The organism is Nocardia sp. NPDC005745, assembly GCF_040630775.1.
In the GTDB taxonomy this organism is placed as follows: domain Bacteria; phylum Actinomycetota; class Actinomycetes; order Mycobacteriales; family Mycobacteriaceae; genus Nocardia.
Genome location: NZ_JBEXYF010000039.1, coordinates 1 through 56255 on the forward strand (window position 1 = coordinate 1; position 56255 = coordinate 56255).

The following is a 56255-nucleotide window of genomic DNA, read 5'->3' on the forward strand; positions in this document are numbered from 1 at the left end:
CTCGCGTCCGAGCGACCGCCGCTTGCTCCTTCGTCGCCTACGCGACGGCCACTCGGACGCGAGCCGGGCCGCGAACCGCGCATGCTCGGTCTCGCTTCGCTCGAGACCCCTGTAGTCGAGCCGGTATAGCCGCCCCTCGGACCCGGGGCCGGGCCGCGAACGGCGCCTGCTCAGAGCTTCGCTCGGTCGGGCCGGAGTTGTCGTGCCTGATGCGGTGGAGCTGCCGCGTCCGCAGAATTAGCCGAGGCGGGCCGCGAGGGCGGTGATCAAGCGCGTGACCGGGCTCTCGGCGTTGTAGGCGGTGGCCAGAGCGCGCAGACGGTCCGGGTCGGCGGGTTCGGTGGGGAGAGCGTCACTGCGGGACAGGGTGACCTCGGCGTCGCAGACCACTCGCACCACGGGCGCGGCGGCCTTCAGGTAGTCCTCGGCGGCGCGCAGCCGGGCGCGCACGCTTTGGGACAGGTCGGCATCCGGGTCCTCGACGGCCGCGACCAGCGCTTCGAGGGAACCGAAACGGGAGATCAGCGCGGAGGCGGATTTCTCGCCGATGCCCGCCACCCCCGGCAGGCCGTCGGAGGCGTCGCCGCGCAGCGTGGCCATGTCGGCATAGGCCGGGCCCGCGTTTCGCAGCGGTACGCCGTACTTCGCCGATACCTCGGCCGGGCCGAAGAGTTCCGCCTTGGCCAGCCCCCGTCCGGCGTAGAGCACCCGCACCTGGGGCGTCGGCTCGTCTCGTACCAGTTGCAACAGGTCGCGGTCGCCGCTGACCACGATCACCTCGTCGGTGCGCTCCCGGGTGGCCAAGGTGCCCAGCACGTCATCGGCCTCCAGGCCCTCCGCACCACCGGTCGCGATGCCCGCCGCGGCGAGCACCTCCAGGATCATGTCCACCTGCGGGGTGAGCGTGTCCGGAACGGTTTCGGCGCCGGGTGCGGCGTCCGGTGAGGTGTCCAACCGGTGTGCCTTGTAGGACGGCACCAGCTCGACCCGATACGCCGGGCGCCAGTCCAGATCCAGGCACACCACCAGCCTGCTCGGTGCGAACTTGGTGATCAGCGACGCCACCATGTCGGTGAAACCGCGCAACGCGTTCACCGACCGCCCGTCGGGCGCGGTGATCTTGTCGGGGATGGCGTGGAACGCGCGGAACCACAGACTGGCGCCGTCCAACAACAACAGGGGCCCACCGGCAGCAGAGGTCACGGGCCGAGGCTACTCGCCCGCACCGACAGCGCCCTGGCGAAGTTCGGCGTTCCTCCCACGCGCCCGGCAGGTAACGTCGGACGAATGAGCTCGCATACGGAATCGAGGTTCGCGGCGGACGTCTACGGTGCCCGGCTGGAGCGGGCAGTGGAGCTGATGCGGGCCGCCCATCTCGACGCTTTGCTGATCACCCCCGGGCCGGACCTGCGTTATCTGATCGGCTCGGCGGCCGAGTCGTTCGAGCGGCTGACCTGCCTGGTGATCCCGGCGGATGGGGCCACGCCGTCGGTCGTGATCCCGAAACTGGAGCTGGCGTCGCTGGAGGGCTCCGCGGCGGGTGAACTGGGCCTGCAAGTGCTGGACTGGGTCGACGGCACGAACCCGTACGGCCTGGTGAAGTCCGCGCTGCACGTCGGCTCCCGGGTGGCCGTGGCCGATGTGATGCCCGCGCTGCATCTGCTGCCGCTGGCCGAGTCGATCACCGGTCTGCCGGTATCGGCCACCCCCGTGCTGCGCGAACTGCGCATGATCAAGGACCCGGCCGAGGTGGACGCCCTGCGCCGAGCGGGCGCCGCGATCGACCGGGTGCACGCGCGAATGGGGGAGTTCTTGCAGGTGGGGCGCACCGAGGCGGAGGTCGGCCGCGATATCGAAGCCGCGATCCTCGCCGAGGGGCATACCGAGGCGGCGTTCGTCATCGTGGGCAGCGGTCCACACGGCGCGGACCCCCATCACGGCGTGTCCGAACGCCGGATCGAGGCCGGGGACGTGGTGGTCGTCGATATCGGCGGCCCGGTCGAGCCCGGCTACTATTCCGACTCCACCCGTACCTACGTCCTGGGCGAACCCGACCCGGAGGTGGCCGCCCGGTACGCCGAACTGGAAAGCGCCCAGGCGGTGGCGGTGGCGGCCGTCCGTCCAGGCGTCACCGCGGCCGCGGTGGACGCCGCGGCGCGAAACCCGTTGACCGAAGCCGGTTTCGGGCCCGCTTTCGTGCATCGCACCGGCCACGGCATCGGCCTGTCGGTGCACGAGGAGCCCTACATCGTCGCGGGCAACGACCTCGTCCTGCGGCCCGGCATGGCATTCAGCGTCGAGCCCGGCATCTACTTCCGCGGCGAGTGGGGCGCGCGCATCGAGGACATCGTGGTGGTCACCGATGATGGCGGCGAATCCCTGAACACGCGGCCGCACGGCCTCACGGTCCTGTGATCGACGGCTGAAGGCTCAGCCGTCGCGGCGAAGGTGCTAGGCGCCCGCGCCGTTCCCGTCGGCGGCCGGTGCGACCAGCGTGCTGCTGGACAGGACGCGCCGGACCTGGATGGCGATCACCACACGCGTCGGGTTCTCCCGCGGCACGCGATAGCGGCCCGCGTACCGATCGACCGCCTCGGCGACGTCGTCCGGGGCGTCGAGCACGGTGGCCGGGCCCTCCAAGGTGATCCACCGGATCCCGTCGACCTGACTGACCGCCGCGTATCCGGAGCGGCGCACGTTGCGCACCTTCACCGACCCGTCGTTGGTGATGACGCGCGCGATTCCGGCATCCTGGTCCCAGGTGAACCCCACCGCCACCACATGGGGCGTTCCGTCCGCCCGCAATGTCGTCAGCGTGGCGAGATGCCGTTCGGTGACGAACTCGAGGGCGGCGGGCGACAACTCAGCGGTACTCGTCGGCATCCCCCGACCGTAGCCGTCGGCACGCGTCGGCGCCGCACCAGCCCGGTCCGCGACAGGTGAGCGATGACGGGCCGCACCCATGGCAATGAAAGACTGACCCCATGGGAACGCGTGGATTGGCCGACGGCACGGTACTGCTGCTGGGCGGTCGCAGCGAGATCGGGCTCGAAGTGGCGCGGCGGCTGGCGCCCGGGCGCGCGGTGGTTCTGGCGGCCCGGCGCAGCGGCGAGCTGGACGCGCAGCGGGCGCAGATCACCGCGGCGGGGGCGAGCGAAGTGCACGCCGTCGAATTCGACGCCGACGACGTGGCGAGTCATCCGGCGCTGCTGGAGAAGATCGCCGCCGAGCACGGGCCGATCGGCATCGCGGTGCTCGCGTTCGGCGTGCTCGGCGATCAGCAACGCGCCGAGCGGGATCCCGCGCACGCGGCGGCGATCCTGCACACCGACTTCGTCGCCCAGGCGAGTGTTCTCACGTCACTGGCGAACCTGATGCGCGCGCGGGGGGCGGGACAGCTCGTCGTGTTCAGTTCGGTCGCGGGCGTGCGCGTCCGGCGTGCCAACTACGTCTACGGGTCGGCCAAGGCGGGACTCGACGGATTCGCCTCCGGTCTGGCGGATGCCCTGCACGGCAGCGGGGTTCGGATGCTGCTGGTCCGGCCCGGGTTCGTCATCGGGCGGATGACCGAGGGGATGTCTCCGGCGCCGTTCTCCAGTACTCCTGATCAGGTCGCCGATGCGGTGGTCGCGGGTTTGCGCCGCGGCGCGAGCCGGGTCTGGGTACCCCGGATCCTGCAACCGGTGTTCTTCGCGATGCGTCTGCTGCCGCAACCGATCTGGCGTCGGATGCCGCGGTGAGCGCCACGCCCGCGTCGTGGACCGGCGCGCCGATCGCGGTCGTGGGCATCGGCGCCGACGGGTGGCACGGTCTCGGTCGCGCCGCGCGGGAGGCGGTCGGCGACGCCGATTTCCTGTTCGGTTCCGCGCGCCAGCTCGCACTCGTGCCGCCGACTGTGCCGGCGCGGCGGATGACCTGGCCGTCGCCGCTGCTGCCCGCGCTGCCAGGCCTGTTCGAACGGTATTCCGGCGCGCGATTGTGCGTCCTGGCCAGCGGCGATCCCATGTTCTACGGGATCGGCGTCACCTTGGCCCGGCTGCTGGGCCCGCAGGCGCTGCGGGTGCTGCCCCAGCCGTCTTCGGCTTCCCTGGCCTGCGCCAGGCTGGGGTGGTCGCTGGCCGAAACGCCGGTGGTCAGCGTGGTCGGGCGTCCGCCGGCGACGGTGCTGCCCGAGTTGGCCGACCGCAGGCGGCTGCTGGTGCTCAGCGCCGACGAGCACACGCCGCAAGGTTTGGCACAGCTGCTGAGCCGGAACGGTTTCGGTGGTTCCGAGCTGACGGTGCTCGAGCAACTGGGCGGTTCCGCCGAACGGCATCGCGCCGGAATCGCGAAGCAGTGGGAACATCCCCCGGGCGACCCGTTGAATATCGTGGCGATCACCTGCGCATCCGACCCGGACCAGCCGCGCGCCACGCGCCTGCCCGGGCTGCCGGACGAATTGTTCGGGGGCGACGGGCAGCTCACCAAGCACGAGATCCGTGCCCTGACACTGGCGGCGCTGGCGCCCGCCCCCGGCGAACTGCTGTGGGATGTGGGCGGCGGTTCGGGCAGCATCGCCATCGAATGGTGCCGGGCGCATCCGGGCAACCGGGCCGTCGCGTTCGAACGGCTCGACCGCAGGCGGCGGCAGATCTCCGGCAACGCGGAGGCTCTGGGCGTGCCGCACATCATGGTGCGCGGCGAGGTGTGTGCCGAGCTCGCCGCCGACAGCGAAATCGTCGCTCCCGACGCCATTTTCGTGGGTGGGGGCCTGACTCAGGATGGCTTGCTCGAGACATGCTGGGCGCAGTTGCGCCCACGCGGCAGGCTCGTCGCGAACGCGGTGACCGCCGAATCGGAATCACTGCTGCTCAGCTGGTCAAGTGCCCAGGGTGGCGTCTTGCGGAAGTTCCAGATCTATCGCGGGGAGCCCCTGGGGTCTTTCACCGCTTGGCGCCCGCAGCTTCCCGTCACGCAGTGGTCGGTGGTGAAAACCGCGGCGGCGTTCCCCGCAGAGGGGTGAACACGTTACCGGTCACGCGGTAGGGTCGGGGCCGAGTTCCGGTCATGACCGGAAATCCGATTCCTGTTGGGGAGATAGATGAGATACAAGAAGTTCGCCGCTACCGCGTTGCTGGCCGTCGCGGCCACCGGAGTCACCGCCGGTACCTCCTACGCCGCTCCCACGCCCCCTGCGGCGCAGGACCAGTCCGCGGCCGCGCCCACCGTCACGGGCACGGACCAGGGCGTCGGCTACGCGTTGCAGCTCGCCGACGCGGGCAAGTCGGTTGTCACCAGTGTGACCGGCGGCGCGTTCAGCGTCGACACCGACAATCGGTCGGTCACCCTGAAGAACTCCGCGGGCGAGACCGTCACCAGCATTCCGCTCACCGCGACGGCCAAGGGCCAAGAGGTGAACATCGCGGCGGCCGTCGCCGACGAGGGCAGGCAGCTGACGCTGACCCCGCAGGTCGCGCCGACCGCGAACGCGCCGGTCGCCGCCGAGTTCATCGGCGCGCAGGAGTGGTTCTTCGCCGAACTGCAGCGCGCCTCGCTCGGCGCTCTGGTCGGCGGCCTGATCGGCGCCGCCATCGGCATCGTCTTCTTCGGTGTCGGCATCCTGCCGGGCGCGGTGCTCGGCGCGCTGATCGGCCTGGCCGTCGCGGGCGGGCCGTCGCTGCTGAACGCGGGTATCGCCTACTTCAGCGGCCAGCCCTGAGAGTTCTGATTCTGGGCGGCACCCGGGAAGCGCGGGAGCTGGCCCATATCGCTTCCGGCGAGCGAGGATTCGACATCGTCTCCTCGCTCGCCGGTCGTGTGCGCGCACCCTTGCTACCGGAGGGCGCGGTCCGCGTCGGCGGTTTCGGCGGCGCCGAGGGACTGCGCGCCTGGCTCGCGGCCGACGAGACGGCCGCGATCGTCGACGCCACCCATCCGTTCGCGGCGGCCATCAGTGCCAACGCGGCGGCGGCCGCGCATGCCTCCGGTGTGCCGCTGGTGCACCTGCGGCGGCCCAGATGGGTGGAGCGGCCGGGGGACCGGTGGGTGCGGGTACCCGATCTCCCCGCCGCGGCGAGGGAAGCGGCCGCTCTCGGCGAGCGAGTCTTCCTGACCATCGGCAGGCAAGGCGTCGACGCGTTCGCGGGATCGGTCCGGCAATGGTTCCTGATCCGCGCCATCGACCCGCCCGAGAGCGCGCTGCCGCCGCGACACGAAGTGCTCCTCGCCCGTGGGCCCTTCGCGGTGGAGGACGAATCGCGGCTGCTCGCCGAGCATCGGATCGACGTGCTCGTCACCAAGGACAGCGGCGGCGAGCAGACCGAAGCCAAACTCGCCGCCGCCCGCGCGGCCGGAATTCCGGTCGTCGTCGTGGACCGCCCGCCGCTGCCCGAGGGCGCGCCGGTCGTGGAATCACCCGAGCAGGCACTGAATTGGTTGCGCGACCGGCGAGCCCCGCGCTCATGAGTCGGTCTCGCACCGCTCAGCTGTCGAGCAGCTCCGGCAGATGGTCGAACCACTCCAGCACCGCCCGCTCGTAGCGGATCCCGAAGTCCAGTGTGGCGCGGGCGAACGTGGGCTTTCCCTCCGGATCTTCGGCGAGATACCGCGTGAGCCGCGCCTGATGGATCTCGCGGTTGGCCGTGACGATGCCGTCGAGCCGGCCGCGATCGAGATGCTGACCGAAGGAGAGCGTCAGCAGCAACGGCACCCGGATGGTCTCCCCGCCGGGATCGCGGGCGACCCACTCCAGGAACGCTTCGCGCCCCGCGTCGGTGATGCGATAGGGCGTGCGTTCCCTGGCTCCGGTCTCGCCCTTCTCGACGAGTCCCGCCGCGTCCATGGTGGCGAGTTCCCGGTAGACCTGGCTTTGCGTGATCGTCCAGAAGTCGCCGATCCGGTCCTGGGCCTGGGTCACCAGATCCCATCCCGACATGGGCCCTTCGTGCAGAAATCCGAGCAACGACGCCGCCGTCGAGTTCAGTGATTTGCGCTTGGTCGCGGTGTTGGTCAACGACTGCTCCCTTCGCTCTCAACATTCCATAGTGGAATGTTACCGGAACGGGGCGGGTCAGGCGTCGCCGGTCAGCTTGTCGAGCCGGGCGAGCACCTGCGCCATGCCCTGCTCCAGTCGCGCCTGTCCCTGTTCGAGCTGCGCCTGGCCGTGGGCAAGCGCGGTCTGGCCCTGTTCCAGCCGGATCTGTCCTTGTTCGAGCACGGTGACCCTGCGGTTGAGTTCACCCACATTCTCGCGCAGGTTCCCGACATCCTGGCGAAGCTCGCCGACGGCTTCCCCGACGGTCTCCGCGCGTCGGTCGATCCGGCCGATGCCGTCGAGCGCCTTCCTGGTCAGCGCCGCGAGTTCGTTGAGGACCTCGCCCTGCTCGTCGAGCGCTTGTTCGCTCGCGGTGGCCCTGGCCTCCAAGGCGCGAGCGCGCAGCGTCAGCTCCGGCAGTGTCGCGGCCAAGATCCCTCCGATCGTCGGTGCGTCTGGCGATCTTACGCGCCGCCGACGGCCGCGTCGTGCGCGCGATCGTAACGGCGGGAGGTGTAGACCCGTGTGCCCGCGTCGGTCTCGCGCGCCGTGGTGGTGGACGCGCCGATGATCAGCAGCGTACGCATGTCCACCTCGTCGGGGTCGAGGTCACCGAGCGATACCACCCGGACGGATTCGGAGGGTCCGCCCACATCGCGCCCGACGACGACGGGCGTGTCCGGCTTGCGATGCTCCAGCAGCAGGTCCCGCATCGCGCCGACCTGCCAGGTGCGCTGCGAGGACGCCGGGTTGTAGACCGCGATCGCCATGTCGGCCGCCGCGACGGCGGAAAGCCGCTGCGCCACGACCTCCCACGGCTTGAGCCGGTCGGAGAGCGAGATCATCGCGTAGTCGTGCCCGAGCGGCGCGCCCACCCGGCTGGCCACCGCGTTCGCCGCGGTGAGGCCGGGCAGCACCCGGACCGGCACCCCGGTCCACTGCGGATCGCCGGATTCCTCCAGCACCGCCGCCGCCATCGCGAACACCCCGGGATCCCCCGAGGAGACGACCGCGACCCGCGCGCCGCGCTTGGCCAGATCCAGAGCCATGGCGGCGCGCTCGGACTCGACCCGGTTGTCGCTGGCATGCCGGCGCTGCCCCGGGCGCTCGGGCACTCGGTTCAAGTAGGTGGTGTAGCCGACCAGATCGGTGGCGTCCGTCAACGCCGCGCGCACCTCGTCGGTGGTCCACTCCGGCGCGCCGGGACCGAGTCCCACCACCACGACCTCACCGACGCCCTCGGGCGTCTCCGCGTCGGCGACCCGCTGAGGCGCGGCTGTCTCCGCTTCGAGGCGCGGCAGCGGCGTGGTCGGTTCGGGGCCCGGCACGAGGGCGATGGCGAAGTAGGGCACCTCCGCGTCGTCGACCGCGCCCGCGTGCAGCACGCGCTGATGGGTGGTGCTCGCGCGCTCGACGTAGTACGCGCCGGCGAGCCGTCCGGAATCCGAAAGCGCTCGGCGCACACCGGGATAGGTGCGTCCCAGTTTCATGATCGCGGCCGCGTCGGTCGTGCGCAGCCGCCGGGTGAGCTCGTCGACCGGCATGGTGCCGGGCAGCACGGTGAGCACCTGCTCGCCCTCGACCAGCGGGGTTCCCAGCGCTGCCGACGCCGCGCTCACGGAGGTGATGCCGGGGATGATCTCGGCGTCGAACCGGTCGGCCAGCCGCCGGTGCATGTGCATGTACGAGCTGTAGAACAGCGGGTCGCCCGCGGCCAGCAGCGCGACCGACCGGCCCGCTGCGAGGTGCCCGGCCAGCCGCTCGGCGGCCTGTTCGTAGAACTCGTCGATCGCGCCCTGGTAACCGCCGGGATGATCGGTGGTCTCGGTGGTCACCGGGTAGACGAGATGCTCCTCCAGTTGGCCGGGGCGCATGTACGGCGCCGCGATGCGGCGGGAGATGCTGCGGCCGTGGCGCGCGCTGTGGAACGCGACGACGTCGGCCGCGCCGATCACGTTGGCCGCTTTGACCGTCACCAATTCGGGATCGCCCGGTCCGAGCCCGACGCCCCACAGCTTGCCCGGAGTGCTCATTCCTGTTCGCTCGCAATCGCGTTCAGCGCGGACGCGGTGATGGCGCTGCCGCCGCGCCTGCCGCGCACCGTGAGGTATTCGACGCCGCCGAAATCGATCAGCGCGTCTTTGGATTCGGCCGCACCGATGAATCCGACCGGGATGCCGAGCACGGCGGCGGGCCGGGGCGCTCCCGCGTCGAGCAGGTCGAGCAGATGGAACAGCGCCGTCGGCGCGTTGCCGATCGCGACGACGGCGCCGTCGAGACGGTCGCGCCACAGGTCGAGCGCGGCGGCGGAGCGGGTTGTGCCCTTGGCCGCGGCCAGCTCCGGCACGCGCGGATCGGCGAGGGTGCATACGACCTCGTTGCCCGCGGGCAGTCGTTTCCTGGTCACACCCGAGGCCACCATGGTCGCGTCACAGAGAATCGGCGCGCCCGCGCGCAGCGCCGCCCGCGCCGAGGCGACCACACGGGGGGAGTAGGCGATATCCGCGGCGAGATCCACCTGACCGCAGCCGTGGATCATCCGTACGACCACCTGCGCCACATCCGGCGGGAAACCGCTGAGATCGGCCTCGGCGCGGATCGTCGCGAACGAGCGACGGTAGATCTCGGCCCCGTCGGTCAGATAGCTGGCACGTACGTCGGACATGCGGTCCACCCTATGGGGGCGGGTCCGGACAGATCGGTCCGGGTCGGGCGCTCCGCATTCCGGGACGGCCACCGGCTACCGGCGCGCGGGCGCCGCCGGATCAGGTGCGCGGGCGCTCCAAAATCCGGGACATGACGATGGCGCTGCGGGTCCGCCCGACCCGGGCGTTCTCCCGGATCCGTTCCACGGTCACCTCGATCTCGGCCATGTCGGTGGCCATCACGTGCACCAGCGCGTCGGCCTCGCCCGCGATCGTCCAGACACCTACCACCTGCGGGATCGGTTCCAGACTGCGTTTGAGTTCGGCCGGGGAGATGTTGTCGCGGTAGTACACCTCGACGTACGCCTCGGTCTTCCAGCCCAGCGCCGCGGGATTGACCAGCGCGGTGAACCCGGTGATCTGCTTGGCCGTGACCAGCCGGTCGACCCGCCGTTTCACCGCGGGCGCGGACAATCCGACCGCGCCACCGATCTCCTGGAACGAAGCGCGGGCGTTCTTCAGCAATTGCGCGAGAATCCGCCGATCGAGGTCGTCCACATCACACCTTCTCGCTATGAAAGCAATGATTCGCCGTTTTCGGGCTGAAATGCACAACGAATCGTCATTTCTGGCGCAATGCTAGGCCCTTTACCGTCGAATCAGCCGAAAACCCACGCTCATACCGGGAGTTCCGTTGACCTCTGTAGCCACCCTCCCTGTCGAGTCCGCCGCCCGCCGTTCGTCGCCGCGCCGGTTCGTGATGTGCCGTCCCGTTCATTTCGAGGTCGCCTACGCCATCAATCCCTGGATGAATCCCGCCGAGCCGGTCGACCGCGCGCTGGCCCTGACGCAGTGGGAGACGTTGCGCGCCACCTACGCCGAGCACGGACACACCGTGGAGGTGGTGCCCGGCATCGCGGGCCTGCCCGACATGGTGTTCGCCGCCAACGGCGGTCTGATCGTGGGCGACCGTGCCATGTCGGCCCGCTTCACCCACCCGGAGCGCGCCGCCGAAGGCCCGGCCTACCACGCCTGGTTCGCCGGATACGGCTTGCCGAATCTGGTGGCCGCCGCGGAATGCAACGAAGGCGAAGGCGACTTCCTCCTGGTCGGCGACCGGCTGCTGGCCGGAACGGGCTTCCGCAGCTCGCTCGCCGCGCACGAGGAGGTGTCGCGCCACTTCGGGCTGCCCGTGGTGTCGCTGGAACTGGTGGATCCGCGCTTCTACCACCTGGACACGGTGCTGCTTCCGCTGGACGCCGAAAACATCGCCTACTACCCGCCCGCCTTCAGCCCGGCGGCGCGCGCGGTGCTCGCCGCGCTCTATCCCGACGCGATCGTGGCCACCGACGCGGACGCCGCGGTGCTCGGGTTGAACGGAGTCTGCGACGGTTTCCACGTCTTCCTCAGCAGCGCGGCCACCGACCTGAGCGAAGCCCTGCGCGCCCGGGGCTACCATCCGGTGGGGATCGAGATGTCCGAGTTACTGAAGGCCGGCGGCTCGGTCAAGTGCTGCACGCTCGAGATCCACGGCAGGTGACCGGGCGGTGCCGCCGGAGAGTCAATCGACGCGATAACCCTCGTCGGTCGCGACGATGTCGGTGACCTCGCCCTGCGGGCGGCCGCAGCGGCGGTCGCAGCCCGACCAGTGCTGACGCCCGGCCACGGTGACGTCGGTCGCGGACATCGTCCCCGCGCCGTGGACCGGGTCGGCTGCCCCGGGCAGCACCCGTCCGGTGCCGACCGCGTCGGCCGCATCGGCCCGGACGTCGGTATGCGACTTCGCGCAGCCGGGCTGTCCGGCGCAGGCGCTGACCAGCAGCCACGGCGAGTCGGCGTCGAAGATCAAACCCATCGGCGCCAGCACGCGCACCACCTGTTCGGCGGCCCACTCCGTCAGGTCGGTGATCACCAGGCTGCGCCACGGCGTGACGAAGATCGGTCGCTCCACCGCGGCGAGGAACTCGGCGGTGCGGGCGGGCAGCGAGCCGAGGCGCACGCCCGCGCCGAGCCCGACCGATCCGTTGTCCTGCTCCAGCCAGCCGATCGGAACCCGCTGTTCGGTGGAGAATTCGAGTCTTTCGGCGGTCGGGGACAAGCCGAGGCGATCGAGGACGCGTTCGGCGCCGTGTTCGATCTCCTGCAGCCGCCAGCGGCCCGCGTCGTCGCCGCGCAGGTCCAGGAACGCGTGCGCGGCGGCGAGCGCGACGTCCACCGCGTCGGTGGCGTGGAGTCGCAGGCCGCTGTCGCCGCCTGCCAGCAGCAGGGCGAACTCGTCGGTCCCGGTCGCGTGGACCCCGATGTCGGGGCCGAGCCCACTGACATCTCCGCGTCCGTCGTCGAGGGTGAACAGCACCCGGCCGGGCAGGCCGGCCAGCCGCGGCGACGCGAGCAGGCCGGTGTCCAGCGCAGGAACCAGGGGGTGCACGTCCGCGAGGCCGCCGATCCGGCCGGACAGCGGCGAGGCGATGATGTTGCGCACCCGTTCGTGCGTGGTGCTCGGCAGAAGGCCCGCGGCCGCGAGCCGGTCGGTGAGCGTCCCGGCGTCGCGCACCCGGCGTAATTGGACGTTGCCCCGGGAGGTGAGCTCGATGTTCCCGTCCGCCAGGTCGAGCGCGGCCTCGGCCAGCGCCTGCACCTGGGTGGGATCCAGGCGACCGCCGGGCACGCGGATTCGTGCCAGCGGCCCGTCGGCGGCCTCGTGCAGCCGCAGCACGCCCGGGCAGGAGTCAGGAGCACGTCGTGTCATAGCGCATCCAGCCTACGGACGTACGAGCCCGCCACAGCGAACGGCCGGTCACCCGCCGATCGAACGCACCCAGTCGATGACGGCGGCTCGATACTCCGCGGTGTTGCGCGCGAGATTCACCGAGTGCCCGCTGTCGGGCAATACGTACGCGCGCAGTCGTGCCGCCGGGCCGAAGAACGGCGCTTCGGTGGCGCGCAAGGTCTCGGCATCCGCGCAGACGGCGTAGCCGGGGCCGCAGGAGAGCCGGTCCAGACTGCCGTTGACGACCAGCACCGGGACGTCGATGAAGTTGGTCATCGGCGGGAGGGTGGAGGTCAAACCGTCGGGATACTCCGTGGGCGAGAAGACTTCCTTGGTCGCTTCGTCGACGGCGAGTACTTCGGGATCGGCAGTCTCGGGGGCGAAGAAGTCGCCCGCGCGGGTACCGGGCCGGGTGGTCAGGTAGCCGGGGTCGAAGCCGAGCCCGGCGAAGCGCGGATCCTCGGCGGCTTGGTGGTAGGTCGAGATCACGCCGAGGACTTCGGGCACGTTGAGTGCGTGGGAGAAGCCGGTGAGCAGGACGCCGTCGACGTCCTGGTACGTGGTCGCCTCCAGGACGTCGATGCCCGAGCTGAGCGAATGGCCTCCGGTGATGACCTTGCCGAAGGGCGGTGCGCCCGCGAGTCCCCGGCGCAGGGCCTGCACGATGTCGTGCAGGGCGCGAGCGGAAACCGTCGCCGTGACCTGCGTGCTCGGCGGCCTGGTGCTCGCTCCGTTGCCGAGCCGGTCGACCACCAGCGTCGCGATGCCCGCGGCGTTCATCGCGCGCCGGAAGTTGTAGGTCTCCGGCGCGTAGGGGAAATCCCAGTATGTGTGGTTGTAGTTGGAGCCGGCGATCAGCACCATGACGGTATCGGTGGCGCCCGCGGCGGGAGTGCACAAGGAACCGGCCATCTCCCCGAGCGGCACGGGAAGGGAAACCGCTTCGCAGCGGCCCGGCCCGGTGTCGTCTGCGTGGGCGGTACCGGGTGTCAGGCAGAGCAGTATCGTGGCCGCGGACGCGACGATCGACCGTAGCGAGGTTCGCACGCGACGCAGGCTATGCCCGAATGTCATGGCGCGCAACACCTGTCGCCGACGACCCGGCCTTCACCCGGGGTGTGACAACAGCCGTCGCGGCAATGGATTTCGGGACTCGGGCAGTCAATCGTGCACCGGCGGGACGAGTGTGGCGAAGTCGAATTCGGCGGCTCCGTCGGCGACCGCTCCGGCGACGACCTCGAACGAACGGGCGTCGATGGCGGTGCACCCCAGCGCGGCGAGACTGGCGAATCGGTACTCACTGTCGGCTTCGCGCATCGCGTTGTCGAGGTCTTCGCGAGTGTCGTAGATCGTGATCGAGAAGACGGTGTTGTCCTGCCGATCGACGAAGAAGAAGATCTGCCGGGCGCCGTGATCGGCCATGGCATGCGGCACGATCTCGTGTTGCAGGAACGGCACCGTGGTCTCCATCGTCTCCGGGTCGATGGGGCAGGCGGCCTTCATCATGCGGGCGTAGAGCTTCTTCATGGCCGAATGCCTTCCGAGCCGGAGCCGGTCATGCCTGGTGACTATCGGCGAATGACGATACCGCACACAATGTTCGGTGGCTATCGCATAGTTGATGCCGCACGCGTGCACCCGGCCGCGCCCGATATCGCGTCGGGAGCGCGGATGTCCGGGACGACGCGATGAGCGAGGAGCGCGGGAACATGGGTACGACGAGACAACGGGCGGGTACGCGAACGGTGCACTTCGTCGGAAGCTTTCCGGCCGAGAGCACGGACGTCGCGATGAAGGCCATGCTGGACAGCGCGGGGGCGCGGCTGCGTACCTTGCCGACCGGGGAGACGCGGCGCTACGAGTTCTACATCCAGCCGATCATCGAAGACCTGGTCACCCAGGGTGTCCTGGCGGTGAAGAAGCCGGGGACGTGGCGGTCGAGCCGGGACCGAACGATCCATCGCGTCGCTCGCGGCGCCGAATTGCGCGGGGAAATCATGGATCTCGGATATCTCCGGGAGGCGGAGGAGGCACTGCGGATCTTCCGCGAACTGCGTGGCGTGCGCGAGTTGCCCGGCCTCGCGCTCCAGATCGGCATGCCGACCGACCTCACCCTGACGTTCATCGCCATGGGAGCCGCCGGTCTGCGGCGCCATCGCCGAGCCTTCTTCGACGCCACCGTGCGCGAGATCGCGGCTATCCGCGCGCTGGCCGGCGACGACGTCGTCGTGCAGTTGGAGGCCACCGCGGAACTGGTGCTCACGGCCAGGGCGCAGCCGTCGCACCGGCTGGTCGATCGGGCGCTGGGACTGGGTGAGGGGATCGCCGCGCTGGCCGCGGCGGCTCCCGAGGGGACCCGTTTCGGGGTGCACCTGTGCCTCGGCAGCCTGCGCAACAAAGCCCGGGGAAAGTTGCGTGATACCCGGCCGCTGGTCGATTTGGCCAATTCCGTCGTCCGGCATTGGCCGCAGGGGCGCATCCTGCAATTCGTGCACGGCCCGGTCGCCGCCGGCGACATACCGCCCCCCGCCGATCCGGAATTCTATGCGCCGCTGGCAGATCTGGCTTTGGCCACGGGCACCGATTTCTATGCCGGGTTGGTGCACGATGTTCCTACCGAGACACAGCAGTTGGAGACGTTGCGGACTCTGGAGAATGCGCTGGGCCGCCCGGTCGACGGAGTCGCCTGCGCGTGCGGACTGGGCCGTCGCCCCCGCCCGGTGGCGGACGTACTCATGGCGAGGGCCGAGGTGCTCGCGGCGGCGACCGAGTCCGGGACGCAACGGTAATTCACTCTCCCGCAGTGCTTTCGGCCGGTAGAGGTTCGCTGCGCCGGAACGCACGGCGGCGACGGGAAAGGGCAATTCCTTACGAACCCGACCGGAGTGATCGAAGAGGTACGGTGTGCGGCATGGAGCGAGCACCGCGGGGCGTCGATCCGAATCTGCCGAATTCCGCCCGGGTATACGACTATCTGCTGGGCGGCAAAGACAACTACGAGATCGACCGGGTGGTGGCGCACCGGATGCTGTCCATCGCACCGGACACCCGCACGTTGGCCTGGTTCAGTCGAAAGTTCCTGGTGCGGGCGGTCGAGCTGGCCGCGGAGGCGGGGATCCGGCAGTTCATCGATCTCGGCGCGGGTATCCCGACCTCACCGAACGTGCACGAGGTGGCCCGCAAGGTCGATCCGTCGGCGCGGGTGGCGTACGTCGATTTCGACCCGGTCGTGTACGCGCACTGCGGCGCTCTGCTCGCCGGGGCCGAGGGGGTCACGGCCGTGCTGGGCGACGTGCGCAGGCCGGACGACATTCTCGATCGGCTGCGCAACGAAGGGGTGATCGACTTCGGTGAACCGGTGGCGATCACGCTCGTCGGGGTCCTGCACTTCGTGATGGACGACGAAAACCCGGCCGCGATCGTCGCCCGCCTCGGCGCGGCCATGGCGCCGGGAAGCCACCTGGCGTTCACACACGGCTCCGCCGACAGCGATCCGGACTTCATCACGCAGTCGTCGTCGGATACCGCCAACTCCTCGGCCCAGGTGGTCTACCGGTCGCCGGCCGTGGTTGAGTCGTTCTTCCATGGCTTCGAAATGATCGATCCCGGTGTCGTTCCGCTGCAACAATGGCTCGACGACGATCTTCCGGACACCGGACTGGTGCTGCTGGGCGGGATGGTCCGCAAGACCTCGCACGCACGCGCCGACTAAGGTCGCCGTATGTCCGAAATCTCCACGCTCGCCGACCGGCTCGACATCATCGATGTGATCACCAAAATGTTCGTGTACACCGATCAGAAGCGCTGGGAAGATTTGTCTGCCGAGGTCTTCACGCCGAGAGTGGATTTCGACGGGGGGTTCGGCGGGCCGGTCGGGGAGCGGGCCGCCGCCGACATCATCGCGGATTGGCGCACCGGCCTCGCCGACCTCGACGGGGTGCACCACCAATCGGGCAACCATCTCATCGATCTGGACGGTGACACGGCGCGCGTGCACGCGGACGCCATCGCGGTGCATGTCAAGAACGCCGCGGTCGAGGGCAAGACCCGCACCTTCGTCGGCAGCTACTCCCTCGGCGTCGAACGCACGGCGGATGGGTGGCGGGTCAACCGATTCCACTACCACCTCAAGGTGATCGACGGGAACGCCGACCTGGTGTAGGTCCGGTGCGCGCGGGCGGGGACCGTTCGGCGACCCGGATCGGGTTCGCGCAATCGTCTCGCGTGCCGCTGTCACATCGGCGACGGGGTCGTGGTGTGCGGTCGTGCCGCGGCGGCATCGCGAGCTGTCATCGCGGCGTGGTCGGTTGCGTTTCCGGCCGCGCGGCCGCGGTTTTCGCTTTCGCGCGCGACCGTCCCGGCGCCCACACACCGATCGGTATCGCGGCGACGAGGGTGAGAATGCCCAGCGCCAGCGCGGATTGCTGGGCGCCGTAGACGAAGGCGGACTCGGCGAACTCGGCCAGGGGCGCGGCTTGCGGGCCCACCCGCTCGGTGACCTCGAGCGCCGCGGCCAGTGAGTCGCCGACCGGTTCGCGAATCTGTTCGGGCACCTGCGGCAAGGCGGGCGCGATGCGGGTGCTGTACCCGGCGGCCAGGATACTGCCCGCGATGGCGATGCCGACTGCCGCGCCCACTTCGCGTGCCGCGTCGTTCACCGCGGCGGCGACGCTGTGTTTCTCCACCGGGGTGCCCGCGATGATCGCGGCCGTCGCGGGTGCGGTGCACAGTCCGGTACCGCTGCTCATGATCAGGAACGGCCAGAGCAGATCGAGGTAGGTGCTGTCGACGTCGAGGCCGGAGAGCGCGATGAGCGCGATCCCGATGATCACCAGCCCGCCGGCCATCGGTAGCCGCAGTCCGGCACGTTCGGTCAGCCGGTGCGCCACCGCCGAGATCGCCACCATCGGCACGACCATCGGCGCCATCGCCAGCGCCGACATCAGGGGCCCGTACCCGAGGATCAGCTGCAGGAACTGGACCATCAGCAGGAAGGTCCCGAAGCACACGAGGAACTGGAGGGTCACCGCCGCGGTCCCCGAACCGAAGCCTCGATGGGTGAACAGGCGCACATCCAGCAGCGGGTGTGCCACCCGTGTCTCCACCATCACGAACGCCACCGCCGCCAGCGCCGCGCCGACGGCCGTGCCGATCACCAGCGGATCCAGCCAGCCGCGCTCGGGCGCCGCGATCGCGGTCACCACCAGCGATCCGACGGCCGCGGCCGAGGTGAGCGCGCCCCACAGATCCACCGCGCGACGTGCCCGGTCGACCGATTCCGGCAGCGTGAATCCCGCGATCATCAGGAGCAGGCCCGCGATGGACATGGCGAGCAGGATCGAGACCCACGACCACCGCTCCAGCAGCAGGCCCGACCCGAGGATGCCCAGCACCGCTCCCGCGCCGGCCACACCCGCCCACAGCCCGACGGCATTGCTGCGCCGTGACTCGGGGAATCCGGCGGTGATCAGCGACAGCGTCGAGGGCATGACCAGAGCGGCCCCCACACCGGCCACCGTCCGGCCCGCGATCAACCAGCCGGGCGTGTCGAGCAGGACGGGCGTCGCCGAGGCCGCCGCGAACACGAACAGCCCGATGATCAGGACGGCGCGCCGCCCGTATCGGTCGCCGAGCGCGCCCGCCGGGAGAACCAGGCAGGCCAGCGCCAGGGTGTACCCATCGATGACCCAGGTGAGCTGCTGCTGGCTGGCTCCGGTGGCGGCGGCGATCTCCGGCAATGCGGTGTACAAAGCCGCCATCGAGGCGACGACGAGGGCCACGGTGGCACAGGAGATCGTCAACATCCAGCGCTGAGCGGCTGACAGACTTCTCGTGGTGGACTCCATGGCGCCTCCCGGCAGAACAAAACTGTCAGTATCGCTACGCTACTATCAGTAGCATAAGTGCGCGGGGTGGCGATAGGCGTCGCGAAGGAGGAATGTTCGACCCATGACCGGTGCCGCAGAACCGCCCCCGCACCACCCTGATCCCGGTGACGAGGTCGATCCGCGCAAGCTGCGCTCCCGAGCCAGGCTGCTGGACGCCGCGACGGCGCTGTTGAAATCCGGTGGGCTGGAAGCGGTCACCGTCGAAGCGGTGACGACCATGTCCAAGGTCGCGCGCACCACGCTGTACCGGCATTTCGACAACGCCGTGCAGTTGCGCGCCGCCACGCTCGAGCGGCTGCTCCCTCCGGTCGTCGAGGCGCCGCCGGATGGTCCGCTGCGGCAACGGCTCACCGAATTGGTCAGCAGGCAGGCCGCGGTCGTCAACGAGGCCCCGTTGCAGATGTCCACGCTGGCGTGGCTGGCCACCGGCGAGCGCGGCGCGTCCGGTGCGGGTCCGGCGTTCACCTCGCTGCGCCAGCGGCTCATCGAGCAGTACCGCAAGCCGTTCGATCAGCTGTTCGGCGATCCGGAGGTGCGCGCCCAGCTCGGCGAATTCGACGTGATGCCGGCGCTGACCCAGCTCGTCGGCCCGATCGTCTTCGCCAGGCTGGTCGGACTCGCGCCGACCACCCCGGCCGAATGCGCGCGGCTCGTCGACGACTTCCTGGCCGCCCGGTCGAGTGACCGCGAACGCCGGACGGCGCAGGGGGGCGGACGCGTGGACGAGCCCGGCCCGAACGGCAGGTAGCATCGGCGTGCTCGGCGGACGACGAGGAAACCGGTGGAAGTCCGGTGCGGTCGCGCCACTGTAGAAAGCCAGACCCTCCCCGGCGAGCAGCGAACCCCCCCGATGGGCGCGTCACCCGAGGAAGGCTGCCACCCGTGATTGTGTTGTTGTCCACGTCCGACACCGATCTGCTCAGTGCCCGCGCCAGCGGCGCCGACTACCGCTGGGGGAATCCGGCTCGCCTGCTGGTCGATGACCTGCCCGGCCTGCTCGACGGCGCCGATCTGGTGATCGTGCGCATCCTCGGTGGCAAGCGGGCCTGGGAGGACGGGCTGGAGGCGCTGCGCGCGAGCGGGATCCCGCTCGTCGCGCTCGGCGGCGAAATCGCCCCGGACGCCGAACTGATGGAGTGCTCCACCGTGCCGGGTGGTGTCGCGGCAGACGCGCACAACTACCTCGCCGCCGGCGGCCCGGAGAACCTGCGCCAGCTGCACAATTTCCTGTCCGACACCGTGCTGCTGACCGGCCACGGCTTCGAACCCCCGATCCAGTTGCCCAGTTGGGGCGAACTGGACCGGGGCGCCACCGGGCAGGCCGACGGGCCGACGGTGGCGGTGATCTACTACCGCGCCCAGCATCTGGCGGGCAACACCGCCTACGTCGACGCGCTGTGCACCGCGATCGAACAGGCGGGCGCGCGGGCGCTGCCGCTGTACTGCGCGTCGCTGCGCACCCCCGAACCCGAGTTGATCGCGACCCTGCGCCGCGCCGACGCGCTGGTGGTGACGGTGCTGGCCGCAGGCGGCACCAAGCCCGCCATCGCGTCGGCGGGCGGCGAGGACGAGGCTTGGGATGTCGGTGCGCTCGCCGACCTGGACGTGCCCATCCTGCAAGGGCTGTGCCTGACCACCGGCCGCGCGCAGTGGGAGGCCAACGACGACGGGCTGTCACCGCTGGACGTCGCCACCCAGGTCGCGGTGCCGGAATTCGATGGACGGATCATCACGGTCCCGTTCTCGTTCAAGGAATTCGACGCCGACGGCCTGTCCACCTACGTCCCCGATCCCGAGCGCGCCGCCCGGGTCGCGGGTATCGCGACGCGCTACGCGCGGCTGCGCCACATCCCCGCCGCGCGCAAGCGCATCGCGGTCATGTTGTCGGCCTACCCGACCAAGCATGCCCGCATCGGCAATGCCGTCGGCCTGGACACCCCGGCCAGCGCGATCCGCCTGCTCACCGAAATGCGTACCGCCGGTTACGATCTCGGCGCACCGGGCGAGGTCCCCGGCCTGGACGAGCGGGACGGCGACGCCCTCATCCACGCCCTGATCGCGGCGGGCGGCCAGGACCCCGACTGGCTGACCGCCGAACAGCTCGAGGGCAACCCGATCCGCATCGGCGCGGCCGCCTACGCGACCTGGTTCGACACCCTGCCCGGCGACCTGCGCGAGGCCGTCGTGGAAGCGTGGGGCCCGCCGCCGGGCGAACTCTACGTCGACCGCTCGTCCGACCCGGGCGGGGAGATCGTCGTCGCCGCGCTGCGTTTCGGCAATGTCGCGCTCATGGTGCAGCCGCCGCGTGGTTTCGGCGAGAACCCCGTCGCGATCTACCACGACCCCGATCTGCCACCCAGTCACCACTACCTGGCGGCCTACCGGTGGCTCGGATCGCCCGAGGGTTTCGGCGCGGACGCGATGGTGCACCTGGGCAAGCACGGGAACCTGGAGTGGCTGCCGGGCAAAACGCTCGGCATGTCGGCCTCGTGCGGAACCGATGCCGCCCTCGGCGACTTGCCGCTGATCTACCCGTTCCTGGTGAACGACCCCGGTGAGGGCACTCAGGCCAAGCGGCGCGCGCACGCCACCCTGGTGGATCACCTGATCCCGCCGATGGCCCGGGCCGAAAGCTATGGCGATATATCACGTCTGGAGCAGTTGCTCGACGAGCACGCCAACATCTCCGCGCTGGACCCGGCCAAGCTGCCCGCCATCCGCCAGCAGATCTGGACGCTGATGCGCGCCGCGAAGATGGACCACGACCTCGGCCTCACCGAGCGCCCGGACGAGGACTCCTTCGACGACATGCTGCTGCACGTCGACGGCTGGCTGTGCGAGATCAAGGACGTGCAGATCCGCGACGGCCTGCACATTCTGGGACAAGCCCCGGCGGGGGAGAGCGAACTCGATCTGGTGCTGGCCATGCTGCGCGCACGCCAGCTGTGGGGCGGGGAGCGTACCGTGCCCGGTCTGCGCGAAGCCCTCGGCCTGGACGAGTCGGGCGGGGAGGCGCGCGAACGCGTGGACGCGGTGGAGGACCGCGCCCGCGCGCTGGTCGCGGCGTTGCAGGCGGCGGACTGGTCGCCCGAGGCGGTGGACGGCATCACCGACGACCCCGAGGTGCGCCGGGTGCTGCGGTTCGCGGCCACCGAGGTGGTGCCGCGCCTGCGGCAGACCGGCGTGGAGATCGAGCGGGTGCTGCACGCGCTCGACGGCGGGTTCATCCCGGCGGGCCCGAGCGGTTCGCCGCTGCGCGGCCTGATCAACGTCCTGCCGACCGGACGCAATTTCTACTCGGTCGATCCCAAGGCCGTGCCGTCCCGGTTGGCCTGGGAGACCGGGCAGGCCATGGCGGAATCGCTCCTGGAGCGCTACCGCGCCGATCACGGCGAGTACCCGCGGTCGGTGGGCCTGTCGATCTGGGGCACCTCCGCCATGCGCACCTCCGGCGACGACATCGCCGAAGTCCTCGCGCTGCTGGGCGTCCGGCCGGTGTGGGACGAGGCGAGCCGCCGCGTCAGCACGCTCGAGGTGATCTCGCTCGCCGAACTCGGCCGTCCCCGCATCGATGTGACGGTGCGCATCAGCGGCTTCTTCCGCGACGCGTTCCCGCACGTGCTCGCCCTGCTCGACGATGCGGTCCGCCTGGTCGCCGACCTGGACGAGCCGGGCGAGGCGAACTACGTGCGGGCGCATGCCCAGGCCGATCTCGCCGAGCACGGCGACCGGCGGCGCGCCACCACCCGCATCTTCGGCTCCAAGCCCGGCACCTACGGGGCCGGCCTGTTGCAGCTGATCGATTCGAAGAGCTGGCGCACCGACGACGATCTCGCGCAGGTGTACACCACCTGGGGCGGCTACGCTTACGGCCGCGACCTCGACGGCGCGCCCGCCGCCGAGGACATGCGCGGCGCGTACCGGCGGATCGCCGTGGCGGCCAAGAACACCGACACCCGCGAGCACGACATCGCCGACTCCGACGACTATTTCCAGTTCCACGGCGGCATGGTCGCGACGGTGCGCGCGCTGACGGGCGAGAACCCGGAGGCCTACATCGGCGACAGCACCCGCCCGGACGCGGTGCGCACCCGGACGCTGTCCGAGGAAACCGCGCGGGTGTTCCGGGCCCGGGTGGTGAACCCCCGGTGGCTCGAGGCTATGCGCAGGCACGGCTACAAGGGCGCGTTCGAAATGGCGGCGACCGTCGACTACCTGTTCGGCTATGACGCCACCACCAACGTGGTAGCCGATTGGATGTACGAGAAGCTCTCGGAGAGCTACGTTTTCGACGAGGTGAACCGGAAGTTCATGGAGCAGTCCAATCCTTGGGCGCTGCACGGCATTGCCGAGCGGCTGCTGGAGGCGGCCGAGCGCAAACTGTGGGAACACCCCGAATCGGACACGCTCGATCGACTGCGGCAGGTCTACTTGGAGACCGAGGGGGAGCTGGAGTAGCGGGAGCAGCCTTCCCGTCATCTCCTGGATGACCGCCGAACCGCTTGGCGGGCAAGACATTTCGGACATTCTCAAGTTTCGGAAATGGTGATGCCCAACGCCTATAATCGCTAGTGTTTCACGGCTGTACCCAGGTAACGACAGATCGAATCTGCTGAGGATGGGAAGGCTCATGAAGTTCAGAGAATTGGTTGCGACCACGCTGCTGACCATTGCCGCCACCGGCGTGACCGCGGCGACGGCGTACGGTCATGCCGAGATCTACGACCCCGTGGTGAGCGGGAACGAGAGCGGTGTCTCCTACACAACGTCCGTCGCGCCGGACCGGACGAGCGCTGTGGTCACGCTCGACTCCGGTACATTCGCCCGCACACCGGGGGGGATCGCGGTGCTGGGGCCCGACGGGTCGGTCGTGACCACGGTGCCCACCACCATGGTGTCCATGTTCGGCCAGCAGGTCGAAGTGGCGCCCGACATCGATGCGGCCGGGACGACATTGACCTTGAGCCCCATCGGAGCCGCCATCCCGGAACCGGGCGCGCCGCAGTTCATCGGTGACGCGGGGTCCACATTGGGCGGGGTGGCGATCGGCTGTGCGATCGGGGCGCTGGTCGGTCTCGTGTTCTTCATCGTGGGGGTCTTCCCCGGTTGCGTGGTCGGCGGCCTCATCGGTGCCGCCGCGGGCGCCAGCCGCTAGTACGGGACCGATTCGCGGGGCACTGTCGGCCGCGCTCGGTGCCCTGGCATCGAGCGCGGCCGTTTCGTCTGGGCGAAAGCTCGCGATCCCACGTCATTTCCGCCCGGCCGCCCGCCGGAAACGGTCGGCCGTGGCGACCAGGTGTTCGGTGAGCGCGGGGGAGTCGAGCACCTCGAACTCGACATCGGCGAGGCCGAGATACCACGTCAGCATTCGAGGGGAATCCGAGCCCACCAGCGCCACACAGTGGTCCGGCCCGTCCGGTATCACCTCCACCGCCGCGGGCAGCCGCGCCCGGATCACTTCCGCCGGGGCGGCCATACGGACCCGGGCACGGTAGCGCCAAGTGGCGGCGCCCACGCCGCGCTGCACTCGCTCGGCGATCTCCTCCTCGGAGACGGCGCGGGGCGTGAATCGTGGCCCGTACGGAACCTTCGGCGCGATCCGGTCGACGCGGAAGGTACGCCAGTCGCCGCGCCCCACATCCCACGCGACCAGATACCAGCGACCCCACCAGTGCACCATCCGGTGCGGCTCGACATCCCGGCTGGAGGGTGCGCCGCCATGGCTTTCGTAGTCGAAGCGCAATCGCTCGCTCGCCCGGATCGCGTCCGCGACCGCGGTGAGCACCGCCGCGTCCACGGTGGATTGCCCGTCGCCGGACACGTGCACGGTGGCCGCGGTCAGCGTGTCGACGCGGTGCCGCAATCGAGACGGCAACACTTGCCGCAGTTTCGTCAGCGCCCGCACCGATGTCTCCTCGATGCCGGTGACCGCTCCGTTGGCGGCGGTGACCAGTCCGACCGCCACCGCCACGGCTTCCTCGTCGTCCAGCAGCAGCGGCGGCAACGCCGATCCGGCCCCGAGCCGGTAACCCCCGGCGACGCCCGGTGTGGCATGCACGGGGTACCCGAGCGTCCGCAGGCGCTCGATGTCGGTGCGCACGGTCCGGGTGGAGATGCCGAGCCGTTCGGCCAACGCGGGCCCGGTCCAGTCGCGCCGCAGTTGCAGCAGCGACAGCAGCCGCAACAGGCGTGCGGAGGTTTCCAGCATGGCTCGATCATGGCAGCTGTCGCGGAAGCGAGCCTTCCGCGATAGACGATCAGCCGGCTTGCGTCATGCACGGCTCGACGGTGAAGTCGAGTCCGAAATTGTTCAAGGTCACCGGCAGCGGAGCGTCCGGGTACGGCCGGGGCGTGGACCGCAGCCGGAAGTCGGCGGAGGTCAACAGGTGCGCGAGCAGCGCGCTGGTGACGAACAGCACCAGGTTGCGGCCCGGGCAGTCGGCGGGGCCCGCGCTGAACGGCACCAACTGGGGGTACTGCTCCGCACGGCCGTCGAGCCAGATCTCCGGGACGAACTGGTCGGCGAACGGCAGCAGCTCGGCGTCCCGGTGGAACGCCGCGACCGCGATCATCAGTGCCGCGCCCGCCGCGATGGTGAAGCGCTCGTCGCCGTCGCGCCATTGGGTGTCGGCGGTGATGTCGCGCAGCAACATGGGCGTGGTCGGCCACAGCCGTACCGACTCGAGCACGCAGGCGCGCAGATATCCGCGCAGGTCGACGCGGTCCGGGTCGACGGCGTCCGCCAGCGCGCGGGCGTGGTGCTCGGGATGGGTGCTCAGCACGGCCAGCGCCCGGCTCAGCGCGATGCCCGCCGCGTCGAAGGCGAACAACCAATGGGGTATCTGCCCGACCGGATCGGTCGCCCCGCCCGCGGGCACCGCGGCCAGCGCCCCGGCAAGGCTGTCCGGGGGAGCGGACTCGACGTGACGGTAGAGCCGATTGGTGAACTGATCGCGCTGCCTGCGATGCGCGGGCGCCAGGAACGACCAATTGCCCGCCGAGCGCAGCCGGGACAGCTCGTCGGTGAGCACCGTGTCGTCGCGACCACGCTCACCGAGCACGATCCGTCGCACCAGTCGCCACCACCGTGTGGTGAACTGCCGCGCGTCCAGGTGACCGCGGTGCAGGGCGGACGCGATCATCTCGCGCGCCTCCTCCGCGATGGCCTCGGCGAACGGCCCGGCCAGCCGGTGCAGCGGCTCGGCAGACTCCAGCGCCGCCTCGTTCACGGCCCGGCGCTGATCGCGGATCGGGCCTTCGGACAACAGGACACCGTGCGGCTGGAACTGGCGCAGTGCGGCGCGTTTTTCGCGATTGGCCGGGTGAAACGGCGTCGGTGCGTCGGCCAGGACCCGCCCGACGTCCTGCGGGTCGAGAACGACCACGATCCGGCGCCCCGGCACCACCAGCTCGACCGGACCAGCACCGAACTCCCGCCGCAGCTGCCGCACGCGCTCGATCGCCCGCGAATCGGCCCCGGTGCGTTCGAGCAGGCCCAGGACCGGCCGACGTCGCGCGATGACCCCCGAGGCGACCGAGGCGAATCCGAGATCCGCCAGTGCCGCCACCGCGGGCACTCCCACCAGTCGGTGTTCGCGGTTGTCTGCCATACGGCCTCCTCCCGGTGCGCTCAGATCGGCACGGTGCCGACGACCGGGCAGATACCCGGCGACGCGGGGTCGAAACCGTGGCGGGGTCCGAGCGGCACCGATGCGGTGCCGGAGGCTCAGCTGGGGGCTCAGCTGGGGGCTTGGGTCTCGTCGACTGCCAGCGCGGCCTCGACGGAGTCGAATACCGTGAGCAAACGGTCCAGCGCGGTGACCTCGATCGGCCTGCGCGCCGCGTCACTGGGGACCACACGCAAGCCACCGGAACCGGTGGCCTCCGAGGCCGCCAGCAGGACGCTCAGCCCAGCGGAGCCGAGGAACCCGACGTTCGACATGTCCACCACGACCGCGGCCGGTGTGTCGCGCAGCGCCTCGTCGAGCGCCGATTGCAAGCGTGGCGCGGACGCCATGTCGATCTCGCCGTGCACGGTGACGACCACCGTGCCCTCCGCCGACCGCACCTCGACCTCCAGCGCCCGGGGCGCGCTTTCGGAACTCACAATCCACCTCCCGTGCCGGCCACGCGTCCTCGGCAGTACGCCACGTCGACCTCCGCTCAGGTTCGCATCTCTTGCACAGTCGGACACGGCGCAGAGAGCGAGCATTCCGCGGCCAACTTACCCCATCGTGCTCCGGTGCAATCACCCTGTGCGCCGAGTCCCGCCTCAGACCAGGCGGTATCAGGGGCTGGAGGACACTGCCGCGCGGGTACGGAAATCGGCCCCCGTGCGCAACGAATGCCGCCGCCGTGAGTTCGGACACCTGGAATAGTGTCCGACCTCACGGCGGCGGCAGCGATTTCGAGCGGCGGCGGACTGCCGCTCCGGCACGGTGGCGCTATTCCGGCCAAGTGCCGGTGAGCGATTCGTAACCGCTCGCGCCCGCGCGATCGATCGCGGCCTTGACCAGGCCGAACACCGCGCCCTGCAAGGCCGCGGCGAACAGCACCTCGCGCCAGGAATGGTCTCGTGCGGTGGAGGACGGGGCCTGGTCCTCACCGGTGATCCGCGTCCACACCTTGGTGAACACCGCGTTCGCCGCCAGGCCGCCGAGCACGCTGATCACCAGGCCGAGCGGTTTGTAGAGCGTCTTCATCGCCGCCTCCGCACGATCTGCCACACCACCGCGGCGATCACCGCCGCGCCGAGGGCCGCCGGGATCGGGTGCGCGCGCAACGCGCCACCGGCCTGCCTGCCGCGCGCGGCGACCGGCTCGGGCGCCGCCGCCACCCGGTGGGCGAGATCCGCGGCGCCCGTGCGGGCCTGCTGGGCCTTGCCGGCGACGGCGAGCGCCGCCTCGGACGCCGCGTGCTGGGTCGCCTCGACAGCCTCGTGCGCCTTCTCCTTGCTCCGCGCGGGCACGTCGAGCTTGTGGCCCAGCTCTTCGACCGTCCTGCCCAATTCCGCTCTGGCCTCGTCGCGGTCGCGCCGCAAGGCCGCGACGTCGTCGGTGGGCTGCCCGGCCCGGGGTCGGCTGTCGCTCATCCCCGCCTCCTGTCCTTGATCACCTCGATGTCCTCGCGCACGCCCTCGACCGCTTCCTGCGGTATCGGCGGCGCCGCGTGCTCCACGCTCTTCTTCCCGGACAGCCCGAGGACCGCCGCGACCACCAGCAGCGCGCCCGCGACGATGAGCGCGGACGCCCAGCCCGGCAGGACCTCGGCGAGGCCGAGCACCGCCGCGGCGACCAACGCCGCGCCGCCGTAGAACGCCAGCAGCGCCGCGACCCCCGCCAAGCCGGCGCCGAGCCCGAACCGCTTGCCCTTCTCCCGCATCTCGACACGGGCGAGCTGCAGTTCGTCGCGGATGAGCCGGGACACCTGTGCGGTGGCGTCGTCCACCAGTTCGGTGACCGACCGAGCGTTCGCGGGCGGCCGAATCTGTGTCGTGTCGGTCATGAGACCTCCTTCGGCATGTCACACCTCCTCCACCGCGACTACCCGCGCGACCGGATTCCAATCGGACATCGGGCCGGTCGGACGCGGCTCGGGTAACCGGCGCGCGGGGAGGGCCGTCCCGCGATCGCCGGGCGCCGACGGTCTCCGAAGCGATTGCGGTGCAAACGAAATCGCTGGGAGGTCACTCGATGTAGGCGCCGATCTGCGGAACGGCCTCGACCGGATGCCGCGCCTGCAAGCCCGCGCCGATGCCCTCGAAGTGCCAGCCGCCACCGGCGCGACGCACTCGACCGAGCACCATGCCGGTGTGCGAGCCGCCGCCGGTCAGCTCGTGGCGGGCGAGCTGGGTACCCGCCGCGGTGTCGATCACCCGGCAGTAGGCGTTCGAGATCCGATCGAGCGTCCGGCCGGTGTAGCTGGTGATGAGGAACAGCACGGAGGTGACGTGTGGGGAGAGGCGGGACAGGTCCACGCTGATGACCTCGTCGTCGCCATCCCCTTCTCCGGTGAGACTGTCGCCGTGCAGGCGGACGGCCCCGTCCGTCGAGGTGAGCTGCTCGTGATATACGACGTCGACGAGCCGGTCCGCGGCGAAGAGCAGGGCCGCGACGTTGAGATCGATCTCCTTGCGCCTGCCGAGCAAGCGCGAACGGGTAGCGGGGTCCCAGCCCAGCGCCACGGTGACGTGCTCGAGCGGGACGTCGCGTTCATCACGGAGCACGGTGAGCATCGGTGTTCTCCTCTGCGTCGGAAAGCGGTCGGATTCCGCCGTGGAGCGTGAACGTGCCCCGGGTTGTAGCGCACTGCCTTCCGTGCGCCGGCAGCGCCGTGACCGAGACGATAGGGACGATTCCGGCGGACGAGCAGCGTACCTGTGTTCGTGCCGCATATGGCGAGAATCCAATCCGCGAGGCCGTTCGCCGCGAAGTCAAGGCATGCGGGTTGGCACAGGGCAGGTGCGCCGAAACCGCGGCGCGGGTCCCACCACACGCGGTCGTTCGCCTGCGGAGTCCAGGGACGGTTCGCGTGCGGAGGGAGCGGCGAGCGCTTTACGGGTGAATGGAGCGCACCCACGGCTACCGACCGGAGGCGACCGGCGATGACCGGTACCCAGACCTCGCGCGCGGATCTGCTCGACCTGGCCTGCCCTTACGCGATGGACGCGGTCGCCGAGATCGAGCGCAGGCGCATCGAAAACCGGCTTGCGAAGACCGATTCCGGCACGGCCGCGGCGTTCGCGGCGGCGGTGCACGGGATCCGGGAGACCCTGGCGGCACTGAGCGCGACCGCCGCGGTGAATCCTCCACCGACCCTGGAGTCGAAGATCCTCGGGGCGATCGACGACTCGTGTCCCGGCGCGCGGCGCCGTCGCGAAATCCTCGCCCGCCGCCGCCTCGCACGGTTGGTGGTGGCCGCCGCGGTGGCCGTCGCGGCGGGTGCGGGCGCCGTGGTGGTGGCCGAGCGGATCGCGGGGTCGCACGCCGCGGCGGTCACGGCCGACCAGGTGTCGAGGCAATCGGACGCGCGTTCCCGGGTGATCGAACTGTCCGTCGGCGGCACGCTGACGGTGAGCACCTCCGACCGGCTCGGAACGGTCGCGGTCACCTTCGACGCGGTACCCGCGCCACCGCCCGGCCGGGCATATCAGCTCTGGGTTGTGTCGTCCACGGGTACGCCGCGTTCGGCGGGCGTGGTGACCGGCGTGCCGCAGGCGGGCGTGGCGACCGGATTCGATCCCGCGGACATCGTCGCCGTCACCATCGAACCCGCGAAAGGGTCGCCGCGCCCGACCTCGCCGCAGATCGCCGCCGTCACTCTGGGCTGAGCGTCTTCGAGTCGCCGGTGCAGGCGCCGAGACGCCCCTGGGTTAGTCGCACCCTTCGAGGGTCGCGCGCGCGACCTCCTCGACGACGTCATCGATCTCGCCGCGCGCCCGCAGCGCCGCGACCTGCCGATGCGCGCCGTTGCCGCGCGTGAGCAGGTGTGCGAACGCCTCGTCGACGAACTGCCGGTCGCCTGCCTCGTCCAGTGCGGGGGCCACGTGCTCGATCAGCCGGAACAGCAAATCGCGCACCGGCGCCACATTGCTGTCATAGGGATCGACACCGTCGCCGTCCAATCCCGAACGGGCGGCTTTCCAGTACGCCGCCCGCAGCACTTCGGCGGGGACCGGCGGTGCGATCTGCCCCGCGGCCAACGATTTCCGCGCCGTGACGACGATGGCGCGCACCAGCGCCGCCAAGAGCGCGGTCTCCTCGACCGTGGCGGGGATGTCGCTCACCCGCACTTCGACGGTCGGGAACGAGACCGACGGGCGAACGTCCCAGTAGACCATCTGCTTGTCCAGGATGCTGCCGCTGTTGAGCATCATCGCGACCATCGCCTCGTAGTCACGGGCGGACTCGAAATACGGCGGTGGCCCCGCGCTGGGCCAGCGCCGCCACAGGATGCTGCGCCAGCTGGCGAATCCGGTTTCGGTGCCGCGGTAGATGGCCGAATTCGCGGTCATCGCCAGCAATTGCGGCAGCCACGGCCGCAGATGGTTGCTGACCTGCACCGCGGTTTCGGCATCGGGGACGCCGACGTGCACATGGCAGCCCGACAGTCCCTGCTCATGGGCGAGCATGCCGAAGTTCTCGGCGATGCGCTGGTAGCGCGGCGTATCGGTGACGGGATAGTCGTGCGGGACGGTGGGCGGGATGCCGACGGCGAGCAGGCGTGCGTCGTTGTGCTCGGCGCAGGCGGCGATATCGCGGCGCAATTCCCGCAACTGCCGGTGCAGTGCGCCGATATCGGTGTGGACCGCCGTGCTGGTTTCCACCTGACAGCGCGTCAGCTCGAGTTGCAGGTCGACCCCGATCTCCTCGGCGGTGCGCGCCACTTCCACATTGCGTGCCAGCGGCGCGCCGGTACGGGGGTCGACAAGCAGGAACTCTTCTTCTACGCCGACCGTCAAGCGCCCATCGTCCATGTGCGGGCAATACCCAGGGTCGCCCCGGCTAGTCAGCCGAAACGCACGGCTCCCCACGGGCGGTGCTGGGGCAACAGCCCCCGCGGGCGGGGGTCGATAATGTCGCCCGCATGCGGATCGTCGTCCTCGGCTCGGGCATCACGGGCCTGTCCACCGCGGCCGAACTGCTCCGGGCGCGGCACGAGGTCATCGTCGTCAGCGCGGAGCCGATCACGGCGACGACGTCCTTCCTGGCCGCCGCGGTCTGGTTTCCGACCGCCGCGGGCCCCGCCGATCGTGTGCGGGCCTGGGGCGAGATCACTTTCGAGCACTTGGCGCGGTTGGCCGCCGCGGGCGCGCCGGGTGTGCGGATGTGCTCGTCGATGGCGCTGTATCGCGACGAACCCCCGATACCGGCATGGTCGCGATCGGTGCGCTCGTTCCGGTCGGCCGATCCCGCCGAACTGCCGCCGGGCTACCGATTCGGGTTCCGTTTCGAAGTTCCCTTGGTGGAGATGCCGACCTACTTGCCCTTCCTCAGCGCGCAAGTGGACGCGGCGGGCGCGCACCGCGTCCGACGCACTGTGCGACGGCTCGACGAGCTCGCCGACCTGTCGCCGGATGTCGTGATCAACTGCGCAGGCCTGCGGGCCGCCGAGTTGGTCGGCGACCGGGAGACGTATCCGATCCGGGGTCAGATCGTGCGGGTCGCGAATCCCGGGCTGTCCGTCTCGGTCCGCGACGAGGCGCATCCGCTCGGCCGTGCCTACGTCCATCCGCGCGTGAACGACTGCGTGCTGGGCGGGTCCCTGGACATCGGCGAGTGGGACACGGCGCCGGTTCCCGACCTCACTCGATCGATCCTGCGGCGCTGCCGCGATCTGGTTCCCGCTCTCGCGGGCAGCGAAGTGCTGGAAACCGTGGTGGGACTGCGCCCCGGTCGCCGGGAAGTCCGCGTGGAACTCGACACCGCCGTGCTGCCCGGCACGCCCGTCGTCCACAACTACGGCCACGGCGGTTCCGGCATCACCATCGGGTACGGATGCGCGCTGGAGAGCGCGGCGCTCGTCGCCGCGCTGTGAGCGGACCGTGACCCGGTCGGATCAGTTGGCGTAACTGCGCGCCACGACCGAGTTCAGCGCCTCGAGGAATTCACTGAGAACGCCGGGTTCGACCTGGTCGCGCGGGGTGCGTCGCTCGGGCGAACCGGTTACGGCCCCGGCGAGGCCCGCGTCGACGCTGTCGCGCAGAACGGCGTGCACGGCTTCGATCGGGATGCCCGCCTGGGCGCACCGGGTGGCCGCGTGCTCGAACCGGCCGAGGGCGAGATTTCCGGCCGCCTCGGCCGCGTCGACCAGCACGAGGGCCAGCTCCAGCCCCATTCGAATCAGCGCGTCGGGACCGCCGCGACGGGTGCCACGATCGGATCTCGCGGACGCCTCGGCGATGTCCCGATCTTTCTCGTGCGGGCCGATATTCATGGCCCTCCCTCCGCCCGGCGACCCTGCTGCTATCGACGTTACGACGGGGATCGAAAGAATTCGACCGCGCGAATACGACTTGTGAGGCTTCACAGACGCGCACCGCGTGGTTCGGGTGGTGTCCCCAACCGGGGGCGCGACCCTCGGCACGTCGACCCGGTCAAGTTACCGTGGAGTACTTTCCGTGATCGGGGACTGAAGGAGTCACATGTCCATCACCGATTCGGCGGGCCCGGATCTGACCCTCTCGGGCCGCCCGGCCAGTTCTTCACTGCGGGACGTGCGGAATCTGTCTCGCAAAATGGTCGGCCACTTCATCGAGACCGTCGCGCACTGCCGGACCCTCCCCGGCGAGGCGCTCAACGGCGATATCACCAATATCACCCGCTTGTGCCTGGAACTGGCCGTCAGCATGCTCGACGGCAGCGACATCCCGGAGAAGACCCTGCTGCTGCGCAACGCCGCGGCGGGCTGGGCGCGTGAGGGCATCCCGATCGACACCATCCACCACGCCGTACACGAAGGGTTCAAGCTCGGCTTCGACCTGATCGTCGCGAACGCGACCGCCGCGGACTTCGACAGCCTCAAGGACATCAGCCGCCGCCTGCTGGAGATCCTGGACACCATCACCTCGACCGTCTCGCGCGCCTACGTGACCGAGTTGCGCGCGGTGGTCGGCGAGCATCACACGGCGGCGCACACCCTCGCCTCGGCCCTGCTCGGCGGACACCCCACCTTCACCATGGCCCGCGAGTGCGGCATCCAGATCGCCGACTCGTATTCGGTTCTCGCGCTGGCGATTCCACCCCATCCGGACGAACGAAATCCGCAACTCGACGGTGCGGTGGTGGCGCGCCGGAAGCTGCGCAGGGTGCAATCCGAACTCGCGACCCGCTGCGGGGAGGCGGTGCTGTCGCTGCTGAGCGTGGACGGCGGCACCGTCCTGCTGCCGTCCGCCTCGCCCGAGGACAAGGCCCTCGACGACCTGGTGGAGGGGCTCGGCCGCGCGGCCCAGGTGCCGATCGTCGCGACGGTGATCGCCGCGGCACCTGTCGAGGTGCCGACGGCCGCCGACCGCGCCCACGAACTGCTCGACATGGTGCAGCGGCTGCGCTGGAGACGCGGGCTGTTCCGATTCGACGACCTGGCGCTGGAATACCAGCTCACCCGGCCGGGCCCCGGCTTGGAAACCCTCCGGACGCTGCTCGATCCGCTCGACGAGCACCCCGAACTCCTGGAAACCCTCAAACGGCATATCGGCACGAACCTGAATCGCCAGCGGACCGCGCGATCGCTGCACATCCACACCAACACCGTGGACTACCGGCTCAAGCGCATCGGTCAGCTCACCGGATTCGACCCCGCTCAGGCTTCCGGGGTCTGGTATCTGCGCGCCGCGTTGGTCGCCCGCAGCTACCGGGACAACGAGGACGAGTCGCCGGTCGGGGGTTGGACCCGGGCGGCCGCGGTCTCCTCGTAGGTTCGCCGCCGCGGCTGCTTCGCGCCGATCAGTTCGTGCACCGCTTCGGGCGTCCATCTCCGGTCGGCGCCGGGACGAGTGGCGAGGTAGCCCGCGGTTGCCCGGCGGGACCAGCCGTGCGCGGCGCGCAGGCCCGCGGCCAGGTGCCGCAGGTAGGCGGCGGCGGGCGGATTGCCCCGCACATCGCGACAACGCCAGGGTGCGGTGAAGGTGAGCACCGGGTGTCCGGTATGTGTTCCCGTGCAGACCAGGGTCTCGTACCGGCCGGGACCGAGCGTTGTCGTCCCCGTCTCGAGCACCTCGGTCAAGCTCAGCTCCGTGCCCGGGGCGCGATACATCTCCTGCGCCACGATGTCGGAGAACTGGGCGGTGGTGAGCAGGTGGGCGCGCACGGCCGTCTCGCCAGGGCAGCTCGGGTCGTAGAAGGCGCGGCCGCCGGTCCAGGTCAGCGATTCGGTGGCGAAATACAGCACGCCCGGGAGCAGGAGGGGGATCGAGCGGATCGGGTCGGCGTGGTCGCGGCAGCCGGGCAGGGTGAGCGCTCCTCCCTCCGGCCTGCCGCCGCGAAGGTAGGTGCGCAGCCTGGTCAGGCTCATATTGGAGCCGTACGCGGCGTACCAGACCAGGTCGCCACGCGAGCGGTGCCGATCGGTGTCCGACGCCGCCCGGGGTGTCGCCGAGCCGAGATGCCGCGCCGTCATGACACCCATTCTCGGCTCTTCGCCGTACCCGCACAGCGTCCCCCAGGCACCCGACCGGAAACCGGTGCGACGAAGTCGGCACATTGCGGAAGCAAGTCTTCCGCAATGGCCGCAAAAGTGGCTCTCATGACGAACACGAAGCAGATCCGGCCTTTCCGCATCGACATCCCCCAGGCCGACCTCGACGACTTGCGGGAGCGGCTCGGCCGGGTGCGCTCGCCGCACATGGTGCCGGGCACCGAGGGGGACTGGGACCGCGGGATCGCGCCGAACTACCTGCGAGAACTGGCGCAGTACTGGCGTGACGAATTCGATTGGCGCGCGCAGGAGGAGCGGTTGAACGCCCACCCCCAGTTCACCACCGAGATCGACGGTCAGACCATCCACTTCTTCCATGTGCGCTCGCCCGAGACGGACGCGATTCCACTGCTTATCACCCATGGCTACCCGGGATCAGTGGTGGAATTCCTGGAGCTGATCGGCCCGCTGACCGATCCGCGGGCGCACGGCGGTGACCCGGCGGACGCCTTCCACGTGGTGATCCCCTCGCTGCCCGGGTTCGGGTTCTCCACGCCGCTGGCCTCGACGGGGTGGGAGCTGGCGCGCACGACCGAGGCGTTCGCGGAACTGATGAGCAGGCTGGGTTACGAGAAGTTCGTGGCGCAGGGCGGCGACATCGGCGCGGGCGTCACCGGACGCCTGGCCGCCACCCATCCGGAGCGGGTGATCGCGACGCATGTGAACAGCGACCCGGGCACACTCGGGCTGGTGGGCGAGCAACTGCCGATGCCGGACGGGCTCACCGGCGACGAACTCGCCGCCATCGGTGCCGAACGGGAGAAGTGGGCCCAGCAGAAGGGATACCTGACGCTGCAGACCACTCAGCCGAACGCCATAGCGGCCGCCCTGACCGATTCGCCCATCGCGCAGCTCGGCTGGATCGCGGAGAAGTTCCGAGCCTGGACCGACCCGGCGCGGCCGGTGGGTGAGGCGGTGGAGCGTGATCTGCTACTGACCAATGTCAGCATCTACTGGTTCACCCGCAGCGGGGCATCGGCGGCGCAATTCCTCTGGGAAAACGCGCATTCCGGGATGGACTGGGTGATGCCATCCGGGGTGCCGCAGGGATGGGCGGTGTTCGGCACGCACCCGTTGATGCGCCGGGTGATGAATCCGGAGGGGCACATCGAGCATTTCACCGAATACAGCGAGGGCGGGCACTTCGCCGCGGCGGAGCAACCGGAGCTGTTCGTGGCGGATGTCCGCGCCTTCTTCCGCAAGCATCGCGGGTAGCGGTCGAGAGGGCGGCGGCGCGAGCGGGTCGCCGCCCGAGTCCGTCGGAGAGCTACGCGCCAACGCGTAACGGCGAACCGTTCTCCGGTCGGATGTCTGTGCCGATGTTCGGGTCTACCGTTTCCCCTATGACGTGGAACGAGATGAGCCAGAGCCGGACCGTCCTGCTGACCACCTTCAAGAAGGACGGGACGCCGGTCGGCACACCGGTGTGGGTGGCTCCGGAGGGGGACCGGATCGTCGTCTGGACCAATCCGAAGACCTGGAAGGTCAAGCGGATCCGCCGCAATCCCGACGTCACGCTGCAGGTCTGCGACGGGCGCGGCCGCCCGACCGCGGAGGAGGTCTTGCCGGGCAGCGCCCGCATCCTCGACGCGGACGGCACGCAACGGGTCCGGGACCTGGTCGCGAGCAAGTACGGCCTCATCGGCCGGCTCGCCATTCGCGGCCACAAGCTGCTGCGCGGCGCGGACGCGTCCGTCGGCATCGCGATCGATCCGAAAACGGCAGGTGAGCTGCCCTAGGCGGATTCGGCGAGCCCCGCCGAGCGCCAGATGTCCGCGAGATCGTCGAGCGGGACCGCGAGCGCCTGCCCCAACGCGACGACGGTGCCGAAGGCCGGCGAGGGCAGTCGGCCGGTCTCGATCTTGCGCAGCGTCTCCGGGGAGATCCCGGCCGCCCGCGCGACCTCGGTGAGTTCGCGGTCCGCGCGAGCGGCGCGCAAGGCGGCGCCGAGGCGGCGGCCTGCCTCGATCTGCGCGGGGGTCAACGGGAGCCGGACCATGCGCTCAGGCTACGGATGGCCTGTGAGCACCGCAAGCGACCCGATTGGTATTAAAATACCGGCACGGCTATCGTGGTATTAAAATACCGATGTACGGAGGATCGATGGTCGAGTTGAAGAGCCCCGCGGAGATCGCGCGAATGCGAGTGGCAGGGCGTTTCGTCGCCGGCGTGCTCGCCGAGCTGCGTGAGCGCGCGCGGGTGGGAGTGAATCTGCTCGACCTGGAAGCCCACGTCCGCGAGCGTATCCGCGAACGCGGCGCGCAGTCCTGCTACTGGGACTACGCGCCCTCGTTCGGGCGCGGGCCGTTCCGCAACACCGTCTGTCTGTCGGTGAACGACGCGGTGCTGCACGGACTTCCGTTCGACTACACGCTGCGCGACGGCGACGTGCTGAGTATGGACCTCGCGGTCGGGATCGATGGCTGGGTCGCGGACGCGGCGACCACGGTGGTGACCGGTTCCGCCGCGGACGAGGACGTGCGGCTGGTACGGGCCACCGAGGAGGCGCTGTCCGCGGCGATCGTGGCCGCGGTGCCCGGCAACCACATCGGCGATATCTCCGCCGCCATCGCCGCGGTGGCGCGTGCGTACGGCTACCCGGTGAACACCGAGTTCGGCGGACACGGCCTCGGCCGCACCATGCACGAGGACCCGCACGTGCCGAACGCGGGCAGGCCCGGGCGCGGCTATCGGCTGCGGCCCGGACTCACCATCGCGATCGAACCGTGGTTCGCGCGTACGACCGACCGCATCGTCACCGATCCCGATGGCTGGACCATCCGCTCGGCGGACGGCTCGCGGACCGCCCACTCCGAACACACCATCGCGATCACCCCGGACGGACCGGAGGTGCTGACCGCGGCGTGAGTGCGCCGACCGGCGGCTATGTCTCCGACAGCCAGGCCGCCAGGTCGTCGGAGGCGCGCAACTCCCCGGCGACGGACGCGCGTTCCGCGGCGGACAGTTCCATCGCGCGCAACCCGTCGCGGAACTGCTCGGCGCGACCCGGTTCTCCGATCGCGACGGCCAGTTCGGCGAGCGCCGCCAGCGCCCGGGCCACGTCCAGCCGCGGTGCCTCGGCCCGGAACCGGCCGAGACCGACCTCGAGCACGCGGAACGCGGCCTTGTCGTCGGTCTTGAAATCACGCAGGATGCGGGCGTTGTCCAGCACTCTGGCCAGCCCGTCCAGCTTCTTCGATCCGCCGTATTCCACTTCCTGGGGTTCGTCGCGCTGGATGTAGATCACCTGATTGCCCGCCGGATCGACCACGGTGAACCGGGACTGGCCCGGCCGGAAGCGGGTGATCCGGGGCAGCCCCTTCGCGGGTACCTTGCCGTAGCGCGTGCGCAGCGCGGTGCTGAAAGCCTGATGCCTGCTCGCGACGTCGTCGATCATGACGAGACAGCCCGCGCGTTCGGTGGGGATGTCGCCGTCCTTGGGTGCGGGCACGAAGTGCAGAGCGCAGTCGTGGTCCTCTATCGCGCCGTAGACGTAGGGGCGGGTCTGCTCGTGCGTCACCGTGTAACCGAGCGTTTTGTAGAAATCCAGCGTGCCGGACAGGTCGTCGGTCCAGAGCTGCGGTACCGCCGTGTCGGCCATGAAATCCTCCCGATTAGCTGCGGTAGTCAATTTTGACTAGCAGAGGGTAGGCCCCTGTGCGACCGCAAGTCAAACTTGACTACCATGCGGTCCGGGAGGCGAAAGGAGTTCACGATGTCGGTGGTGCGCCTGCTGGTGCTGGGGGTGATGCGCCTGCGTCAGCCCGTACACGGGTACGCCCTGCGCCAGGAACTGCTGTCCTGGCGCGCCGAGACCTGGACGAATGTCAAGCCCGGCTCGATCTATCACGCGCTGAAACAGCTGACGCGCGAGGGGAAGCTGAGCGCGTTCGCGACCGAGAACAGCGACCAGGGCCCCGGGCGCACGCTGTTCGAGCTGACCGAATCGGGCGAGGCCGAATTCCGCAAGCTGATGGACGAGGCACTGGTCAGCGTCGACATGGAGGAACTCGGGGCGGGCATCGCCTTCATGGACGCGCTGCCCAGGGCGCACGTCATCGCGAAGCTGCGTGAACAGAGCCGCCGCAGTGCGGCGGTGCGCGCCGATCTGCTGGCCATGATCCCGGACTTCCCCGGGCGATACGAAGCGCCGCACGCGACCGATCTGCTGGAACTGTGGAGCGGCGTGTTCGCGAACTTGTCGACGTGGACCGAGGGCGTGCTGGCGCGCCTGGAAGCGGGGGAGTACCGGATGCCGGAATAGGCCGTCGGCGAGCAGGCCGCCTTTCCCGCCCAACTCCCCGCGCCGGGATGCGGGATACGCTGCCCGGCATGACGAATTCGCTGGACGCCGTCGCCAAAGCCGACTACGTGCTGCTGACCACCTTCCGTAAGGACGGAACTCCCGTCGGCACCGCGGTGTGGGCGGTGGCCGAGAACGGCAAACTGTACGTCTGGACCGTCACCGACAGCTGGAAGGTCAAGCGCTTGCGCCGCAATCCGGCGGTCACCCTGCAAGCGTGCAACGCCACCGGCAAGCCGCGCGGTGCGGTGATCGAAGGGACCGGGCGGCTGCTCGACGCCGAGGACACCGAACGGGTGCGCAAACTGCTGCGCCGCAAGTACTGGCTCACCGGGCCGCTGGTCATCCTCGGCAGCAACCTGCGGCGCGGCAAGTCCGGCACCATCGGCATCGAGATCACCCCCGCGGCCTGACCCGCGCCGATCAGGTCGCCTGGCTGACCGACGACATGTGGAAGTCGGGAATCCGCAAGGGCGGCATGGCGGTCCGGGTGAACCAGTCCTTCCATTCGCGTGGCAGCGTGAGTTCGGTCGCGCCCGCCTCGCTCACCCGCCGGAGCAGGTCCAGTGGGCTCTCGTTGAATCGGAAGTTGTTCACCGCGGCGGTGACCTCGCCGTTCTCGACGAGGTACACACCGTCCCGGGTGAGTCCGGTGAGCAGCAGCGTCGCCGGGTCGACCTCGCGGATGTACCACAGCGTGGTCAGCAGCAGACCGCGCTCGGTGCGCGCGATCATGTCATCGATCGTGGCTTCCGAACCGCCGGTGAGGAGCAGGTTCTCGCCGGGAACCGTGGCGGGGGCGTCGAACTCGGCGGCGCTGGCGCGCGGATAGATCAGCGCCGAGATCACGCCGTCGCGCAGCCAGTCGACACGCTCGGCGGGTAAGCCGTTGTCGAACACCGACATCGATTCCGACGACGCGGTCGCCGCCACGAACGGACGGTATTCCAGGCCGGGGGCGTGCGGGTCGGAGTAGAGGGTGAGCGGGAGATCGCTCAGGCGCTCGCCGACCCGGGTGCCGCCCGCCCGCGCGAACGCCGTGTGGCCCTCCTGCGCGCCCCGGCCCTCCATCGACCAGGCCAGATAGATCATCAAGTCGGCGACGGTGGAGGGCGGAAGCAACGTCTCGTAGCGGCCCGCGGGCAACTCGACCTTGCGCTTGGCCCAGTCCAGGCGGCGGGACAGGTCCGCGAGCAGGCCGGATACGTCGACGTCGGTGAAGTCCGCGGTGCCGACCCCTACCCACGCGCTGGCCAGATCCGCTCCTTCGCCGCGCTTTCCGTTGATCTCCACCGAACCGGTCGGCTGCACGAAGCGGCGGCGGATGCCGGTCGAAGTGCCCAGCCACGTGGTGTGCATCTGATGGTGTGCGAAGCCGTAGAGCCGGTCGGCGCTGTCGAATCCGGCGGCCAGGCCCTCGGCCAGATCGGTGAACACCTCGATGCCGGTGCCACCCGCCGGGGCGGTCCAGTCGTCGTCGGCGGTGTCCGGCTCGAGCAGCGGCATCGCGTCTCGCGCGGGCTCGGCGTCGCGCGCCGCCGCCTCACTCGCCCGCACCACGGCCTCGATATCGCCGGGATCGACACTGGTCGAGGCGATCGTGCCGACCCGGGCGAGGGTAGGTCCCTCGCGGAACACCGAGACCACCGCCCAGTGCCGCGACACCGACGACCCGTTGGTGGTCATGGAGTTCCCGGCCCAGCGCAGCGACGCCTCGTGCTCGTCGCGGACGATCACGATCGCCTCGTCGGCGCGCGACAGCGCCAGCGCCCGCTCCACGGTCACGCTCGCGGGGAACAGATCGTCGCTCACTGGCCGGCCTCCGTCCGGGTGTTGAGAATGTTCATGCCGCGCACCAGGACCGACGGGCAGCCGTGGCTGACCGCGGCAACCTGGCCTGGCTGCGCTTTGCCACAGTTGAACGCGCCCCCGAGCTGCCAGGTGGACGGTCCGCCGACAGCTTCCATCGCACCCCAGAACTCGGTGGTGGTGGCCTGGTAGGCGACGTCGCGCACCTGGCCGTCCAGCTTCCCGCCGCGGATGCGGAAGAACCGCTGGCCGGTGAACTGGAAGTTGTAGCGCTGCATATCGATCGACCACGACTTGTCGCCGACGATATAGAGACCGTCGTCCACCCGCGAGATCAACTCCTCGGTGCTGGTGTCGCGGTCCGGATCGGGTCGCAGCGAGACGTTGGCCATCCGCTGGATCGGCACGTGATGCGCCGAGTCCGCGTACGAGCAGCCGTTGGACCGCCGCAGACCCAGGCGCGGCGCGAAAACCCGGTCCAGTTGATAACCGACCAGGACGCCGTCGCGGACCAGGTCCCAGCGCTGCCCCGCGACGCCCTCGTCGTCGTAGCCGACGCTGGCCAGCCCGTGCGATTCGGTGCGGTCGCCGGTCACGTGCATGATCGGGGTGCCGTAGCGCAGCGACCCGAGCTTGTCGGGCGTGGCGAAGGAGGTACCCGCGTAGGCGGATTCGTAGCCGATGGCCCGGTCGTACTCGGTGGCGTGACCGATCGATTCGTGAATCGTCAGCCACAGGTTGGTCGGATCGATGACCAGATCGGTCGGCCCGGCCTGCACGCTGGGCGCTTTCACCTTCTCGGCCAGCCACTCCGGGATACGCGCGAGTTCGCCGTCCCAGTCCCACACGCCGTCGGCGCCGGTGACGTATTCCCATCCGCGGCCCACCGGCGCGGCCAGCGTGCGCATCGTCTCGAACACTCCCGCCGCGGTGTCCACCGTGATCGCCTCGAGGCTCGGGTGCAGCCGCACCCGCTGCTGGGTGATCGACGAGCCCGCGGTGTCGGCGTAGAAGGTCTGCTCCTTGACCTGCAGCACGCTCGCGGTGACGTGGTCCACCCCGTCGGCGTGCGACAGCCGCTCCGAATATTCCTGCAGCAGTGCCAGCTTCTCGCCGGTCGGCACGGTGAACGGGTCGACGTCGTAGGCCGAGACCCAGCGCGCGTCGGCGTAGCGCGGCTCGTCGGCCAACTCGACGCGTTCGCGGTTGAGCGCCCGCAACGTGGTCGCGACGGTGACCGCGGTACGCGCCACTTCGGCGGCGGTGTCGGATGTCAGCGCGGCGTGCGAGGCGAAACCCCAGGTGCCGTCGACGATCACCCGCACGGCCAAGCCGAGTCGGGTACTGTCGGTGACCGCCTCGACCCGGCCGTCGCGCAAGCGGATCGACTGGGTGACCAGGCGATGCACCCGCAGGTCGGCGTGTTCGGCGCCGGCTGCCGTCGCCGCGGCCAGGGCGGCGTCGGCGAGCGCGGCCAGCGGCAGGTCGAGGAACTCGGCGTCCACGTCTCTGGAAGTCGCGATGCTCACCCGCACCAACCTAGCCGGTGGCGCCGCAAGTGCGTGCGGGCGCGGTGATCACACGCCGTGCAAGAATGCAGCGCGTGCCGGTTCGCATGGAATACGCCGCTGCCGCAGGGCGAACGGCGCGCGCGACACTCGTACCTCCGGCGTGTTGCTCGCCGGATGCCGTACTGTGCCCGCGTGCCGCCATCCGCCCTTCGTGACCGCAAACGCGAACGTACCCGCCGAGCCATCCTGGAAGCCGCAGCCGAGCTGTTCGAGACCAGAGGCTACGAGGAGACCACGGTGGCCGACATCGCCGCCGCGGCGGATGTCGGCACCCGCACGTTCTTCAACTATTTCGCCAGCAAGGAAGAGTTGCTCTTCCCGGAATCCGACCAGCGCGTGCGCGCCGCGGTGGCGGCCATCGCCAGCCGGCGACCGGGGGAACGGCCGGTCGAGGTCTTGCTGCGTGCCTTGCGCGCCGCCGGTGACAATCCCGGCGAGCATCTCGTCGACGACCTCTATGCCCGGATCGGCGCGCTGCGCGCCCAGGTGTCACGGACCGTGCCCGCGGTGAGCGGCCGCGCCGCGCACGCCCAACTGGTCACCCAGCGCGAGATCGCCAGACAGTTGCACAAGGCGTTTCCCGCCGAACTCGACGAGGTCGGCGCCGCCGCTCTGGTCGGCGCGGTCGTCGGCGCGGTGTCGGGCGCGCTGACCGTGCTGTTCCAGCAGCCGGTGGCCGGTGTCGAGGACGCCGAGCGTCTGCAGCGCAGGATTCACGAGACGACATCGCGGGTGCTGCAACCCTGGCTCGCCACCCAGCGCGCCGAACCGGTGGGCTGATCAGCCGAACTGCTGCCAACCCAAGCGGATCACCATCCCGATCACCACCACCAGCAGCACGACGCGCACGAACTCGGCGCCCTTGCGCAGCGCCATGCGCGCGCCGACCACGGCGCCGAGGACGTTCGCCACGGCCATTCCCGCGCCGAGTGCCCACAGGATGTGCCCGGTCGCCCCGAAGAAGATCAGCGCTCCGACGTTGGAGCCGCAGTTGATCACCTTCGCCATGGCGGCGGCCCGCACGAACTCGGTGCCGAGCAGGGTCGCGAAGGTGATGATCAGGAACGTGCCGGTGCCGGGACCGAGCAGGCCGTCGTAGAAGCCGATCAACCCCGCCGCCAGCGCCACCGTGAGAACGATCTTGCGCCGGGTGGGCGGATGAGTGGCCAAGGTGACGCCGATCGACGGACGCAGCGTCACGAATACGGCGACGCCGACCAGTACCACCATCACGATCGGGACGAAAAGTTCGCGGTCGATCAGCGAGACCGCCGCGGCGCCCACCGCGGCCGCCGCCGCGGCGATCGCCGCCGCGGGCAGCAGCACCCGCCAGCGCATCGGCACCTTGCGCGCGAAGGTCAGCGCCGAGGCGCTCGTCCCGGCGACCGCGGCGAGCTTGTTGGTGCCCAGCGCGGTCTGCGGCGCGATGCCGGGGGCCACCACGAACAACGTCGGCAGCACGATCAGCCCGCCGCCACCCACCACCGCGTCCACCCAGCCCGCGGCCGTCGCCGCCGTCAACAGAACCGCCCAGTCTCCGATCTCCACCCCGGTAGACAACCAGACCCCGGCCTGATCGGGTGTTCCGCCCGCCATCGGTTTCCCGGTCCTGACCGGATGCGCGTCGCCCTGGGAGAGATCGGCGCGCGTGCGGCCGCGATGGCGTGCGCGGGGAACCTCGGGCGCCCCTCGACCGGGTCTCGACGGCCGTGTCGCGCCGGAGATCGCGCCCACCGTCGGTGTCGGAGCCCGTCTGCCTTCCAGTCGGGCGCATCTAGGCTGATCGCGTGCGTCGTTTCAGTCTGTGGCTCCGGGGCAAGCCCGTCGTGGCCGATTCGGTGCTCGCGGCGGTCTTCGTGCTGCTCGAGATCATCGGCGTGGGTAACGCGCACAACAAACTCGCCTACCTGGCCATCGGGGTGCTGCTCCCGCTGCCGCTGACCCTGCGCCGGGTATACCCCCGGGCCATGGCGGCCATCACCTTGGCACTGTCGTTGACGGCGACGCTGGTGGGCTTCCTGTCCGAGGACGACGCCGACCACATCGCGATGCTGTCGCACGGCATCATGCTCTACACCCTGGTCGCCTACGTCGGCCGGCGGGACGGACTGTGGTACGGGCTCGGCCTGGCGGTGGATCTCGCGCTCTCGATCGTGGCGATCGGGAAACCCTCCGGCTCCGACAGCGTGTTCACCATCATGTTCTACGCCCTGTGCTGGACGCTCGCGGAGTTCATCGGCGCGCGGCACGCCTACGACGCCGAGGTGGCGGCCCGGCTCGCGGTCGCCGACTACGACCGCGAGCGTCGCGCGCACGACGCCGTCGCGGCCGAACGCACCCGCATCGCGCGGGAACTGCACGATGTGGTGGCCCACGCGGTGAGCGTGATCATCGTGCAGGCCGACGGCGCGAGATACGCGCTGCGCCGCGACCCGGACGCCGCCGAACAGGCGCTCTCCACCATCGCGGGCACCGGCCGCGAAGCACTGCGCGAACTGCGCAGAACCGTGGCTCTGCTGCGCACCGAACACGCTCCCGACCAGTTGCCCCAGCACGGCACCGCGGGCATCGCCAAGGTCGTGGAGATGATGCGGGGCACCGGTCTGGCCGTGGAACTCGAGCTGACCGGCGAACTCGACGACATCGCCCCCGAGGTCAGCCTCGGCGTGCATCGCATCGTGCAGGAATCGCTGACCAACACGCTGCGGCATGCCGGGCCGCACCCGAAGGCGTGGGTGCGGGTCCGCCGCACCGACGCCGACGTGCTGATCGACGTCACCGACACCGGCGGGGTCCCGCTGCACGAATCGGGCACACGCATCGAGGGCAGCGGGCTCGGCTTGGTCGGGATGCGCGAACGCGTCGCCGTGCTCGGCGGCAGTCTGGAAGTGGGCCGCGACGCCGACGGAGCCTGGCGCGTGCACGCCGGCATCCCGCTGCGACCTGTCGCTGCGGAGTGAGCCGGGCCACCGGATTCTTCCGCGACGTGTAAAGCGCTGCACCGCAGAGGGTTTCGTCCCCCACGGCCGGGTGCGCGCGAGCCGTCACGGCACAGGTCGCCCGGCGCGCCGGAGCGGTCACGTTACATTGGGCAACGTGCCGATCACCGTGCTCGTCGTCGATGACCAGGAACTCATGCGGATGGGATTGAAGATGGTGCTCGGCGCGCACCCCGACATCGAAGTGATCGGCGAGGCGGCCAACGGCGCCGCCGCGGTCGCCAGAGCGGCGGAACTGCGCCCCGATGTGGTGCTGATGGACGTGCGGATGCCGGTGGTGGACGGGGTCGTCGCCACCACCCGCATCGTGGAGGCAGGGCACGGCAGCCGGGTGCTGGTGATGACGACCTTCGACCTCGACGAGCACGCGCTCGGCGCGCTTCGGGCGGGGGCGAGCGGATTCCTGTTGAAGGACACCCCGCCGGAGGATCTCGTCTCGGCCATCCGCAGCGTCGCCGCCGGTGACGCGGTGGTCTCGCCCAAGGTCACCAAACGTCTGCTGGACCGGCTCATCGCGGAGAACCCGGCACGGACCCGCGACCCGGGCGTGCTCGACGTGCTCACCGCCCGCGAGCGCGAGGTGCTCGAGCAGATCGCGGCCGGACGCTCCAACGCCGAGATCGCCGAACAGTTGTACCTGTCGGAGGCGACGGTCAAGACACACGTCGGCCGGGTGCTCACCAAACTCGGTCTGCGCGACCGGGTTCAGGCGGTCGTGCTGGCCTACGAGACGGGGCTGGTGCGGCCGGGCGGCTGATGCGAGGCGGATCTCAGCGCCTTATCAGGCGGATCGGGGAGAAAAACCCGGGTGCGGAACGTTGACCGGGTAGATCGTCCGAAAGGATCGCCATGCCCGCCCTGTTGTTCGTGCTGTACGTCGTCGTCGAAGTCGCCGCCCTGGTCGCGGTCGGTCAGCTGATCGGCGTGCTGCCGACCATCCTGGTGCTGATCGCCGGATCGGCCGCGGGCCTGCTGCTGGTCGGCTCCCAGGGGCGGCGGGTGTTCGAGCAGTTCCGCCGGGCCGCGCGGGGGGAAGTGGCGCCAGGGACCGCCGTGGCCGACGGCGCCCTGGTCGCGGCGGGCGGGGTGCTGATGTTCGTGCCCGGCCTGGTCACCTCGCTGTTCGGCCTGCTCCTGCTGCTGCCTCCCACACGAGTCCTGGTGCGCCCCCTCGTGCTGGCCTTCGCCGCTCGCCGCTTCCGCAGGCTCGTCGCGGCCGCGCCCTATCGCGGCGTGGTCGTCGACGGAGGCGAAGTGGTCGACGGCGCCGTCATGGGGCAGTGGTACGACGATGGCCAGGGCAACGCACGCCGCGCGATCACCTCGGCCTGAGCGTCGGAGTCGGCGTACCCGGTTCCCTGTCGCGCCGCGAAGGGCTATCGTGGCGCGATGGCCACCGAGCAACTCACCGTAACGGTGAGCGAGGAGCTGGCTGCCGCGGTCAAACGAGCGGCGGCCGCTGCGGGACAGTCGATTTCCGGATTCACGGCCGCGGCGCTGCGGCTGGAGCTGATCGCCGTGGAGGCGGGCTGCCTGCCCCCGGCAACCGGCGGTGCGCCGCCGGAATACGCGGAAGTGATGGCGGTGCTGGCGCAGCCGGAGGATCTGGCGCGCCACCCCCTGCTGAACGGCTGACCGAAACCGCCGGATCGGGCATACGGCAGACTGGTGCCTCGTGAGTACCCAGTTGCTGATCGGCGGTCGTTTCTACAGTGCCAGTTCACCCGACGCCACGGCGATGGCGGTGAGTGACGGCACCGTCGTCTGGCTGGGCGCCGAGCAACCGGGTCGCGCGCTGCACCCGGAGGCCGAGATCGTCGACCTCGACGGTGCCTTCGTCGCGCCCGCGTTCGTCGATCCGCACGTGCACGTCACCGCGCTGGGCCTGAAACTGACCGGGCTCGACCTCTCGGCCACCCGGTCGCTAGAGCACTGCCTGCGGTTGCTGCGCGAGTTCGCCGAGGCGCACCCCGACGGCGCGATCCTGGGCGACGGCTGGGACGAGACCGCCTGGCCGGAGGGACGGCCGCCCACCGTCGAGGAACTCGACACGGCGGCGGGTGCGGGCAGGCACGTCTACCTCTCGCGGGTGGACGCGCACTCCGCGGTGGCGTCCTCGGCGTTGCTGGACGCGCTGCCCGAACTGCCCGCGACCGACGGATTCACCCGTGGCGAGCCCGTGCGCGCCGCAGCCCATCACGCGGTGCGCGCCGCCGCGCTCGCGAATCTCACCCGGGCGCAACGGGATCGAGCGCGCGCCGCGGCACTCGACCATGCCGCCGCACGCGGTGTCGTCGCGGTCCACGAGTGCGCGGGTCCGGAGATCGCGGGCCGCGCCGACGTGCGCGAACTGCTCGAATTCGAACACGGCGTCCAGGTCCGGGCCTATTGGGGCGAGGCGGTGGGCAGCGCCGAGCAGGCCCGTGCCCTGATCGACGAACTCGGGGTGCACGCCCTCGGCGGTGACCTGTTCGTCGACGGCTCCCTCGGTTCGCACACCGCATGGCTGCGTGCCCCTTATTCCGACGAATCCGGCTGCGGCCGAAGCTATCTCGACGCCGAGGCGATCGCCGCCCACGTCCGCGCCTGCACCGTCGCCGGTATCCAGGCCGGATTCCACGCGATCGGCGACGCCGCCATGGACGCCGTCCTCGCCGGTGTCGAACGGGTGGTCGCCGAACTCGGCGTCCCGGCGGTCGCGGCGCTCGGGCATCGCGTCGAACACGCCGAGCTCGTCGACGGCGAGCACATCGCCCGCCTGGCGCGCTGGGGTGTGATCGCCAGTGTGCAACCGGGATTCGACGCCGCGTGGGGTGGGCCGGAGGGCATGTACGCCGCGCGGCTGGGCGCCGAGCGCGCCGCGGCATTGAACCCGTTCGCCGCCATGGCCTCCGCGGGCGTAGCCCTGGCGATCGGCTCCGACGCCCCGGTCACCGCGCTCGACCCGTGGGCGGCGGTGCGTGCCGCGGCCGCTCACCGCACCCCCGGCCACGGCCTGTCCCCGCGCGCCGCGTTCGCAGCGGCCACCCGCGGCGCTTGGCGCGCGGGCGGCGTCCGCGACGGAGTGGCGGGCACCCTGGTACCCGGCGCGCCCGCTTCCTACGCGATCTGGGATACCGGTGAACTCGTCGTCGCCGCGGCCGCCGATTCGGTACAGCGCTGGTCCACCGACCCGCGGTCGCGCGTGCCGGGGTTGCCCGCGCTCGAACCGGACGCACCGCTGCCCACGTGCCTGCGTACCGTGCACCGAGGAGTGACGATCCATGCGCGATGAGTGGGTGGTCGCGGAGCCCGCCACGGCTCCCGGCCATTCGGTGGTCGGCCTCCGGGTACGTGAACTCGGCCGGGCATTCGTAGATCGCTTTCCCGCCACCAGCACCGGGTCGGCCGGACGGCGGACGCCGTATCTCCAACCGACAACCGCAGGGCAGCCGAGCTCCGCGGCGGAGCATGGCTCGCGGACAGTCGCAGGCGGAGTCCTGGCGGAGTGCGTTCGCCCGGCTGCGGTAACCGAGTTTCTCGGGCCTGATTGCCCAACAACGGGAGGCCCACGCTCGGTTACCCGGCGGCACTCGGATCGCCACGTGTCCGCCGAGGGGCGATACCGCACCGGTACGAGGGCGGCCGTGGCACTGAGTGCCAAGACCGGTGCGCGGAACCGCAGCGGTGCGAGCGCGGACGGGATTGCGAAGCGGCGGCCTCGCGCGGCCCAGCGGCGTGGTCGCCCGGCGTGCATTCAAGCCACCGGTTCGCTGGTCTCGAGCGGCAATCGCCGGTTTGTCCGGGGGAGTTCGACCACGGAGCCGGCCTCGTGGCAGCAGCTGTTAACGATCCGATCGCGGGCGACGATTCTCAGGTGGACGTCCGATTACTCGGATACGGTCGTGGCTCGCGGTCATATGCGCCGTGCCCGGGTCGAGCCGGTCGTGCGGCGCGAGATCGCCGCCGGCTCGACTCGGTCCGATCGGTGCGCCGAGGGCCACCCGTGCGGGCAGCTCGTGGCGGCCTTGGCTTTTCGTGTGACGAACGCCACATCGGCTTGCCGCTCGGGATTCGCCGAGCGGCAGTCCTTCGGTGCGGTGGATCCGGCGTCGCTCCGGTCGTTACCACGGCGGTCGGCGCCTGACCGGCGGTCGCCGGTCCGATGGCGGGCAGTGGCCGAGTGATGGTGCGAGAGCGAGTGCTCGGGATGGGGCGGCAGGTGTCCGCGGTGTTACGCGGGTATCCGGTGACGGCGCGCTCGGTGGCGGCGATCGTCGCGGGACTGCTGTTGTTCGGCAGTTTTCCGCCCAGGCCGTGGTGGTTTCTCGCACCGCTCGGCGTCGCGATACTCACCCTCGTCGTACGCGGCGCCGGTCGGCTGCGGGCGGGCTTCGGCTACGGATTCCTGGCCGGACTGGCGTTTTTCGTGCCGCTGCTACCGTGGACCGGCATTTACGTCGGGCCGCTGCCGTGGCTGGCGCTGTCCCTCGTCTGCGCGCTGTACCTGGGCGTCTTCGGTCTGCTCGGCCGGCTCGTCGGTACGTTGCCCGGCTGGCCGCTGTTGGTGGCATCGGCATGGACGGCGGCCGAATGGGGCAGATCCAGCTTCCCGTTCGGCGGGTTTCCGTGGGGGCGTTTGGCGTTCGGCCAAGCCGACGGTTGGTTCCTGTCGCTGGCAGCGGTCGGTGGCGCCCCGCTGCTCGGGTTCGCGGTGGCGCTCACCGGAACCGCTACGGCGGCGTTGGTCGGCCTGCTCCAGTACTCGCTTACCCCCGAAGACGGGCGCGAAACCGGCGCTGACGAGACCGGTCCGCTCGGACCGCGCGCCGTGCGCGGGCCCGCGACCCGACTCGGATACGCCGCGGTGATTTTCACCTTGCTCGTCATGCCGCTCATCGGTTTGCTGCTGCGGTCCGCGCTGCCCGATCCGGACGTCGGCGTCCGAACGGTCACGGTCGCGGCGATCCAGGGCAGCGTGCCGCGCCTGGGGCTGGACTTCAACGCGCAACGTCGGGCCGTGCTGGACAACCACGTCCGGCGCACCGAAGAACTGGCCGACGAGGTGGCGGCAGGCCGCGCCCCGCGCCCCGATGTGGTGATCTGGCCGGAGAACTCCTCCGACATCGATCCGCTGCGCAATGCCGACGCCGCCGCCCTGATCACCGCGGCCTCCGAGCGGATCGGCGCGCCCATCCTGGTCGGTGCCGTGCTGATCAACCAGGACCGGACGACGACCAACTCGGTGATGGTGTGGAACGGCGCGGCGGGCCCGGGTGAGCGCCACGACAAGAAGATCATCCAGCCCTTCGGGGAATATCTACCGATGCGGAGTTTTTTCCGGCTTTTCTCCGAATACGCCGATCGTGCCGGATATTTCGTACCGGGAAATGGTGACGGAGTTGTGCACGCGGCGGGTATCGACATCGGTGTCGCGACGTGCTATGAAGTGGCCTTCGACCGGTCGTTCGAGGACGCGCTGCGCGCAGGTGCGCAGTTGCTCACCGTGCCGACGAACAACGCGACCTTCGGCGACAGCGAGATGACTTATCAGCAACTGGCCATGTCTCGCATCCGTGCCGTCGAGCACGGCCGAGCGCTGGTCGTCGCGGCCACCTCGGGGGTGAGCGCCATTATCAGCGCCGACGGCACTATCCGGCAGGAAACCGCGTTATTCGTGCCCGCCGCTTTGGTCGCGGAGCTTCCGTTGCGTGACGACACCACTCTCGCAACGCGAATAGGGCCTGCGCCGGAGCGGATTTTCGTTATTCTGACGGCTGCCGCCGCGCTGGCCGCGGTCGCTCGGCGGCGAGCTGCGCGCAGGGCCCGGCCGACGCCCGGTCTCGTCGGCGAACGCTAAATTTTTCCCCGCCGACCGGACGTTATCCGAACATTCGGTATGTTCTTGCCCCCGTTGTCCCGGAAGTGAAGGTGCGTAATTAAGTTGCGCACTGTTCGCCAGGCAACGTAGGCGCTCGCCGGGGTACCATCGAACGGTCTGGTCAGGGCCCGTTTTGCTTCGGATCGACCTAGTTGAGTCGCAATGTTTGCGGAAATGTAACCAACCAAAGTGGCCTTCTGCCAAGGACGTTGGATGTGACACAAATCCAAAACGTCGGCAATCCGGTTGATGCGACGCTCCGAATCATAGGGCGTGGATCACGTCCTACAGCTGGCGCGCGCGCTTGCTGGGGTGGTGCTCGGGGAGTTGCGTCAACAGCGGCAGAACGGAGTGATTGATGAGTTCATTGGCCACGGATCGCGTCGACCAATGTTCATCCGGCGAATTCTCTGCACAACCGTTTGCTCTGTCACCCGCACAGACTGCCCTCTGGTACGCGCAGCGCATTCGCCCCGACGTACCGTTGACGATCTCCCAGTACGTCGAGATACACGGCGACTTGGACGAGGGGCGGTTGCTGTACGCGATCGAGCGATTCGGTGCGGAGACCCAGGTGGGTCAAGTTCGCATGGTGGAGATAGATGGCACTCCGTATCAGATCGTGGATCCGGTGCACCGGCCGGGCTGGGTCCGCATCGACCTGCGTGGCGAGGCCGATCCGTACGCGGCGGCGCTGCGCTGGATGCACGAGCACACGAGTTCACCCATCGACCTGGAACGCGACCCGCTGACCTCCAACGCGGTTCTGCGGATCGGAGACTCCGACTACCTCTGGTACTCGTTCGCCCATCACATCGTCATCGACGGCTACGGCGCGATGAACGCGCTCACCCGCACGGCGGAGATCTACACCGCGCTGGAGAATCGGACCGAGCCGGTCGCGTCCCGGGCGAGCTCCCTGGCCGAGATCTACGCCGACGAGGCGCGCTACCACGACTCCAGCCGTTTCCAGAACGATCGCGAGTACTGGCTCGGGCAGCTGTCGGGCGTGGGCGAGCCGGTGAGCCTCGGTGGCGCCCGCCTCGGCACCACCACCCATGACGCGGGCCGCAGGCTGGCCACCGCCGTGCTGGACGACGACCACCATGCCGCGATCGAGGCGGCGACCAGCGCGTGGAACACCACCGACTCGGCGGTGTTCGTCGCCGCGCTGGCCGCGTATGTGCGGTCGGTGACGGGCAACTCGGACGTGGTCCTGAGCCTGCCGGTCTCGGCGCGCACCACGGTGTCGCTGCGCCGCTCGGCGGGCGTGATCTCCAACGTCGTGCCGATCCGGCTGCGATTCGACGAGGCGACCACGATCGGCGGCCTGGTGAAGGCGGCCGAGTTGCAGATCACCGGCGCCTTACGCCATCAGCGCTACCGCCACGACGACATCCGGCGCGACAGCGGCTACTCCCGCGACGCGCGCGGATTCTTCGGCCCGATGGTCAACCTGATGCTGTTCCACGACGAACTGCGTTTCGGCAGCCTGGTCGGTTCCATGCACGTGCTGGCCACCGGCCCGGTGGAGGACCTCTCGGTCAACGTCTACAACGGCGCGGGCGGCCGCCTGCACGTCGACTTCGAAGCCAACCCCCGCCTCTACGGCGAGGCCGAAGTGAGCGTGCACCATGCGCGCTACCTGGACTTCCTCGGCCGGTTCCTGGCCGCCGATCCGCTGTCGGCCGCCGAGTCCCTCGGCGCGATCACGCACGCCGAGCGGGAACAGGTCCTGCACGGCTGGAACGCCACCACGGCGCCCCGGCAAGACGGCACGCTCGCGAGCCTCTTCGCCGAGCGCGTCGCGGCGGACCCGGACGCGGTCGCGCTCGAATTCGGTGACGAGGCGCTGACCTACGCCGAACTCGACGCGCGCGCCAACCGCCTGGCCAGGCTGCTGATCGCGCGCGGCGCCGGACCCGATACGACGGTCGGTCTGTGCCTGCGCCGCAGCCTCGACCTGGTGGTCGGCATGTACGCCATCGTCAAGGCGGGAGCGGCGTACCTGCCGCTGGACACCGAGCATCCGGCCGAGCGGATCGGGCAGATCGTGCGTCAAGCCGAACCGCTGTGCGTGCTCACGGCGGCCCGCGACGATGTCGAACTGCCCGCGACCGTCACCCGGCTGGAGATCGACACCGCCCGGGTCTCCGGATTCGACGAGGCGCCGATCACCGACGCCGACCGCAAGGGCACACTGCGTCCCGATCACCTCGCCTACGTCATCTTCACCTCGGGATCCACCGGAAAACCCAAGGGCGTGGGGGTAACTCATGCCGCGATCGTCAACCGGCTGCGCTGGATGCAGCACGAGTATCCGCTCGCCCCCGGTGACGCGGTGCTACAGAAGACCCCGGCCACATTCGACGTCTCGGTGTGGGAGTTCTTCTGGCCCTTACAGATCGGCGCTCGATTGGTGATCGCCGCCCCGGACGGGCACCGCGACCCGGCGTACCTCGCCCGGATCATCTCCGAAAAACGTATCACGACAGCGCATTTCGTGCCGTCCATGCTATCGGTGTTCGTCACCGAGGCCGATCTGAGCGGCTGCGCCTGCCTGCATCGGGTGTTCTGCAGCGGTGAGGCGCTGCCCGCCGCCACCGTGCGGGAGTTCTACGCGGCGCTACCGGCCGCCGAACTGCACAATCTGTACGGCCCGACCGAGGCCGCCGTGGACGTCACCTACTGGGCGTGCCCGCCCGACGCGAGTGTCGTGCCGATCGGCTCGCCGGTGTGGAACACCGAGACCTATGTGCTGGACGACCGGTTGCAGCCCGTCCCGCCCGGCGTGGTCGGCGAACTGTATCTCGCCGGAGTCCAGCTGGCCCGCGGCTACCTGAGGCAACCGTGGCTGACCGCGGACCGCTTCGTGGCCGATCCGTTCACCCCGGGCGCCAGGATGTACCGCACCGGTGACCTGGCGCGCTGGCAGATCGGCCGCTCCGGCGGCGAGCCCGGTGTGCTGGAATACTTGGGCCGCAGCGACTTCCAGGTCAAGATCCGTGGTCTGCGCATCGAGCTCGGCGAGATCGAGGCCGCACTGCTCGACGACGCGAAGGTGGCTCGCGCGGTGTGCGTTGCGCACACCGGACGCACCGGTGACGAGCTGGTCGCCTACGTGGTCGCGGCGAAGCACGAGGACGACGACGCTCCGCTGGACACGGCGGCGCTGCTGACCGCGCTGCGGCACACGCTGCCCGGGTACATGGTGCCCTCCGCGCTGATGGAACTCGACGAGCTGCCGCTGAGCGCCAACGGCAAGATCGATCGCAAAGCGCTGCCCGCTCCCGCGCCGAGCGTGCGGTCGATCCGGCCGATCGCCGAGCCGCGCACCGAGGTGGAGCGGGTCCTCGCGGGCATCTTCGCCGAGGTGCTCGACACCGAGGTCGGCGTCGAGGACAACTTCTTCGATCTGGGCGGCAACTCGCTCATCGCCGCGCGGGCGGTGTCCAGGATCAACGCCGCGCTCGGCACCGCGCTGACCATCCGGGATCTGTTCGAGGCCGCGACGATCGACGCGCTCACCCGTCGCTTCGCCACGCAGACCGCCGACGTCTCCTCGCCGCGGCTGGCGCCCGCCGAACGACCGGAGCGGATCCCGCTGTCGCAGGCACAGCAGCGGCTGTGGATCCTGAACCGGTTCTCCGAGCATGCCGCCGCGTACAACATGCCGCTGGCGGTGGCGGTGGAGGGACCGCTGGATGTGGCCGCACTGCGGGCGGGTCTGGTGGACGTCATCGAACGGCACGAGAGTCTGCGCACCACCTTCCCGGAGTCGCCGGACGGGCCCTACCAGCTGATCCACCCGGCCGAGGCGATCCCGCTGACGCTCGACCCGATCGATGCGGCCGAATCCGATGTGGCGGAGCTGGCGACCGAATTCGCCGGGTACGGCTTCGATCTGCGCCGCCAGGCCCCGATCCGGGTGGCGCTCTACCGCACCGGTCCGCAGCGGCACGTCTTCCTCATCGTGTTGCATCACATCTGCGGTGACGGGTGGTCCATCGCACCGCTGGCCAAGGATTTGATGACGGCGGTGGCCGCGCGCGCGAACGGTGTCGCGCCACAGTGGACGCAACTGCCGGTGCAGTATGCCGATTTCGCGCTCTGGCAGCGCGAACTGCTCGGCGACGAGTCGGACCCGGGCAGCGCGCTCAGCAGGCAGCTCACCCACTGGCGCTCGGCGCTGGCCGGCCTGCCCGAGCAGCTCGACCTGCCGCTGGATCGCCCGCGCCCGCTACGCAGATCGACCGTCGGCGGCCGGGTCGAGTTCGCCATCCCGGCCGAGATCCGCCGGGGCGCGATCGAACTCGCGGCCAGCCGGGGCGTGAGCATGTTCATGGTGCTGCACGCGGCGCTGGGGACGTTGCTGTCGCGGCTGTGCGCGAGCGATGACATCGCGATCGGCACCCCGATCGCGGGCCGCTCCGATCCGGCGCTCGACGACCTGGTCGGCATGTTCGTCAACACCCTCGTCCTGCGCACCGCGGTCGACCCGGCGGTCGGATTCGACCGCATGCTCGACGTGGTCCGCGAGACCGATCTCAACGCCTTCGCCAACGCCGACGTGCCGTTCGAGCGGCTTGTCGAGGTGGTCAACCCGGAGCGTTCCCCGTCGCGGCACCCGTTGTTCCAGGTGATGCTGTCCTACGACCACGCGCCGGACCTGCGGATCGATCTGCCCGGGGTGCGCGCCGAAGTGTTGCCGATCGCTTCGGACGTCGCCAAGTTCGATCTGCAGCTGGTCGTCCACGACGACTCGGGCGACGGCCCGCTGTCGGCCGAATTCGGTTACACCACCGACGTTTTCGACCAATCCACGGTGCAGTCGTTCGCCCGCCGGTTCATCGCGGTGCTGGCGGGCGGCGTGGCGGCCCCTGAGCTTCCGGTGGGCGACCTGCCGATCCTGGACCGCAGGGAAACCGAGAACCTCGTGCCCATCGCGGGCGCGCCGGCCGAGCCGCCGATCACCTTGGCCACCTTGCTCGCCGCCACCGCGCGCCGGCTGCCGGACGCGGTGGCGGTGCGCTACCTCGGCGCCGACACCACCTACCGCGAACTCGACGAGCGCTCGAACACGCTGGCGCGCGCCCTCATCCAGCACGGCGCCGGGCCCGAGACGGTCGTCGCGATCGCGCTGCCGCGCGGTCTCGACGCGATCACCGCGATCTGGGCCGTCGCCAAAACCGGTGCGGCCTACG

At 70.1% G+C, this 56255-nt stretch carries 54 protein-coding genes (1 of these 54 running past the window's edge); 28 read left to right on the forward strand and 26 right to left on the reverse strand.

The features are described from left to right. Positions 1-237: 237 nt before the first annotated feature. Positions 238-1203, reverse strand: coding sequence for a 5'-3' exonuclease (locus tag ABZ420_RS30280; RefSeq protein WP_357129799.1), 966 nt, complete (start codon positions 1201-1203; stop codon positions 238-240). 84 nt (positions 1204-1287) lie between these two features. Here ABZ420_RS30280 and ABZ420_RS30285 point away from each other — a divergent pair, with 84 nt between their 5' ends. Continuing rightward, on the forward strand, positions 1288-2415 hold the full coding sequence (locus ABZ420_RS30285) for a Xaa-Pro peptidase family protein (RefSeq protein WP_357129802.1): 1128 nt from the start codon (positions 1288-1290) through the stop codon (positions 2413-2415). 36 nt (positions 2416-2451) lie between these two features. On the opposite strand, the gene ABZ420_RS30290 is transcribed toward ABZ420_RS30285, so the two are convergent. Further along, positions 2452-2883: a PPOX class F420-dependent oxidoreductase gene (locus tag ABZ420_RS30290; protein WP_357129805.1), complete on the reverse strand. Its 432-nt coding sequence runs from the start codon at positions 2881-2883 to the stop codon at positions 2452-2454. Between the two features lie 101 nt (positions 2884-2984). On the opposite strand from ABZ420_RS30290, the gene ABZ420_RS30295 reads away from it, so the two are divergent. The 4 genes from ABZ420_RS30295 (at position 2985) to ABZ420_RS30310 (ending at position 6444) form a co-directional block, all read left to right on the forward strand. Then, positions 2985-3740, forward strand: a complete 756-nt coding sequence (locus ABZ420_RS30295; protein WP_357129808.1) for an SDR family NAD(P)-dependent oxidoreductase — start codon at positions 2985-2987, stop codon at positions 3738-3740. Beyond that, a complete protein-coding gene (cbiE, locus tag ABZ420_RS30300; RefSeq protein ID WP_357129812.1) occupies positions 3737-5002 on the forward strand; it encodes a precorrin-6y C5,15-methyltransferase (decarboxylating) subunit CbiE in 1266 nt (421 codons plus the stop codon). The genes ABZ420_RS30295 and cbiE overlap by 4 nt, the downstream gene beginning before the upstream one ends. Before the next feature lie 78 nt (positions 5003-5080). After that, positions 5081-5698 carry a hypothetical protein gene (locus ABZ420_RS30305; protein WP_040867153.1) on the forward strand — a complete coding sequence of 206 codons (618 nt, stop codon included), beginning with the start codon at positions 5081-5083 and terminating at the stop codon, positions 5696-5698. Beyond that, entirely contained in the window at positions 5695-6444 is a 750-nt protein-coding gene (locus ABZ420_RS30310; RefSeq protein ID WP_357129961.1) for a cobalt-precorrin-6A reductase, read from the forward strand. Before ABZ420_RS30305 ends, ABZ420_RS30310 begins: the two co-directional genes overlap by 4 nt. Before the next feature lie 16 nt (positions 6445-6460). Here the strand turns inward: ABZ420_RS30310 and ABZ420_RS30315 are convergent, their stop codons facing one another. From ABZ420_RS30315 to ABZ420_RS30335, 5 genes are all read right to left on the reverse strand, one after another. Continuing rightward, entirely contained in the window at positions 6461-6991 is a 531-nt protein-coding gene (locus tag ABZ420_RS30315) for a PadR family transcriptional regulator (RefSeq protein WP_357129816.1), read from the reverse strand. A 57-nt stretch (positions 6992-7048) separates the two neighbouring features. After that, positions 7049-7444: a hypothetical protein gene (locus ABZ420_RS30320; protein WP_357129819.1), complete on the reverse strand. Its 396-nt coding sequence runs from the start codon at positions 7442-7444 to the stop codon at positions 7049-7051. A 32-nt stretch (positions 7445-7476) separates the two neighbouring features. Further along, positions 7477-9045: a precorrin-3B C(17)-methyltransferase gene (gene cobJ / locus ABZ420_RS30325; protein ID WP_357129822.1), complete on the reverse strand. Its 1569-nt coding sequence runs from the start codon at positions 9043-9045 to the stop codon at positions 7477-7479. Beyond that, complete coding sequence (locus ABZ420_RS30330) at positions 9042-9677, reverse strand: precorrin-8X methylmutase (protein WP_357129825.1); 636 nt, start codon at positions 9675-9677, stop codon at positions 9042-9044. Before ABZ420_RS30330 ends, cobJ begins: the two co-directional genes overlap by 4 nt. 100 nt (positions 9678-9777) lie before the next feature. After that, positions 9778-10215, reverse strand: a complete 438-nt coding sequence (locus ABZ420_RS30335) for an Lrp/AsnC family transcriptional regulator (protein ID WP_357129828.1) — start codon at positions 10213-10215, stop codon at positions 9778-9780. Between the two features lie 136 nt (positions 10216-10351). On the opposite strand from ABZ420_RS30335, the gene ddaH reads away from it, so the two are divergent. Continuing rightward, positions 10352-11197: a dimethylargininase gene (ddaH, locus tag ABZ420_RS30340; RefSeq protein WP_357129831.1), complete on the forward strand. Its 846-nt coding sequence runs from the start codon at positions 10352-10354 to the stop codon at positions 11195-11197. 21 nt (positions 11198-11218) lie between these two features. On the opposite strand, the gene cobG is transcribed toward ddaH, so the two are convergent. The 3 genes from cobG to ABZ420_RS30355 all read right to left on the reverse strand — a co-directional run bounded on the left by cobG (position 11219) and on the right by ABZ420_RS30355 (position 13954). Continuing rightward, positions 11219-12406 carry a precorrin-3B synthase gene (cobG, locus tag ABZ420_RS30345; RefSeq protein WP_357129834.1) on the reverse strand — a complete coding sequence of 396 codons (1188 nt, stop codon included), beginning with the start codon at positions 12404-12406 and terminating at the stop codon, positions 11219-11221. Positions 12407-12454: 48 nt separating this feature from the next. Next, positions 12455-13474, reverse strand: coding sequence for an alpha/beta hydrolase (locus tag ABZ420_RS30350; protein WP_357129837.1), 1020 nt, complete (start codon positions 13472-13474; stop codon positions 12455-12457). 114 nt (positions 13475-13588) lie between these two features. Continuing rightward, positions 13589-13954, reverse strand: a complete 366-nt coding sequence (locus ABZ420_RS30355; protein ID WP_357129840.1) for a hypothetical protein — start codon at positions 13952-13954, stop codon at positions 13589-13591. A gap of 182 nt (positions 13955-14136) precedes the next feature. Between ABZ420_RS30355 and ABZ420_RS30360 the strand changes: the two genes are divergently transcribed. The 3 genes from ABZ420_RS30360 (at position 14137) to ABZ420_RS30370 (ending at position 16589) form a co-directional block, all read left to right on the forward strand. After that, on the forward strand, positions 14137-15216 hold the full coding sequence (locus tag ABZ420_RS30360) for a hypothetical protein (RefSeq protein ID WP_357129843.1): 1080 nt from the start codon (positions 14137-14139) through the stop codon (positions 15214-15216). Positions 15217-15338: 122 nt separating this feature from the next. Beyond that, positions 15339-16139 carry an SAM-dependent methyltransferase gene (locus ABZ420_RS30365; RefSeq protein WP_357129846.1) on the forward strand — a complete coding sequence of 267 codons (801 nt, stop codon included), beginning with the start codon at positions 15339-15341 and terminating at the stop codon, positions 16137-16139. 9 nt (positions 16140-16148) lie between these two features. Further along, positions 16149-16589 carry a nuclear transport factor 2 family protein gene (locus ABZ420_RS30370; RefSeq protein ID WP_357129849.1) on the forward strand — a complete coding sequence of 147 codons (441 nt, stop codon included), beginning with the start codon at positions 16149-16151 and terminating at the stop codon, positions 16587-16589. A gap of 127 nt (positions 16590-16716) precedes the next feature. On the opposite strand, the gene ABZ420_RS30375 is transcribed toward ABZ420_RS30370, so the two are convergent. Then, positions 16717-18273, reverse strand: coding sequence for an MFS transporter (locus tag ABZ420_RS30375; RefSeq protein WP_357129853.1), 1557 nt, complete (start codon positions 18271-18273; stop codon positions 16717-16719). Between the two features lie 103 nt (positions 18274-18376). Between ABZ420_RS30375 and ABZ420_RS30380 the strand changes: the two genes are divergently transcribed. The 3 genes from ABZ420_RS30380 (at position 18377) to ABZ420_RS30390 (ending at position 23470) form a co-directional block, all read left to right on the forward strand. Then, positions 18377-19063, forward strand: a complete 687-nt coding sequence (locus ABZ420_RS30380) for a TetR/AcrR family transcriptional regulator (protein WP_357129856.1) — start codon at positions 18377-18379, stop codon at positions 19061-19063. A gap of 134 nt (positions 19064-19197) precedes the next feature. Beyond that, positions 19198-22773 carry a cobaltochelatase subunit CobN gene (gene cobN / locus ABZ420_RS30385; RefSeq protein ID WP_357129859.1) on the forward strand — a complete coding sequence of 1192 codons (3576 nt, stop codon included), beginning with the start codon at positions 19198-19200 and terminating at the stop codon, positions 22771-22773. A gap of 172 nt (positions 22774-22945) precedes the next feature. Further along, a complete protein-coding gene (locus ABZ420_RS30390) occupies positions 22946-23470 on the forward strand; it encodes a hypothetical protein (protein ID WP_357129862.1) in 525 nt (174 codons plus the stop codon). Between the two features lie 93 nt (positions 23471-23563). On the opposite strand, the gene ABZ420_RS30395 is transcribed toward ABZ420_RS30390, so the two are convergent. The 7 genes from ABZ420_RS30395 to ABZ420_RS30425 form a co-directional block, all read right to left on the reverse strand. Continuing rightward, positions 23564-24523, reverse strand: a complete 960-nt coding sequence (locus tag ABZ420_RS30395) for a YafY family protein (RefSeq protein WP_357129864.1) — start codon at positions 24521-24523, stop codon at positions 23564-23566. Between the two features lie 49 nt (positions 24524-24572). Continuing rightward, on the reverse strand, positions 24573-25925 hold the full coding sequence (locus ABZ420_RS30400) for a cytochrome P450 (RefSeq protein ID WP_357129866.1): 1353 nt from the start codon (positions 25923-25925) through the stop codon (positions 24573-24575). A 128-nt stretch (positions 25926-26053) separates the two neighbouring features. Then, positions 26054-26422: an STAS domain-containing protein gene (locus ABZ420_RS30405; RefSeq protein WP_357129869.1), complete on the reverse strand. Its 369-nt coding sequence runs from the start codon at positions 26420-26422 to the stop codon at positions 26054-26056. A gap of 337 nt (positions 26423-26759) precedes the next feature. Next, the gene (locus ABZ420_RS30410) at positions 26760-27017 is read right to left on the reverse strand and encodes a DUF4235 domain-containing protein (protein ID WP_062972865.1); all 258 of its coding nucleotides are present in this window, start codon (positions 27015-27017) and stop codon (positions 26760-26762) included. Next, positions 27014-27406 (reverse strand): DUF3618 domain-containing protein, encoded by a 393-nt coding sequence (locus ABZ420_RS30415; RefSeq protein ID WP_357129873.1) that lies wholly within the window; start codon positions 27404-27406, stop codon positions 27014-27016. The genes ABZ420_RS30410 and ABZ420_RS30415 overlap by 4 nt, the downstream gene beginning before the upstream one ends. Next, a complete protein-coding gene (locus ABZ420_RS30420; RefSeq protein WP_357129877.1) occupies positions 27403-27819 on the reverse strand; it encodes a phage holin family protein in 417 nt (138 codons plus the stop codon). Before ABZ420_RS30420 ends, ABZ420_RS30415 begins: the two co-directional genes overlap by 4 nt. Before the next feature lie 181 nt (positions 27820-28000). Then, positions 28001-28549 carry a TerD family protein gene (locus ABZ420_RS30425; RefSeq protein WP_357129879.1) on the reverse strand — a complete coding sequence of 183 codons (549 nt, stop codon included), beginning with the start codon at positions 28547-28549 and terminating at the stop codon, positions 28001-28003. 369 nt (positions 28550-28918) lie between these two features. Between ABZ420_RS30425 and ABZ420_RS30430 the strand changes: the two genes are divergently transcribed. After that, positions 28919-29644, forward strand: a complete 726-nt coding sequence (locus ABZ420_RS30430) for an anti-sigma factor (protein ID WP_357129882.1) — start codon at positions 28919-28921, stop codon at positions 29642-29644. A 42-nt stretch (positions 29645-29686) separates the two neighbouring features. Here the strand turns inward: ABZ420_RS30430 and ABZ420_RS30435 are convergent, their stop codons facing one another. Beyond that, positions 29687-30790 (reverse strand): glutamate--cysteine ligase, encoded by a 1104-nt coding sequence (locus tag ABZ420_RS30435; protein WP_357129885.1) that lies wholly within the window; start codon positions 30788-30790, stop codon positions 29687-29689. 110 nt (positions 30791-30900) lie between these two features. Between ABZ420_RS30435 and ABZ420_RS30440 the strand changes: the two genes are divergently transcribed. Beyond that, positions 30901-31851, forward strand: coding sequence for an FAD-dependent oxidoreductase (locus ABZ420_RS30440; RefSeq protein WP_357129888.1), 951 nt, complete (start codon positions 30901-30903; stop codon positions 31849-31851). Between the two features lie 21 nt (positions 31852-31872). On the opposite strand, the gene ABZ420_RS30445 is transcribed toward ABZ420_RS30440, so the two are convergent. Beyond that, positions 31873-32250 carry a hypothetical protein gene (locus tag ABZ420_RS30445; protein ID WP_357129891.1) on the reverse strand — a complete coding sequence of 126 codons (378 nt, stop codon included), beginning with the start codon at positions 32248-32250 and terminating at the stop codon, positions 31873-31875. A gap of 208 nt (positions 32251-32458) precedes the next feature. On the opposite strand from ABZ420_RS30445, the gene ABZ420_RS30450 reads away from it, so the two are divergent. Further along, positions 32459-33730 (forward strand): helix-turn-helix domain-containing protein, encoded by a 1272-nt coding sequence (locus ABZ420_RS30450; RefSeq protein ID WP_357129894.1) that lies wholly within the window; start codon positions 32459-32461, stop codon positions 33728-33730. Here the strand turns inward: ABZ420_RS30450 and ABZ420_RS30455 are convergent. After that, positions 33664-34431 (reverse strand): histone deacetylase, encoded by a 768-nt coding sequence (locus ABZ420_RS30455; protein ID WP_357129897.1) that lies wholly within the window; start codon positions 34429-34431, stop codon positions 33664-33666. The genes ABZ420_RS30450 and ABZ420_RS30455 overlap by 67 nt on opposite strands. 126 nt (positions 34432-34557) lie before the next feature. Between ABZ420_RS30455 and ABZ420_RS30460 the strand changes: the two genes are divergently transcribed. Continuing rightward, the gene (locus ABZ420_RS30460; protein WP_357129900.1) at positions 34558-35724 is read left to right on the forward strand and encodes an epoxide hydrolase; all 1167 of its coding nucleotides are present in this window, start codon (positions 34558-34560) and stop codon (positions 35722-35724) included. A gap of 128 nt (positions 35725-35852) precedes the next feature. Then, on the forward strand, positions 35853-36248 hold the full coding sequence (locus ABZ420_RS30465) for a PPOX class F420-dependent oxidoreductase (RefSeq protein WP_357129903.1): 396 nt from the start codon (positions 35853-35855) through the stop codon (positions 36246-36248). Here the strand turns inward: ABZ420_RS30465 and ABZ420_RS30470 are convergent. Further along, complete coding sequence (locus tag ABZ420_RS30470) at positions 36245-36508, reverse strand: helix-turn-helix transcriptional regulator (RefSeq protein ID WP_357129906.1); 264 nt, start codon at positions 36506-36508, stop codon at positions 36245-36247. The genes ABZ420_RS30465 and ABZ420_RS30470 overlap by 4 nt on opposite strands. Positions 36509-36612: 104 nt before the next feature. Between ABZ420_RS30470 and map the strand changes: the two genes are divergently transcribed. After that, complete coding sequence (map, locus tag ABZ420_RS30475; protein ID WP_357129909.1) at positions 36613-37377, forward strand: type I methionyl aminopeptidase; 765 nt, start codon at positions 36613-36615, stop codon at positions 37375-37377. A 16-nt stretch (positions 37378-37393) separates the two neighbouring features. Here the strand turns inward: map and ABZ420_RS30480 are convergent, their stop codons facing one another. Further along, positions 37394-38110 (reverse strand): glyoxalase, encoded by a 717-nt coding sequence (locus ABZ420_RS30480; protein ID WP_357129912.1) that lies wholly within the window; start codon positions 38108-38110, stop codon positions 37394-37396. A 114-nt stretch (positions 38111-38224) separates the two neighbouring features. On the opposite strand from ABZ420_RS30480, the gene ABZ420_RS30485 reads away from it, so the two are divergent. Then, positions 38225-38773 carry a PadR family transcriptional regulator gene (locus ABZ420_RS30485; protein ID WP_357129915.1) on the forward strand — a complete coding sequence of 183 codons (549 nt, stop codon included), beginning with the start codon at positions 38225-38227 and terminating at the stop codon, positions 38771-38773. A gap of 68 nt (positions 38774-38841) precedes the next feature. Further along, on the forward strand, positions 38842-39225 hold the full coding sequence (locus ABZ420_RS30490; RefSeq protein WP_357129918.1) for a PPOX class F420-dependent oxidoreductase: 384 nt from the start codon (positions 38842-38844) through the stop codon (positions 39223-39225). Between the two features lie 10 nt (positions 39226-39235). Here the strand turns inward: ABZ420_RS30490 and ABZ420_RS30495 are convergent, their stop codons facing one another. Beyond that, positions 39236-40624, reverse strand: a complete 1389-nt coding sequence (locus ABZ420_RS30495) for a TldD/PmbA family protein (RefSeq protein WP_357129921.1) — start codon at positions 40622-40624, stop codon at positions 39236-39238. After that, positions 40621-42144 carry a TldD/PmbA family protein gene (locus tag ABZ420_RS30500; protein WP_357129964.1) on the reverse strand — a complete coding sequence of 508 codons (1524 nt, stop codon included), beginning with the start codon at positions 42142-42144 and terminating at the stop codon, positions 40621-40623. The genes ABZ420_RS30495 and ABZ420_RS30500 overlap by 4 nt, the downstream gene beginning before the upstream one ends. 180 nt (positions 42145-42324) lie before the next feature. Between ABZ420_RS30500 and ABZ420_RS30505 the strand changes: the two genes are divergently transcribed. Beyond that, entirely contained in the window at positions 42325-42972 is a 648-nt protein-coding gene (locus tag ABZ420_RS30505) for a TetR family transcriptional regulator (RefSeq protein WP_245660173.1), read from the forward strand. On the opposite strand, the gene ABZ420_RS30510 is transcribed toward ABZ420_RS30505, so the two are convergent. Beyond that, a complete protein-coding gene (locus ABZ420_RS30510; protein WP_357129967.1) occupies positions 42973-43740 on the reverse strand; it encodes a TSUP family transporter in 768 nt (255 codons plus the stop codon). It abuts the gene before it with no gap. 239 nt (positions 43741-43979) lie between these two features. Between ABZ420_RS30510 and ABZ420_RS30515 the strand changes: the two genes are divergently transcribed. From ABZ420_RS30515 to ABZ420_RS30545, 7 genes are all read left to right on the forward strand, one after another. Further along, positions 43980-45152 (forward strand): histidine kinase, encoded by a 1173-nt coding sequence (locus ABZ420_RS30515; RefSeq protein WP_357129924.1) that lies wholly within the window; start codon positions 43980-43982, stop codon positions 45150-45152. 136 nt (positions 45153-45288) lie between these two features. Beyond that, positions 45289-45948: a response regulator transcription factor gene (locus tag ABZ420_RS30520; RefSeq protein WP_043698749.1), complete on the forward strand. Its 660-nt coding sequence runs from the start codon at positions 45289-45291 to the stop codon at positions 45946-45948. 92 nt (positions 45949-46040) lie between these two features. Beyond that, positions 46041-46523: an FxsA family protein gene (locus ABZ420_RS30525; RefSeq protein ID WP_357129928.1), complete on the forward strand. Its 483-nt coding sequence runs from the start codon at positions 46041-46043 to the stop codon at positions 46521-46523. A 57-nt stretch (positions 46524-46580) separates the two neighbouring features. Further along, positions 46581-46826, forward strand: a complete 246-nt coding sequence (locus ABZ420_RS30530) for a hypothetical protein (protein WP_357129931.1) — start codon at positions 46581-46583, stop codon at positions 46824-46826. Positions 46827-46866: 40 nt separating this feature from the next. Next, positions 46867-48465, forward strand: coding sequence for an amidohydrolase family protein (locus tag ABZ420_RS30535; protein WP_357129934.1), 1599 nt, complete (start codon positions 46867-46869; stop codon positions 48463-48465). Between the two features lie 915 nt (positions 48466-49380). After that, complete coding sequence (gene lnt / locus ABZ420_RS30540; RefSeq protein WP_357129970.1) at positions 49381-51030, forward strand: apolipoprotein N-acyltransferase; 1650 nt, start codon at positions 49381-49383, stop codon at positions 51028-51030. 379 nt (positions 51031-51409) lie between these two features. Next, positions 51410-56255: the 5' portion of an amino acid adenylation domain-containing protein gene (locus ABZ420_RS30545; protein ID WP_357129937.1), read on the forward strand. It continues 8798 nt past the right edge of the window; the window shows 4846 of its 13644 coding nt (coding positions 1-4846); the start codon lies at positions 51410-51412; the stop codon falls past the right edge of the window.

What these genes read in the sequence shown, in the direction of transcription:
- ABZ420_RS30360 (WP_357129843.1), top strand. Translation starts at nt 14,137, where the DNA reads ATGGGTACGACGAGACAACGGGCGGGTACGCGAACGGTGCACTTCGTC.
- ABZ420_RS30445 (WP_357129891.1), bottom strand. Translation starts at nt 32,250, where the DNA reads ATGAATATCGGCCCGCACGAGAAAGATCGGGACATCGCCGAGGCGTCC.
- ABZ420_RS30440 (WP_357129888.1), top strand. Translation starts at nt 30,901, where the DNA reads ATGCGGATCGTCGTCCTCGGCTCGGGCATCACGGGCCTGTCCACCGCG.
- lnt (WP_357129970.1), top strand. Translation starts at nt 49,381, where the DNA reads ATGGGGCGGCAGGTGTCCGCGGTGTTACGCGGGTATCCGGTGACGGCG.
- ABZ420_RS30290 (WP_357129805.1), bottom strand. Translation starts at nt 2,883, where the DNA reads ATGCCGACGAGTACCGCTGAGTTGTCGCCCGCCGCCCTCGAGTTCGTC.
- ABZ420_RS30305 (WP_040867153.1), top strand. Translation starts at nt 5,081, where the DNA reads ATGAGATACAAGAAGTTCGCCGCTACCGCGTTGCTGGCCGTCGCGGCC.
- cobG (WP_357129834.1), bottom strand. Translation starts at nt 12,406, where the DNA reads ATGACACGACGTGCTCCTGACTCCTGCCCGGGCGTGCTGCGGCTGCAC.
- ABZ420_RS30530 (WP_357129931.1), top strand. Translation starts at nt 46,581, where the DNA reads ATGGCCACCGAGCAACTCACCGTAACGGTGAGCGAGGAGCTGGCTGCC.
- ABZ420_RS30410 (WP_062972865.1), bottom strand. Translation starts at nt 27,017, where the DNA reads ATGAAGACGCTCTACAAACCGCTCGGCCTGGTGATCAGCGTGCTCGGC.
- ABZ420_RS30380 (WP_357129856.1), top strand. Translation starts at nt 18,377, where the DNA reads ATGACCGGTGCCGCAGAACCGCCCCCGCACCACCCTGATCCCGGTGAC.
- ABZ420_RS30395 (WP_357129864.1), bottom strand. Translation starts at nt 24,523, where the DNA reads ATGCTGGAAACCTCCGCACGCCTGTTGCGGCTGCTGTCGCTGCTGCAA.
- ABZ420_RS30295 (WP_357129808.1), top strand. Translation starts at nt 2,985, where the DNA reads ATGGGAACGCGTGGATTGGCCGACGGCACGGTACTGCTGCTGGGCGGT.
- ABZ420_RS30355 (WP_357129840.1), bottom strand. Translation starts at nt 13,954, where the DNA reads ATGAAGAAGCTCTACGCCCGCATGATGAAGGCCGCCTGCCCCATCGAC.
- map (WP_357129909.1), top strand. Translation starts at nt 36,613, where the DNA reads ATGGTCGAGTTGAAGAGCCCCGCGGAGATCGCGCGAATGCGAGTGGCA.
- ABZ420_RS30525 (WP_357129928.1), top strand. Translation starts at nt 46,041, where the DNA reads ATGCCCGCCCTGTTGTTCGTGCTGTACGTCGTCGTCGAAGTCGCCGCC.
- ABZ420_RS30370 (WP_357129849.1), top strand. Translation starts at nt 16,149, where the DNA reads ATGTCCGAAATCTCCACGCTCGCCGACCGGCTCGACATCATCGATGTG.
- ABZ420_RS30455 (WP_357129897.1), bottom strand. Translation starts at nt 34,431, where the DNA reads ATGACGGCGCGGCATCTCGGCTCGGCGACACCCCGGGCGGCGTCGGAC.
- ABZ420_RS30415 (WP_357129873.1), bottom strand. Translation starts at nt 27,406, where the DNA reads ATGAGCGACAGCCGACCCCGGGCCGGGCAGCCCACCGACGACGTCGCG.
- ABZ420_RS30485 (WP_357129915.1), top strand. Translation starts at nt 38,225, where the DNA reads ATGTCGGTGGTGCGCCTGCTGGTGCTGGGGGTGATGCGCCTGCGTCAG.
- ABZ420_RS30435 (WP_357129885.1), bottom strand. Translation starts at nt 30,790, where the DNA reads ATGGACGATGGGCGCTTGACGGTCGGCGTAGAAGAAGAGTTCCTGCTT.
- ABZ420_RS30375 (WP_357129853.1), bottom strand. Translation starts at nt 18,273, where the DNA reads ATGGAGTCCACCACGAGAAGTCTGTCAGCCGCTCAGCGCTGGATGTTG.
- ABZ420_RS30400 (WP_357129866.1), bottom strand. Translation starts at nt 25,925, where the DNA reads ATGGCAGACAACCGCGAACACCGACTGGTGGGAGTGCCCGCGGTGGCG.
- ABZ420_RS30420 (WP_357129877.1), bottom strand. Translation starts at nt 27,819, where the DNA reads ATGACCGACACGACACAGATTCGGCCGCCCGCGAACGCTCGGTCGGTC.
- ABZ420_RS30365 (WP_357129846.1), top strand. Translation starts at nt 15,339, where the DNA reads ATGGAGCGAGCACCGCGGGGCGTCGATCCGAATCTGCCGAATTCCGCC.
- cobJ (WP_357129822.1), bottom strand. Translation starts at nt 9,045, where the DNA reads ATGAGCACTCCGGGCAAGCTGTGGGGCGTCGGGCTCGGACCGGGCGAT.
- ABZ420_RS30425 (WP_357129879.1), bottom strand. Translation starts at nt 28,549, where the DNA reads ATGCTCACCGTGCTCCGTGATGAACGCGACGTCCCGCTCGAGCACGTC.
- ABZ420_RS30460 (WP_357129900.1), top strand. Translation starts at nt 34,558, where the DNA reads ATGACGAACACGAAGCAGATCCGGCCTTTCCGCATCGACATCCCCCAG.
- ABZ420_RS30430 (WP_357129882.1), top strand. Translation starts at nt 28,919, where the DNA reads ATGACCGGTACCCAGACCTCGCGCGCGGATCTGCTCGACCTGGCCTGC.
- ABZ420_RS30465 (WP_357129903.1), top strand. Translation starts at nt 35,853, where the DNA reads ATGACGTGGAACGAGATGAGCCAGAGCCGGACCGTCCTGCTGACCACC.
- ABZ420_RS30470 (WP_357129906.1), bottom strand. Translation starts at nt 36,508, where the DNA reads ATGGTCCGGCTCCCGTTGACCCCCGCGCAGATCGAGGCAGGCCGCCGC.
- ABZ420_RS30330 (WP_357129825.1), bottom strand. Translation starts at nt 9,677, where the DNA reads ATGTCCGACGTACGTGCCAGCTATCTGACCGACGGGGCCGAGATCTAC.
- ABZ420_RS30390 (WP_357129862.1), top strand. Translation starts at nt 22,946, where the DNA reads ATGAAGTTCAGAGAATTGGTTGCGACCACGCTGCTGACCATTGCCGCC.
- ABZ420_RS30285 (WP_357129802.1), top strand. Translation starts at nt 1,288, where the DNA reads ATGAGCTCGCATACGGAATCGAGGTTCGCGGCGGACGTCTACGGTGCC.
- ABZ420_RS30480 (WP_357129912.1), bottom strand. Translation starts at nt 38,110, where the DNA reads ATGGCCGACACGGCGGTACCGCAGCTCTGGACCGACGACCTGTCCGGC.
- ABZ420_RS30450 (WP_357129894.1), top strand. Translation starts at nt 32,459, where the DNA reads ATGTCCATCACCGATTCGGCGGGCCCGGATCTGACCCTCTCGGGCCGC.
- ABZ420_RS30490 (WP_357129918.1), top strand. Translation starts at nt 38,842, where the DNA reads ATGACGAATTCGCTGGACGCCGTCGCCAAAGCCGACTACGTGCTGCTG.